Genomic DNA, 45,926 nt, shown 5'->3' on the forward strand with positions numbered 1-45,926 from the left:
AATTCCATATGCATTCGGCCCGGGATGCCCCTCCCCCTCCCGCCTTTATCGGCAGTACGGGAAGGACCTGTCATCGTATTCCTGTTCGCAGGGGTTGGGTTTGCATGATGGGGGAATCTTCCTAATACATGCGGCCAGACACACATCCTCCCTCTCCCGCCTTTATCGGCAGTACGGGAAGGACCTGTTATCATATTCTTGTTTGCAGGGGTTGTGTTTCCACGATGCCAAGTATGGTTAGGAAATGTTGTATAACCGGGGCTGGTTCACGGCTGCTAAATATCATTTGACGCGCAGGTCGGTGAAATGCTGTGTAAAAACGGTTGGGGAAAAAGCTGAAACAAAATCATGCGATCCCATCCGGGAAATACACCCTAACAAAGGTTGTGCGAAAAGCTTTTTTTTCGTACATGTGACAAAGGCGGGCGGGGGAGGGGCATTACAGGTCGAACGTATATGGAATTCCCTGCCGGAGGAGACCTACTGGGCTCCGTAGGCAGACTCTACATGCACGTGAGCGCCTGCAATGCCCCTCCCCCGCCCGTATATGCGATAAGTCAGGAACAGATCTGTGTTACAGGAAGGACCTGTTATCGTGTTCCTGTTCGCAGGGGTTGGGTTTCCAGGGTATGAATAAAGAAGAACAGGTTATACGGGCTTTTAGGGACTTGTTTAATAAGATGGTTTGGCTTAATAAGGCTAGGATGGAAAGTAGTCTTAAGGGGTATAAGTCTTCTGAAGTACATTGTGTCGAATATATTGGAAGGAATGGGGATTCCAACGTTACAAAACTTGCGGAGTCTTTTTATATGACCCGCGGCGCCATAACTAAACTAACGAAGAAGCTCATGGAAAAAGGTATTATCGAAAGTTATCAGAAGCCGGATAATAAGAAAGAAATTTATTTTAGGCTTACTAAGCAAGGGAAAGTAATTAATAAGGTCCATGAAGAACTGCACAAAGAGTTTCAAGAGCGGGATAAAGCGGTGTTTGAGCAGGTAAGCGAGAAACAATTTGACAGTATGTTGGGCTTCGTGGAAAAGTATAGCCGGCATTTGGATGCGGAAATAAAAAAACTGGATGATATATGTCTAAAATAGATATACATAAATTGCATACTACGGAAATGGGCATTGTACGTATCAAGAGGAACCTCGGTCTGGATACTGATGATGTAGTTGCTTGGTGCAAGCAGGCAGTAGACAGCGCGATACCAAATCTATTATCCAAAAGGGTAAAAATTGGTATGTCCATGGCGATGGCTATGTGTTGACCATCAACGTGAATAGCAACACCATAATCACAGCGCATAAAGTGTAATTATCGCAAACTACCCCGAATAGGCTGCATTTTTTTGGAAATTTCCTGAAAAAATATGTTGACAAGGAAACAAAATAATGATAAGTTTAATATGTTTCCAAGGAAACAAAAATACCGCCTTTTCAGGGGAGATTTAACCATTAATCATGCATAAAAAAACGATATTCCAAAGAGATTTCATACTTGTCGCCATAGGCCAGATAATTTCCATATTTGGAAATCAGATAGTACGGTTTGCCCTGCCGCTTTACTTACTCAATAAAACAGGTTCGTCTGTTTTATTTGGGACAATCCTGGCAGTATCTTTTATCCCCATGCTTTTATTGTTCCCCATAGGGGGAATCATTGCTGACCGCCTTAACAAGAGGAACATCATGGTGATTCTGGATTTCAGCACCGCGATCCTCATTTTCCTGTTTTATGTGTTGTCGGAGAAAATAGATATTGTGCCGCTTATGGCAGTTACCATGATTATTTTATACGGCATCCAGGGCGCTTACCAGCCGGCGGTTCAGGCAAGCGTACCTGCCCTGGTAGCGGCGGAACATATAATGCAGGGGAATTCGGTAATAAATCTGATTAGCTCCCTGGGCAGTATGGTTGGGGCGGTGCTTGGGGGTATTTTGTTCTCCCTTGTCGGATTAGCGCCTATCCTGTATGTAAGCGTCGGCTGTTTTTTCGCATCCGCGGTAATGGAAATTTTCATCAATATTCCCTTTGAAAAAAGGAAACCCACAGGAAACATATTTGTTACGGGCTTCAATGACCTTAAAGAAAGTTTTGTCTTTATGTTTAAGGAGCGGCCAGTCCTATGGAAAGTGTCCTTAATATACGCTTCTATAAATTTATTTTTAACTCCGTTGATTTTAATAGGATTCCCCGTTTTAATTACCCGGCATTTGGGATTCGCCCCAAATGCCGCCAATCGCTTATACGGATACGCCCAGGGCGTAGTAGCTGCCGGCGCTATATCGGGAGGCCTGCTCGCAGGAATACTGTCAACAAAACTGAAATCCAGGGCAAGCCCGGTTATCTTGATTGGCTGCGCATTGTCCGTGCTTATGGGGGGAATTGCTCTGCAAACCCTGAAAGGGTCAATGGAAATCTACATCATCCTGGTAATTGGCGGCGGCCTGTTGACGGCCTTATCAACCTTACTTCAAATTCAGGTAATAACAAACCTACAAATTTTAACGCCTAAAGGGTTAACCGGAAAAGTCATTTCATGCGTTATATGTTTATGTATGTGTACAATTCCTCTTGGCCAGTTCATGTACGGCATTGTTTTTGAAAAGATAGGAAACAGCGCCTATCTCCCGTTTTATGCTTCCGGGTTGCTCATGATAGGAATTGGGGTTTTTACCCGCCGTGTTTTTTATGGAATTGACCGTCTAATAGAACAACAAACACAATAACAAATATATCATACCGGTCCAACTGCTTCCCGAACATCGAAAACATTTCATTATGCAATCCTAATCGGGAAACACACCCTAACAAGGGTTGTGCGAAAAGCTTTCTTTTCGTACATATGACAAAGGCGGGCGGGGGAGGGGCATTGCGGGCCGAACGTATATGGAATTCCCCGCCGTAGGAGACCTACCGGGCTCCGGAGGTGGATTCTACATGCACGTGAGCGCCTGCAATGCCCCTCCCCCGCCCGTATATGCGATAAGTACTAAAACAAGATATTGCTCACAAAAACAGATAGAATTACGGTGTATTTCCCGAACTAACCAGGCACATCCACTCCGCCTCCGCAGCCAATTCATCCCCCACATAGGCCTTTCCCGACTGCTTTATCATCTTCGGCGAAACCCGCAGGTTTACTATTTCTGAGCGGACCTCATCTCCAGGCCGTACTTGGCGGCGGAACTTTACCTTATCTACCGTGGCCAGGAAAAACAGGGCGTTCCCGGGCATTATGCCCAGCTTACGGAGGCCCGCGCCGCCGGATTGGGCCATGGTTTCAACCAGGATTACACCCGGTACCACGGGGTATTCGGGAAAATGTCCGGCAAAGAAAAATTCCTTTTCCGTAAATACATGGCGGGCAACGATTTTTTCTTTGTCCGCCGTATCGATCTTATCCACAAAGAGGAAGGGTACGCGATGGGGCAGCAGCTCTTCAATTTCACTCATATTAGTTGTACTTCCTGAATACCACTACGCCGTTGTGGCCGCCGAACCCGAGGTTGCCCGAGGCGGCGGCATTCACCGTGCCGTACTGGACCTTGTTGGGGACATAGTCCAGGTCGCAGACGGGGTCGGGGTTTTCCAGGTTGATCGTGGGGGGGAAAAATCCTTCCCGGATGGCGAGGATGCAGGCTATGGCTTCCATGCCGCCGCCGCCGGCGACACAGTGGCCGGTCATGCTCTTGGTGCTGGATACCTTCAGCTTATAGGCGTGATCTCCAAAGGCGTATTTGAGCATCTTTGTTTCCGTAGCGTCGTTGATCTCCGTGGCAGTGCCGTGGGCGTTGTAATACTGCACCTCTTCGGGCTTTAAGCCGGCGTCCGCCAGGGCGTACTTCATGGCTGTGCCGCCGCCCTCACCGGAGGGATCCGGGGCGGTGATGTGGTAGGCGTCGGCGCTCCCGCCGTAGCCGGCGAATTCCGCCAGGATAGCGGCGCCCCGGGCCTTGGCGTGTTCCTCCGTCTCCAGCACCAGTATTCCTGCTCCTTCTCCCAGGATGAAGCCGTCACGATCCGCGTCGAAGGGGCGGCAGGCTTTTTCCGGGGTGTCGCAGCGTTTGGTAGACAGCGCCTTGAGCATCTGGAAACCGCCAATGGCAAAGGCGGTGATACAGGCTTCGGTACCGCCGGAAACGACCACATCACAGCGGCCGGAGCGGATCAAGTCCAGGGCCTGGCCCAGGGCGTCGGCGCCGGAAGCGCAGGCGGTAACTTGGGTGTAGGCGGGACCGCGCAGACCGAAAACCATGGAAACATTCCCCGCAGCTTCATTGTTAATCATCAGGGGTACGGTTAATGGCAGCATGCGCTTGGGGCCGTTGTCAAAAAGTTTCCGGAAGGATTCGGTGACGACATCGAAACCGCCTATACCATTTCCTAGGACTACCCCGGCTTTGTTAGGGTCACCCTTGATCCGCCGCCGGCCTTCCCCAGCGTCTTCCAAAAGATCCGCCTGCCCAAGCGCCTGGGCCGCAGCGGCCACCGCAAACTGGGTGAACCGCGCCATCTTCCGGTAATCTTTTTTATCGATCCATTGGGAGGGATCAAAATCCTTAACCTCCCCTGCGATGGTTACATCAAAACTGGTAGTGTCAAATTGGGTGATCTTCCCGATGCCGCTTTTTCCCGCTATAAGGGATTGCTTAAATTCTTCCACCGTATTTCCGATGGGAGAAATCACGCCCATACCGGTTACAACAACCTTAGTTTTCATCAAAACTCCTCCACTAGCACATATTTACTATATAAACATTCCGCCGTCAACGGCGATTACCTGTCCGGTTATGTATGCCGCTCCGTCGGAAGCAAGGAACAGCGCTGCTTCCGCAATGTCCGAGGGCTGACCAATCCGTTTAAGGGGGATGTGTTCAGTCATCTTTCCCTTGGCTTCCTCAGGGATTGCGTTGGTCATGTCCGATGCGATAAACCCGGGGGCTATGGCGTTGACCCGCACGCCGCGGCTCGCCGTTTCCTGTGCCAGGCTCTTGGTAATGCCGATTACCCCGGCCTTGCTGGCGGCGTAGTTTGCCTGGCCGCCGTTGCCGTGGATTCCCACCACGCTGGACATATTGATGATAGAACCGCTGCGGCGACGTATCATGTCCCGCCCTACGGTGCGGGCTATAATAAAGGTGGCGGTAAGATTTACGTCCAGCACTTTCTGGAAATCCTCCAGGCTCATCCTGAAGGAAAGATTGTCCTTGGTGATCCCGGCGTTATTCACCAGGATGTCGAAGCCGCCGGCCTTTTTCACTTCCCCATCGATAAGGGCTTCCACTTCCTGGACTTTCCCTAAATCGGCGCTGATCCAGTGGAGTTTGCCGCCGGACTTGGAGATCCGTTCCTGCAAATCCGCGGGTTCCTTGGTTCCCAGGCCCCAAACTTCCGCCCCTTCTTCCAGGAAACGATCCGTAATAGCCCTGCCAATGCCCCGGGACGCCCCGGTTACCAACGCCTTCTTTCCTTCCAGTCTCATAAAATCTCCTTGGGTCCTAATTATTAAACAGAGCTGTAATTTCTTCAACCTTCCCTGCCGGGAAGCCCGGCAATTCGGCGCCCGAATCCTTCCAAAGCCCCTGCAGGACTTTTCCCGGGCCGGTTTCCAGAGCTATTTCTATGCCCAGGGCGGCGATGGCGTGTTCTTCGGCGATCCACCGCACCGGGGAGGTGATCTGCTTTAAGGCCAAGTCCTGGGCTTCCGCGCCGGAGCGTACTTCCTTGCCGGACACGTTGGAAAACAGGGGAATCACCGGGTCCTTAAAGGTGATCGATTCCAGTACCGGGCCGAAGCGATCCGCCGCTTCCGCCATGAGGGGGGAGTGGAAGGGACCGGCAACTTGAAGCCGCAGGACCCGCTTGGCCCCCGCTTCCTTAAACTTTGCCTCCGCCGCTGTCAAAGCTTTTGCGGTTCCGGCCACCACCACCTGTCGGGGGGAGTTGATGTTAGCTGCGTAGAGATCCGCAATGCCCGAAGATTTAACCAGGGTCTCCACCTGATCCGGGGCCAGACCGATAACCGCCGCCATGCCTGGGGCGCTATCCGCGCCGCCACCGCTCTGCTTGGCGATATGTTCCACCGTTTCCTGCATAGCCTTACCGCGGGCAACCACTAGTTTCAGGCAATCCGCGGGGCTGATAACCCCAGCGGAGACAAGGGCGGCGTATTCGCCAAGGCTGTGCCCGGCAACGCAGACCGGCTTCAGGTCCCGGTCCTTCAGAAATGCTGCGGCGCAGAGGTTTGCCAGGGTGACCGTGGGCTGGGCTATGTCGGAGCGCTTGAGGAATTCGGCGTCCGAATCCCGGAGCAGCGCTTCCATATCCCTGCCCATGGCCTCGGAAGCCAGGGCAAAGAGTACCGCCGCCGCCTTAGACAGGGCAAGAAAATCCAGGGCCATACCAGGATACTGGGCGCCCTGACCGGGGAAAAGAAATGCCGCTTTAGTTTTATTGGTTACCATACTATCAGATTCCCTCCAAAGGTTAATCCGGCGCCAAAACCGATGGTCATTATCAGATCCCCCTTCTTGATTTTTCCGTCCCGGTTGAGTTCATCCAGGGCGATGGGGATCGATGCCGACGATGTATTGGCGTATTCTTCAATATTGAGAAAGAACTTTTCATCCGGTATGCCTAAGCGCTTTCCTGCGGCCTGGACGATCCGGGCATTGGCCTGGTGGGGCACGATGCGGTCCACCTGATCAACGGTGATACCCTGCTCGGCGAGGAGCTTTTCGATGGTACCGGTTACCGCCTTTACGGCGAAGTTATATACCGCCCTGCCGTCCATCTCGAGAACCGAGGGGAACTCCACGGTTTCGCCCTTTTTAAAGGGCTGCCGGGACCCGCCCCGGCGGTTGATGATGCTTTCCGCCCCGGTACCATCCGCCCCCAGGATGGTCCTGAGGAGCCCCCGCTTGCCCGCATCGGCCCCGGTTTGTTCAACCAGAACCGCCCCGGAACCGTCGCCGAAGAGTACGCAGGTACTGCGGTCCTCCCAGTTGGTTACCCGGGTCAAAATCTCGGAACCGATCACCAGAGCCCGCTTCCGGGCGGGGTTTAGGCTCAAATAGCCCGCGGCGAATTCTAATCCGTAGATAAAACCGGAACATCCAGCGGTAATATCCAGGGCTGCAGCGTTTTTCGCCCCTAATTTGGCCTGGACAAGGCAGGCTGTGGAGGGGGTTCCGTAATAATCCGGGGTTACGGTCGCTATAATGATCAGATCCAGGCTGAGGATAAGCTCCTCCGCCGTCTCCCCGGTCTTTTCCACCGCCATAGACAGGACCTGCTGGGCTGCTTCCAGGGCTAAATCGCTGCTCGCAATGCTTTCATCCGCAATATGCCGGGCCCCGATCCCGGAATGGGAACGGATCCACTCATCATTTGTGTCAATCCGCTGCGCTAACTCGTCGTTGCTAACCCTGTTTGGCGGAATAGCTTTTCCGGTTGCGATTATCTCGAATGCCATACGTTCTGCCCTTCCATGACAAAATTTGCTTTTTTGTCATGATTAATATAATAACATTTTAGAGAAAAATGTCAAGTTTAATTTTTAGACCCGGGGGAGAATAAATAGTTGCAGGGAATTGGGCTTACACCGTATCGCGCTTAATCTTCTTTGTGGTGGTCATCTCCATGGGCTCGTCCAGAATATTCAGCCGTTCTATCTTCTGGTAGGGGAGGAGCCGGCGGTTCACTTCGGAGATGATTCGTTCCATTTCAGTGCGGATCTGCTCCTTCGATTGTCCGGCATTGAAATAATCCGGGCTGGGGAAGATCAGAGCTTCTATGCCTTCGGTTTTTAGCTTTTTATCCGCCGTAAAGCCCCGGATCAGGATCTGATCGATTTCTTCGTAGAGCTGGAATTCGTTTTCGATTTCTTCGGGGTAGACGTTCTTACCCCCATCGGTGACGATGAGGTTTTTCGCCCGGCCGGTAAGGTAGAGATAGTCCTCGTCGTCCAGGTAGCCCAGGTCACCGGTTTTGAGGTAGCCGTCGGGGGTAAAGGCCGCTTCTGTTTCCTTGGGCAGCTCGTAGTAACCCTGCATGACCACCGGGCCTTTGAGGATGACCTCCCCCACACCCCGGTTATCCGGGCGGAGTATCCGCATATCCACCATGGGTATCACCTTGCCCACGCTGGTTTCCTTGTAATGATCCACCGGGTTGAGGGTGATGATGGGGGATGTTTCTGTCAGACCGTAACCCTGGATAAAGTTGATCCCCAACTGGTTGAATTTCCGAAATACACTGGGCGCCAGTGGGCCGCCGCCGCAGATGCAGGTCTTTACCGATGTCAGGGAAGCCTGATCCAGGATGAAGCGGAACATCTTTTTCCCGGGATTCACCTTGAAGGTCTTTTTGATAAACCCCGATACGGCCAGGAGTATCGACAGGATCCCATAGACCAGGGGACCCTTTGCCTTTATACCCCGGATAATCCCCGCCAGGAGCTTGTTGAAAAGCATGGGCACCCCCAGGAACAGGGTGATTTGGGCCTGCTTCAGGTCCTTGAGGATGAACTTGGTGACCATCTTTTTGCCGAATACCAGTTCCGCCCCCACCGTCATGACCACGATGAAGACGGTCATACTGTAGGCGTGGTGGATGGGGAGGAGGGCGTAAAAAATATCCTCCGGGATAAGGTCGATGTGGGCCCGGGCAAGGTAGCTGTCCGATAGAAGGTTGGCATGGCTCAGCATGACCCCCTTGGGCTTTCCCATGGTTCCGGAGGTAAAGAGTATGGCCGCCAGATCGTTTTCGCCGGGGAGCTCAGCCGCGGACTTTGGATTGACCGGTCCATCCAGGTCGTATAGGTAGGTGCCCACCCCTTTTCGAAGGGATACTATTTCGGTCAGGCTGTCTTTCAGGTTTGCTGCGCAGCGTTCGTACTTTTCCTCGTCCACAAAGAGGATGCGGGCCTTGGCTGTTTTAATGAGGAGTTCTGTCTCTTCCTGCCTGACCTGATGGTCGATGGGGATCACCACGGCGCCGGCAAAATGGATGGCGATAAACGCCACGGCCCACTCGGGGGAATTCTTCCCCGTCAGGGCGATGCGATCCCCCCTGCGTATCCCCCGGCTGTACAGCCACCGGGATATGGCCTCAATGGTTTTTAGGGCCTCGTTATAGCTCAGGCTGATCCGGTCCGGCTCGTAAATAGTGAAACAGGGCCGCTCCCCATACAGGGAAACCGTAATTCTGAAAGCCTCCGGCATGGTAGGCCAGGTCCCCTTAAAAACCGTTCCCCGATATGCATCCAAATAAGCCCAGGGTGTGTTATTACCCATTTGTTTCTCCCACAAAAAATGATTATATATATTATAGAGGTATATTTGTGAAAAAAGCTATTCATTTCTACGTTCTTATACTTCTCTGCATGATAAGTTGTTCCGGCCGGATCGACGGCAATCTCCGCAGAGACGGATCGGCGGAGCTTTCCTTGGAGATAAGTCTGGAAGACCGGATGACGGCGCTTATCCGCTCCTTGGCGGCCCTTGGGGGGACCGGACCCGCAGCCCGGGATGCTCCGGTCATCGACGGTCCGGCCATAGCCCGGTCCATGGCCGCCGCGCCGGGTATTGAGTCGGTTAATCTGGTAAACCGGAGTCCCTCCAGCATAGCCGGGAACATCCGTATCTCCCAGATAGACCGGTTTCTCGCCCTGCCCGCCATCTCCGGGGCCGAAACGGCGGGGGGAAAACGGTTTATCACCTATATACCCATGGCTTCCCCGGGGGATAGCCGGCTTTTAATCGCCATGGACCGGAGTACCGCCCCCCTGCTGCTGGCCATGATTTCCGAGGATGTCCGGGACTACCTTTCGGCGCTTATGGCCCCGGCGGCAACCGGGGAGCCCCTTTCCCGGGTGGAATACCTGGATTTGGTAGGTTCGTTTTATGGTAAAGCCCTGGCGGATGAGATTGCCGCCGCCCGCATTACCGCCTCCATCGGTTTCCCCGGCACGGTAAGTTCCGTTAAGGGCGGTTCCTTTAGCAGGACCTTGGCCCGTTTTGACATACCCCTGGTGGATCTTCTGGTTCTGGAAAATCCGCTGGAATACGAAGTTGTCTGGCGCCAGGACCGGTAGACCTTCCCCCGGTTTCTTGATTATTATAATTCCATCCGCATTATCCTAGAGAAAAGGGAGTGAATTATGGAAAATTTTTTTAAGCTAAAGACTCACGGAACCACGGTAAACCGGGAGATTGTGGCGGGGCTTACCACCTTTCTTACCATGGCCTATATTTTAGTGGTTAATCCCAGCATGCTGGGCAGTATAGGCGGCGGAATGACCCCCGGAGCGGTCTTTACCGCCACGGTGCTCGCTTCGGCTATCGCTACCCTGGCGATGGCCTTTTTGGCAAACCTGCCGATTGCCCTGGCCCCGGGCATGGGACTTAACGCCTTCTTTACCTATACGGTAGTTTTTGGTATGGGGTATTCCTGGCAGATCGCCCTTACCGCGGTTTTCCTGGAGGGCATCCTCTTTATCCTGCTGTCCCTGGTTAATGTACGGGAACTGATTATTAAGGCTATTCCGGTTAACCTGAAAAGAGCGGTGGCCGTAGGTATCGGTCTCTTCATTGCCCTTATCGGCCTTGCTAATGCCGGGGTGGTGGTGAACGACAGCGGTACGGTAATCGGCTTGGGAAAGATCAGTTCCGGAAGCGCCCTATTGGCCCTTATCGGTCTGGTGATTACCGTCATCCTCTATGCCAGAAAAGTTCCGGGGTCCATTCTCTTAGGTATCCTGATTACCACTGTTATAGGGATCCCCATGGGGGTTACCGCCATACCAAATAATTTTTCTCCGTTCAGTCTCCCCGCAGCTCCGTTGTTTTTCAAGTTTGATTTTGCCTCCGTGGCGACCCTGAAGTTCTTTACGGTGTTTTTCACCTTCCTGTTCGTGGACATTTTTGACACCGTGGGAACCCTGGTTGGGGTGACCACCCAGGCGGGGCTTATCGATAAGAACGGTAATATCCCAAAGGTTAAGCAGGCCCTTCTTTCGGACGCCATTGGCACCGTTGCCGGCGCCGCCCTGGGAACCTCCACGGTAACCAGCTATGTGGAAAGCAGTGCCGGTGTGGCCGCCGGCGGTCGTACGGGACTTACCTCCCTGACCACCGCGGTACTGTTTCTGCTGGCGCTTTTCCTTTCTCCCATATTTCTGCTCGTCCCCGGCGCCGCCACCGCCCCGGCGTTGATTCTGGTCGGTTATCTCATGATGCGATCCGTAACGGATATTAACTTTTCGGACCCCACCGAGGGTATCCCGGCGTTTATAACCATTATCATGATGCCCTTTGCCTACAGCATCGCCGAAGGAATAGTCTACGGACTTCTTTCCTATGTGCTTCTCAAAACGGCCACGGGCAAGTACAAGGAAATCACCCCCGTAACCTGGGTTCTGTTTGTGATATTTATATTACGGTTCTTTATTTAAGGAGAAATTAGGAAGGAAGAGTGAGGAACGGCCGGAGGGCTTTTCCTCATTTCTCACTCCTAATTTCTTAGTTTCCCTCTTTAATTATTTCAATCTTAATTCCGTCATTCTGGTCCGGTTCGTCCTTTGGGGGGATGGAGACGCGGAGTATGCCGTTTTTGTAGACCGCTTTTACCTGCTCCTGGGCGTATTTATCCAGGGGGACGTAGTATTTCTGTTTTTCGATGTCCTTCATTTTAAGGCGGCGTTTGAAGTAGCGGAAATTTTCTTCCTGGGACAGGTCAAAGCCGGAATCGTCGTTGACCCTTGCGGAGAACACCATGTAATCCCCCTGGAAGGAGAGGCTGATGTCCTTTTCGTCGAATCCTGCAAGGGCAAATTCAAATATCATGCTGCGGTCGGCGGTCATGTAGACATTCATTGGGGGGTAGGAATAGTTGGGATAATAATCGACGTGCTCATCGAAACTTCCCTTGGCAAAGGGGCCCCGGCGGCCGCAGCCCTCGCCCCGTAAAGGGTCGCCGCCCCTAACCGTATCGCCCCCCAGGGGATTGAAATTCCGTTGGAATTCATCGGTGAAGTTTTGGGCGGCTTCGAAGATCTCGTCGAAGATCGTCCCCATGTCCATGTAGGATCTGTTGCCTTTCATACAGGCTCCTTTCACACCTCGGTGTGTATACGCCGTCATGGCGCGTTGTGCCGGCATTAAGCCCAGCCGATTCGACCCTCATACGAGCGGTCATTAAGGATACTTTGTTTTCTTCCTATAATATAATTCTATTCTTCACAAAAATCTAGGTTAAAGGCGGGTTTTTGCGATGTGGGCGAGTTTTTTACGGTCAATATTGGCGCCGTTTACGCGCAGAGTTTCCCGGGCTATCCGGTTTCCCAGGCCTGAACATTCCGCCAGCGACTTGCCCCGGAGCCAGGCGGCGAGGAAAGCGGCACAGAAGGCGTCCCCGGCGCCGGTACTGTCCTTGGGGATAATGGCGGGTATGGCATTCCGGTGGACGGCGCCCCCGGCGAATACCGTGGAGCCCCGGGAACCCTGCTTTACTACAATGATGGGAAAAAGCTCGTCCGTGGTCAGTTTCCGTAAGAACCGGTATATCCGGTGAATTTCCCGGTTGTTTCCGGTATCGTCCTCTTCATCCGCCGCATTGTTTTTGGCAGCGCCCCCGGTATAAAAAGCCCGGGTTTCGGCTTCGTTCATAAAGAGGATCAGCGGGTATTCCCGGCTATAGCGGATAATCTCTGCGGCCCGTTCCTCCGCAATTTCGGCGGAACCCACGTCCAGGGCGACCACGGTGCCGTATTGGTTTGCCCTGTCCAGGATATATCGGGTTAGATCTTCCCTGTGAAGAATAAAGCCGTCCAGGACTACTACCTTTGTTTTTCGGATTAGCTCGTCATCAATATGTTCCCGCTTTAGCTCCAGGGCCGCGCCAGGGGAGGCGGCTATCCTGGTTTTTCCGCCCGGGAGTTGGAACATAACGCAGATCCCCGTGGGGAGTACCGACCGAAATAAACGGAAAGCGGTTCCCGCTGCGACGAGCTCCGTTTCGTAGAACTGTCCAAGACGGTCATCCCCAACGGAACCTACAAATATTGTAGAAACACCCAGTCCCGCGGCGACCTTTGCGGTATTGGCTGACCCGCCTCCGGCGGATGAAAAAGCCCCGGGGAAAGCTAGGAGTATTTCCTGGATTTTCTCCGGAGCCACATGCTGGACCGGTTCTGTTATTCCTAAGGAATCAAGCTCCTTCACCGTTGAAGGAGCAAACACATCAACCAGGGCATTCCCTATGCAGAGTAATTCAATTTCCGCTTCATCCATATTATTCTGCGGTATCTTTCGACCTTACTTCGGGACTGCGATAACCGACTGCAGGTCCGGCTTCTTCTTCAGCTCTTCCTTCAATCCTTCGGCGCGGCCCTTGTTTACATAGTCCTTGCTTTGGAAGGAATAGGTGAATTTGGTATGCACATCGTAGGTCCCCGCCATCAGGGCGTAGGCGTCTTCGGTCATCACCAGTTCTTCGTCGGTGGGGATGATGTAGACCGGTATCTTCGATTCCGGCTTGGAGATCAGGGTTTCGGTATTCCGGGTACAGGCAAGGTCGTTCTTCTTGGGATCGTAGACAATGCCGATACCCTCAAGGCCTTCCAGGATTTTCTTCCGGATGAAGAAGGCAAATTCGCCAACCCCGGCGGTAAAGACCAGGGCGTCCACCCGGCCAAGGGTGGCTTGGTAGGCGCCGATGTACTTCTTTACCCGCTGGGCTTCCATGTCCTGGGCAAGCTTTGCCCGTGCATCACCCGCCAGGGTTGCCTTCTGGATGTCCCGGCGATCCACATACTGGCCGGTAATGCCCAGGAGTCCGGACTTCTTGTTCAGGGCGCTTTCCATTTCCGCGGCGCTCAGGCCGGCTTTCCGCATCACATAGAAGGGCAGGGCAGGGTCCGCATCACCGGACCGGGTTCCCATGATGAGCCCCTCCAGGGGGGTCATTCCCATGGATGTATCGAAGGAGCAGCCGTCCTTAACGGCGTTCACCGAGGCGCCGTTCCCCAGGTGACAGATGATCAGGTTGGTCTTGTAGGGGTCCTTGCCCAGGAGCACCGCCGCCCGTTTTGCGGTGTAGAGGAAGCTGGTTCCGTGGAAGCCGTAGCGGCGCACCGAGTATTTCTCGTACCAATCGTAGGGTACCGCGTAAAGGTAGGATTCAGGGGGCATGGTCTGGTGCCAAGCGGTATCCATGATAGCGCAGTGGGGTACATTGGGGAGCACCTTCTTGGCCGCCTGAATCCCCATGATATTGGCAGGGTTGTGCAGGGGGCCCAGGTCCTTAACTTCATCCAGGGTCTTCATCACATTATCATCCACAATGACCGATTTGATAAACTTATCGCCCCCGTGAACCACCCGGTGGCCCACGGCCTTGATAATCCCCATATCGGTGATTACCCCGTGTTCCTTGTCGGTCAGGAGCTTGATGATCAGGTTCACCGCCTCGGTGTGGTCCGGACAGTCATGCTCCACCACGTACTCTTCCTTACCCTTGGCCTTGTGGGAGATAAAGGAACCCTTCAGGGTAACCTTTTCCACATTTCCCACCGCCAGGATATCCTTGGCTTCCCAATCGTAGACCTGATACTTAGCGGAAGAAGATCCGCAGTTCAATACCAAAATAACCATGTATAACCTCACTTATTATTGATTTTTGTGTAACTCGACGGAATTATAGCATGGGGACGGCGCTTTGTCAGGATGGCAATGCAGCTTTTTATTGAAAGATCGCGATTAAAATAGGTCTCCTACAACAATTCCGTCCGGCCTGCGGCCTTAATCTGTTCCACAATATTTTTGACCCCCTGGGTCGCGCCTTTTTTGGAGATAAGTACCGAACCGGGGCTGCCGTCTTTTCCCGATCGGACCACCACGATGAGGTCATCCACCCCGCAGATGGCTACGGGTAAGTCGGCGTGTACAAAACAGCCCGATGAATCCTGGGTGTACACTTCGGTAGAACTGGGGTCCGATGCAAGCCGGGCGTATTCGTCCCAGCTGCCCACGTCAAACCACTCAAACCGGGCGGCGGCCATTACGGTTCGGCTGCACTTTTCCGCGATGGCGTAATCCACGGAGATCCCCGGCGCGGCATGGTAGGCCGCTTCCAGGCCGGGCCATTTATCCAGGACCCGTATGCCCCCCTGAACCGTGTAGGCATCTTTACCCGGGGCGGCAAGTTTTTCGAAGGCCTTGAAAATGTCCGGGGCGTTCCGGCGAAATTCCTCCAGGATAAAGCGGGAGGAAAAGCCGAACATCCCCGAATTCCAGTAGTAGTTTCCCGCGGCTAGAAATTGTTCCGCCTTTTCCGGACTGGGTTTTTCCCGGAAAGACAGGACCTTGTAAACCGCTGTTGCCTGATCCTGCCCGGCAAGCAGCTCTCCGGTTTCGATATAGCCGTAGCCGGTTTCCGGTCCCCGGGGGGGTATACCGAAAATCGCCAGGTTGCCCTGGGCAGAGAAAGCCGCAGCTGCCGCGGCATCGGCTTGGAAAACCGCCAGGGGTTGTATGATGTGATCGCTGGTTAGGACCAGCACATTCCGGTCCTCCCCTCTTTCCCCGCCGGCATAGAAGGCCCCACAGGCTATGGCGGGGGCGGTGTTTTTTGCCAAGGGTTCTGGAATCAAAACCAGCCGTTTTTTATCACCCGCACTGTAATTTTCGCAAACCCTGATAATATGGGGGACATGGGTTTTCCCGGCAATAATAATGACCCGGCCGTCCCCGCTTGTTACCGCCAGGGCTCGGTCCACCGCATCATTGAAAAAGCTGCCCCCGTTATTGACGGAAAGGAACTGTTTGGGGGTTTTGGAGTTACTGGCAGGCCATAACCGGGTTCCGGAGCCCCCGGCCATGATAATACAGTCGTTAAACATAAATTTTCTAAATTATACGCCAATTTTCAGGCAGGAACAAGCTGCCTTGTGGGTTTCGGTGGATATTCATATATATTACTGATATTGTAGAATACTATGAAACATACGATGAAACCGGATAGTGGATCCGAACATTTCTACAAAACCCTTGTAAGGCTGGCTCTGCCAATCTCCCTGCAGAACCTGATAACCTTTGCCGTCAATTTTGCGGATAATCTCATGGTTGGAAGCCTCGGGGACTTGGCTATCTCCGGGGTTTTTATCGGGAACCAGATTCATGCTCTGCTGCAGTTTATTGTCGGTGGTATTGGCGCCGCATTGGTGATCCTGGCGACCCAATACTGGGGGAAAAAGGACACAAAGAGTATCCGCTCAATAATAACCATATGTTTGTGGGCAGGTATTTTTGCCGGCGTGGTGTTTACCGTTTTCTCAGTCTGCTTCCCCTCGCTTGTGATTGGGGTATTGACCATCAGGTCCGATGTTTTTGCTTCGGCCTTGCCCTATGTCAGGATAGTCGGAATTTCCTTTGTGTTTTTTGCGGTTTCCCAGGTGTTAATCGCATCCCTGCGGAGCGTTGAAAAGGTACGGTTTGGGATGTTTGTTGCCCTGGCTGCCCTCTGTGTTAACGTCAGTCTTAACTACTGCCTTGTTTTTGGCAAATTTGGATTTCCTGCCCTTGGGGTCACCGGGGCAGCCATTGCAACCCTGATATCCAGGATTGTGGAGTTTATCATCGTGTTGATCTATGTCTTTGCCATAGATAAGCGGATCGGCATGGCCTTTAAAGACCTGGTGAGGTTCGAAAAACAGTTAGTATCGTCCCTAATTAAATATGGCTCACCTGTTGTAGCGGGGGATGTGGTGTGGGCTGTTAATTCTTTTGCGTATACCGCCATTGTCGGCCGGTTTACGGCGGATACTATCGCTGCCTTTAACATTGCGGGAATGATGAATACCCTGGTATATGTATGGATATCCGGTATGGCGGGGGCGGTGGGGATCATGACCGGAAAGATGGTCGGCGCAGGGGAGATTGGAGGGCTCAAACCCTATGCTTACCGGGTGCAGAAATTTTTCCTCTGTGTAGGTGCTATTACGGGGTTATTTGTTTTCTTAACCAAGGGGGCGCTTATCTCCTTTTACAATATATCTCCCGAGGCGGTCATAGGATCGAAGCAATTAATCACCGTATTGTCATTTACTATTATGGGGACCGCCTATCAGATGACATCCCTTTTCGGCCTGGTTAAATCCGGCGGTAATATCTCTTTTGTCTTTAAAAATGACACCATATTTGTTTTTGTGGTTGTCATCCCTTCGGCAATTATCGCGGTGGTTTTTAATGCTCCGGCCTGGGCCGTATTCCTTTGTCTTAAGTGCGATCAGATACTAAAGTGCTTTGTCGCAGTGGTGGTGGTTAACCGTTTTAAATGGGTACGGAATCTCACTGTGGTTTAATCCGCAGTGATACTGAATAGAGAATTACTGAGACCCAAATAAGGCCGAAAGCCGCCAGGTTTTGGATAGGAAAGGATTCGCCGAAAACAAAAATCCCAAGAAAAAACTGAAAGGTAGGGGATATGAATTGAATAAACCCCAGGGTGGAAAGGGGTAGGAGCTTTGCCCCAAGGCCGAAGAGGAAGAGGGGGAGGGCGGTGATTATCCCGCAGGAGACCAGCCCTGCCCAGGCCGGAATCGACAGGCCGGTAAGATCCCCCAGGTTGTTTGGGGGAAAGATAAGAAGCGCTATTCCGATAGGGGCGGCTGCTAGGGTTTCTGCACCCAGGGATTCCAGGGAACCGGAGGCGAGTTTCTTTTTCAGGAGTCCGTAGAATCCGAAGGACAGGGCCAGGCATAGGGAAATCCACGGGAAGGTTCCGGAGAGCAGGGTTATGACTAATACACCAAGACATGCCAGAGCAAATGCTACCCACTGGAGTCGTCCCAGCTTTTCCTTAAAGAAGATAAGTCCCAGAAGAATGGAAATAAGGGGATTAATATAGTAGCCCAGGGATGATTCTATGGTGTGGCCCGTATTAACCGCCCAGATATAGAGGCCCCAGTTAAAGGTGATAACCAGTCCGGAGAGGATCGCCAGGGACCGTTTTTTAGGATCGGTAAAAAGCCGGATCCAGGAACTATTCCGCCCCAGGAGCAGGATGATTCCCACAAAGAATAGGGAGAAGAGGATCCTGAAGGCCAGGATATGCAGGGGAGAGGCGAAGGATAGCAGTTTCCAGTAGAGGGGCAGTATACCCCAGAGAATATACGCCAGAACGGCGCAAACAACGCCCTTAGCCATGGATGACAAAGCCATGATCAAGCATACGCCGGAGGATAGTCCTGCCGCAAGGGGCAATGTAGGTCCCATGGCTTGAAAAAAAACATGTTTTGCGTAACCATATATATTTATGGAAGTAATTACCCTTGGGGACGATCTCCTCCGGCAAAAAGCGGAACCGATCAACCCTATTAATGCTGAATACGTGAAAATTGCCGGCGAGATGATCGAAACCATGCATCAAAGCAAGGGCGTAGGTCTGGCGGGTCCCCAGGTGGGGTTTATGAAGCGGATCTTTGTAATCCATATCGAAGGGGATGTTCCCCGGGTGTTTATCAATCCCTCAATCGTAGCCACTTCCCAGGAAACGGTTAAGCTGGAGGAGGGCTGCCTTTCTCTCCCCGGGATCTGGGCCGATGTGGTCCGTCCCGAAACGGTGAAGATCCAGGCGTGGAACGAAAAAGGCCGGCCCTTTACCATGGAAACCGATGGAATCTTGGCCCGGGTGATCCTGCACGAATACGATCACCTTGAGGGAACCCTCTTTATCGACCGGATTCCCGAATCAAGGCGGAATAAAATCCTCGCCAAATTAGAGAAACGGCAAATGCAGGACTAGGGTGCGGATACTCTTTGCGGGAAGCCCGGCTATCGCCGTACCTTCCCTGGAAGCCCTGGCCCGGCTGAGCCTGGAGGACGATCGTTTCCGGCTGGTGGGGGTGCTCACCAACCCCGATACAAAGCGGGGCAGGCGAGGCGATCCGGAACCCACCGACATCGGCGCCGCGGCGGACCGTCTTTCGGGGGATTTTGCCGACATGCCGCCGCCGGTCCAGCTTAAGCCGGAAAAGCCCGATGGAGCGGTATGGGAAGCAGTTGCCGCCCTGAAGCCGGACTTGTTGGTAAGCTTTGCCTATGGGCACATTTTTGGCCCGCGTTTTTTAAGCCTCTTCCCCCTGGGGGGAATCAATGTTCACCCTTCACTGCTCCCCAAATACCGGGGGGCAACTCCTATTCCGGCGGCCATCCTGGGCCGGGAAAGGGAGACCGGGGTAACCATCCAGCGGCTTGCTCCGGAAATGGACGCCGGGGACATCCTGGCCCAGGAACGATTCCCCCTCAATGGCCGGGAAACTACCCTTTCATTAAGCCATATTGCCGCCGAAAAGGGGGCCGAACTGCTCCTTACGGTAGTTCAGGATTTAGCCCTGGACAGCGCCGCCGGGAGACGTCAAAATAATGATGAGGCCACCTACTGTTCTGTTATCAGTAAGGAGGATGGCCTTATCGACTGGTCACAGGGGGCGGCGGAGATTGACGCAAAGATCCGGGCCTATACCCCCTGGCCGCTTTGCCGGACCTTTCACGGGGAGGAACCGCTCTATATCCTTGAGGGGGGGCTTCCTGAGGAGCCGGTTCAGGCCGAAAACGCCGGGCCCCTGCTGCCGGGAACGGTTTTGGGCATAGACAGGAACTCGGGTATTCTGGTACAAACGGGAGACGGGGTTTTTGCTGTCCGGCGGCTCCAATACGCGGCTAAGAAAGCCCTGGCTTGGCGGGATTTTTTGAACGGCGCCAGGGATTTTATCGGAGCCCGGCTCACCGGGTTAGTGTAAGAGGGTAATATGGGTTTTCGGGACCGGTTTAAGTTTCATATAGATTTTGGCTCTATCGAAGGGTATGTGGGGAACCATCTGCGGTTTTTTATTTCCTTGGCCATAGGGCTCATCGTTTTTGTGGGCATTATCGCCCTGGCGGTGTTTTTTGTTGCCGTCCGGGGGGCGGAGCAGACCATGGTGCCCGATGTCCGGAATATGGAGCTTACCGATGCGCTCCTGGAACTCCAGGTGAAGGAGCTATATCCCCGGCTTCAGCTCCGGTTTTCCCAGGCTGCCTCTGAACGGGGCCGTGTTCTGGAGCAAAGCCCCGAGGCGGGGACCATCGTTAAGGCGGGCAGGCGGATTCGGCTTGTGGTGAGCCAGGGGGTGGTGATCAACAATGTGGAAAACTATGTGGGCCGCAATATCGATGAGGTCAGGATGGATCTCCAAGCCCTTTTTACGACCGCCATGCCCCTGTTATCGTTAAAAGAACCCTTCATGTACCAGTATTCGCCGGAAGTTCCAGGGACCATACTTCAGCAGAGCCCCGAACCGGGGACCACCATTTCCGGCCCCATAGCCTTGGAACTGGTGATCAGCCGGGGTTTGGAACGTGAGATGATCAAGATTCCCGAGCTGACGGGGCTTTCCATCGGGGAGGCCCTGGAGCTTATCGGGAAATCGGGGATACGTTTTAGCTTTTCAGAGCGGCCCCCCCGGACCGGCGAGAAACCGGAAACGGTGTTAAGCCAGACCCCTGCGGCAGAGACCGTGACTGAAGCCGGTACGGAGCTTTCCCTAGTGGTAAGTTCCCCGGCGGCTCTTAATGAGGGCGAGGTCTTTGGCATCTTCTCCTATACTCTGCCGGTAAATCCGTATCCTCTGTCGGTCAGTCTGGAGGCCATGCTTCCCTCGGGGGAACGCCGGCCTTTGATAACCGTGAACCACCCGGGGGGCAAATTCACGGTCCCCTACCGCTTGCCTTCGGAGTCCATCCTGATCCTTTCCATGCTCAACCGCGAGCTGTACCGGGAAGAAATTTCTCTCCCCATTGATCCCCTCTCTTTGGATCAGTTCTGATCTGTAGATCGGATCTAAAAAGCCGATATATATAAAGCAGGGGGAAAATTGTTTTCCAAGGAACTTAACGAACTGATTTTCAGCGTCATCACTTCCTGGCAGGTGATAGTCGTTACCATCGGTATTGTCATCTATATCTTCATTGTTTCCTCCGTGGCCCAGCTCTACCATAGCGCCCGTCCCAAGGAGCCTAAGGTCAAAAAGCCTAAGAAGGAGGCGGAAGCTGAAGTTGTCACGGAAGCTGGGGAAGACGACGGCCTGGGGCTTGAGGATTAGGTCTGGTGATTTTGTTCTTCCAGGGAAAATAACCAATCTTTTTTAGCTGTCCCGTGCTGATAAGCCGCCTGATGGTTTTTTTTACATCCTCTTCGGACCAGCGTATTGATTCGGTACTCGAGAGAATGGGGATCGCCTCCTCCTGAGTATAGGCTCTGCGGTTTTTACGAAAAAAACTAAGAACACTTTCCTCCTCCCGCAATCCGGTCTCCGCATTTCCATTGCATACATCGCAGCAATCCGATTCGGGCTTGTCTCCACTGCCCTGGTAGTTGAGCAGGGTAAGCAGGGTTTCCCGCCGGCAGCCCGCAGTATCCCTGCCGTACCGGAACAGTGCTTCCAGCCGCGCTTTGTCCGCATCCTTGTTCGCCCGTTTCAGGGCCAGGGTATCGTCGGGGCCCCAGAGCAGGATAGCCCGGGAAGGCTGGCCATCCCGTCCCGCCCGCCCCGATTCCTGCAAATAGGCTTCCACCGAGGGCGGACAGTCCCGGTGTATCACCGTGCGGATATCCGCTTTATCGACCCCCATCCCATAAGCGCAGGTCGCCAGTAATACTGCTTCGGGGTTTTTGAAGAACCACTGTTCCACATCGGTCTTCTCCTCCCGGCTTAAGCCCGCGTGGTAGAACCGGATTTCCCGGGCCCAGGAAAAATCCGCCGCCAGTTCGTTCCGCAGGTACCGGGCCAGCTTTTCCGTCCCGTTTCGGGATGAGCAGAACACAATAGCCGGCCGCTGATGCCTGACGAGCAGGTCCCGCACCGCCAGGTCCCGGAGTATACAGCCCCGGGCAGAATAGCTGATATTACTCCGGTCCGGGTTACCGATGATACGGTGGGCGTCTGTGCCGCCGAAGATATATTTCTGGATATTGTTCAGGACCGGAGTTGAAGCCGTGGCGGTAAAGGCCGTTACCAGGGGCAGCCCCGGATTGTTATCCGCAGCATTGTTGTTTCCTGCGGCAGCACCGCCTCCTCGACAAGCGCGGATAATCTCAGCGATCCGCAGATAGCTTGGCCGGAAACTCTCTCCCCATTCGCTTACACAATGGGCTTCGTCAACAACCACATGAACAATGCCCAGGGTTCCAAGCATATCCATCACCTTTGGTGTCAGGAGCACCTCGGGATTGGCAATAATGAACCGGCTTTCCCGATTTTTTACCTTGTTCCAGATCGCCTCCCGTTCCTCCCGGCTCTGGCCGCCTCGGAGAATTACCGGCGCGAAGGAGCGTTCCTGTAAACGCCGTTCCTGATCCGCCATAAGAGAGAGGATGGGGTAGATCACCAGGGTGGGTCCTTCGAAGAGCATGGCGGGGAGCTGGAAACAGAGAGACTTCCCGGCGCCGGTGGGCAGTATTACTATCTGACGGCCCATGGCGGCGCGGTCTGTATCGTCCACAGCAGGTATGTCATCGCTGCCGCTGTTGTCTTTGCCGTCCTTAGCATCGTTATCGGGATCTGGTTTTCCTCCAAAATGAGCCCAATTTTCTTGTAAGCCCTCCGGCCAATGAACCGGCGCGCCGGCAGCCTCCGCCGCTTCCAGGATATTCGCCACAACCAGCCGCTGGTAGGGGAACAGGTAGGACAGTCCGAAGAGCTCCTTTACCGCCTGGGTTACCGGGTCGGGGATTTCGGTATCCTCTGTTACTTCCCGGGGTGTTATACGTTCTGTCACCGTATCTTCATTCATTTTTTCCGCCTCCGGCAGATATATGGCGGAAACGGGAAAAACGCTTTAGTCAGCGGTAAAAAATTGGAAAATTATTGCAATTTATAGAACGGCCTAATCCCAGGGATTGATCAGGTTGAGCCCTTCCACCGCTGCAAAGTCCCGGGTGTTCCGGGTGAGCAGAGTCAGGCGATGGGTCAAGACGGTAGCGGCTATAAGGGAGTCATTGGGGGACAGCGTTTGTTTTGCCTTGGCGCGAAGCCTTCCCCATTCCAGCATTACATCGGTATCCAGAGGGATAATACGGTTTTCATTCACCCCCAGTATCTCATGGTAAAACCAGAAGGAAAGATCAGACTTCTTTTTCCCTTCCGGTAATTTCTCTATACCAAAGAAAATTTCTCCAACAGAGACAGCGCTGGTGAGAATATCATCTTCAGGGATATTTTCCAAAAATGCCCTAACCCTGGGATTGGGGTTTGACTTTTTCATTTCGGATAAAACATTGGTGTCCAGAAGATATTTCACAGATCAATATCCCGCCATACTTCCGCCTTGCGATCCGGTAGTTCAAGCTCCACATCCGGCCAGGGGCAATTCATTAATGCCTCAATAAAGCTTGGTTTTTTCCCCATAAGACCCCGGTATTTTTCCATGGAAAGGATAACCGCCGTTTCTTCACCCCGGACCGTAATAATCTGTGGTAACTTGGCAGCCGATTTGATTACTTCGCTGAATTTTGCCTTTGCATCCTGTAATTGCCAGGTATTGCTTTTAAGCTGTGTGGTCATATGCATACCCCCCCATGACTAGTCTGTCTAGTCAGAATATAGCATGGATCACCAGAAAAAGCAAGTAGAATTCCCTTGTTTTCTTGCCTATCCTCTTAGTTTGCTCAGTCGTGTACAGGCTTCCTCCACATCGGCCCGGTGTCCGAAGGCGGAGAAGCGTATGAAGGACTGGCCCGCCGGGCCGAAACCTGCGCCGGGTGTGGTGACCACCTGGCATTTTTCCAGGATTTCCGCGAAGACTTCCCAGCTGTCCCTACCGGGGAAACGCGCCCAGATGTAGGGGGAATTGTCACCGCCCACACAGGTGATGCCGAGCCCCTGGACAGCCTGACGGATGAGTTTGGCGTTGCCCAGGTAGAAGTCGCAGAGTTCCCGTATTTCCTTGAGACCTTCGCTCTCCAGGGCGGCGAGTCCCCCGGCTTGGGCAATATTGGAGGCGCCGTTAAAGATGGTACCGCAGATCCGGGCCCAGTCGGCGTTGACACTTTCGCCCCCGGCGTACTTTAGATCCTTGGGGACCACGGTCCAGCCCAGGCGCACCCCGGTAAAGCCCGCGGGCTTGGAGAAGGAATTCACTTCAATGGCACAGGTCCGGGCCCCTTCAATCTCAAAGATAGACTTGGGGAGCGTCGGGTCCCGGATGTATTCGGCGTAGGCGGCGTCGAAGATTACCAGGGTCCCCTTCTTTTGGGCCGCCGCCACAAGATCGCCAAGCTGTTTCCGGTTGGCCACCGCGCCGGTGGGGTTGTTGGGGGAGCAGAAGTAGAAGAGCCCGTTTTCAGGGAGCAGGGAAAGGTCGGGGAAATAGTCATTCTCCGCAGTACAGGGGAGGTAACTGATCCCCCCATAGCCTGTACCGGCCCAGGCTCCGGCGGCGCCGATAAGCACCGACCCATCCACATAAACCGGGTAGGAGGGGTCCTGAACCGCCACGGGGGTTCCCGCGCCAAAGAGAAGCTGGAGCCTGCCGATGTCACACTTGGCACCATCGGAGATAAAGATCTCCTCCGCCGTAAAGGCGCTTTTGTAAAACACCCTGGAGATCCCCTCCCTCAGGGAGAGGAGTCCCTCGTCGCTGTACCCGGAATAACCCTCCACAGTTCCGAGCTGCCGGGCTCCCTCCACCAACCCCCGGTCAATGTGGGGCAGTATGGGTTCGGTGGTATTCCCCACCCCCAGGCTGATGATCTTCGCTTCAGGGTGGGCCGCCGCATATTCCCGCCGCCGCTTGGCAATCTCCGGGAACAGATACCCCGCCTTTATGTTAGCAATACTGGGATTCCGTTTTATCATTTTTTACTCCTTAATGCGCTAGGTGTTGTTTAAAATCTTCCAGCGCAACCCTGTCCAGGGTGGCGAACAGATCTTCTATTGTTTCCCGCCGACGGATTTGCAAAACCGATCCATCGGGCTGGAGCAGCAGTTCGCCGCAGCGGAGTTTGCCGTTGTAGTTAAAGCCCATGGCCCGGCCGTGGGCTCCGGCGTCGTGGATCACCACAAAGTCTCCGATCTCGATCTTCGGGAGCTGCCGCTGGACTGCGAACTTGTCGTTGTTCTCACAAAGACTGCCTACCACATCGTAGGTCTCCGTCAGGGGCGCAGTTTCCTTGCCGGGGATGGTGATGTGGTGGTAAGCCCCGTAGAGGGCGGGCCGCATAAGGTCTGCCATGCAGGAATCCAGGCCGATGTAGTTGCGGTAGATTTCCTTTTTATGGATAGCCCGGGTTACCAGCCAGCCGTAGGGGCCGGTGATCGCCCGGGCCCATTCGGTGTGTATACCCAGCGGGTCAAGTCCAGCGGGAACGATGATTTCGTCGTAGGCTTTTTTCAGGCCGCCGGCGAGATACCCATAGTCGATGGCTTCCTGTTCCGGCTTGTAGGGTATCCCCGCGCCGCCTCCGAGGTTTACAAATTCTAATCTGATGCCGGTTTTAGCCTTGAGTTCCGCCGCCAGTTCAAAGAGGATGCGGCCGGTCTCAATGTGGTAATCCACGTTCAGTTCGTTGGAGGCCACCATGGTGTGCAGGGCGAAGCGTTTGGCGCCCTTGTCCCGGAGCAAGGGGAAGGCAGCGAGTATCTGTTCCCGGGTAAAACCGTACTTAGCCTCTTCGGGTTTCCCGATGATGGCGTTCCCCCCCTTGAGGGGTCCCGGGTTGTAGCGGCAGGAAATAAGTTCCGGGATGCCCGCTGTTTTTTCCAGGTATTCAATATGGGAAAAATCGTCCAGGTTGATCACCGCCCCCAGATCCCGGGCGGCGGAATATTCCCGGGCCGGGGTCTCGTTGGAAGTAAGCATCAGGTCTTCGCCCTTCATGCCCGCCATATCCGCCAAAATAAGCTCTGGGAGACTCGCACAGTCCGCGCCTAATCCTTCGTCAGCCAAGATTTTCAGGATAAAAGGGTTGGGCAGGGCCTTTACCGCGTAGTGTTCCTTATAAGAAGGAAATACCGAAAAGGCCTTTTTGACCGCCCGGACGTTTTCCCGTATGGCTTTTTCACCATAGATGTAAAAGGGGGTAGGGTAGCGTTTTGCCAGCTCATCAAGCTGGGGTCTTGTTAAGGGGAACCGTTTTTCACTCATGGTTCATTTTACCCTAAGAGCAGAATAAGGTGAAGTACTTGCTCAGGATAAAAACATTTACTTTTTAAGCGCTGAGTCAAATCAAATGAAAGGTTTGCAGGGGATTATCCGACAAAAACCGCTTGACAATTATTATTGTTAGTTTATTATAACATATAGTTAGTTTTATATAACTTACTACATATTTTATTAGGAGGTTCTTTTATGAAAAGAACGATTTATCTCATTCGAGCTAAGTTATTGCTGATAGGTCTCATCGGCCTATTTTTCGCCATTGCGTTGACAGGCTGTCCAACAGGCAATGATGATCCTGACATTTGGCTTGCGGAACTGAGCAATCCCTTTCTTGGGAAGTGGGAGTCAGATATTCCGAGTGCTCAAATGCACTTGATATTTGACTATAAAACAGATGGTACCTTTGACTACGAAATTCCTGGAATGCCCGCAGACGAAGGCGGCAAGGGATCGGGCGGTTATCTGGTTACCGGCAACATAATGGTCTCGTACCTGAGTTTTGAAGGCGCTGCGGGATACACCTTCAAAGTGGTTGATAATGATACCATTGACGTTACGGAAATCGAAACGGTAAAAGGAGATGGCAGTTTTGTATTGGGAGAGACCGCACCCTTTACCCGCGTTGCCGGTTCGGCGGTGAACAAAGAAAACAAACCCTTTGTATTGAACCATCCGTATCTTGGGAAATGGCATTTTGAGATGGATATGACCGACGAAGAAGAATTTGGAGATACTGAAGAACACCATATTATAGTACTCTATGAAGCAAAGGCAGACGGAACGCTCGCGTATGATTTTACCATGGATGACATACCCATAGAGACAAGTGTAGCCTCCTATTTTATTTTTAATAATACAACACTGGTTTCCTATGAAGCTGCTGAGGGTTTTGGAACAGGTACAATCACACCACATGCAACCGATCCAAATACTATTTACTTGGCGGAAGAAGGTGAATCGCCTGTTCCGCTTACCAGAGTTCCCTAAGCGCAATAACACCCCGAATCTTTTTTGGGGTGTTATTGATTAAAGAACCGCATATAGGGTACGATGGCCGCTAAAATTTCAGTCTTAGCGGCCATCTATATCACTGCCCGATAATGAGGAGGATTCATCTTGATAAAACCGGAGAATACGAAGTTTTTGTTCGTTATTTGTATTGTCTCCGTGCTCTCTGCGGTTTTTCCTAAAGCATTGTTTAAATTGTTGACAAAAGCTTTATGGCAGTATACAATAATACGAAGGTATTCTATGAAAAGAAGTGTTATTGTATTGTTAATGCTAACATTGCTGTCTTTTGTTTTTGCAGATGAAGATAACACTGATGGGAAAGATATAGTTTTCCAATGGCCCTTGTTCAATTATCATTTTGAATTTAGGGGCATAAATCTCAATACAATTATTTTTAATAATCGGAATAGTTCCTTTAATTTTTTTTCTTCTGCCGGTGAGAATACGTATAATCAAGATAGATCAAATACTGAAGTTATTGCTGAAAGCAAAAATTGGTTAGGATTTTTTACAGTTATAACCGGATATGGAATCATATTAGGTGATTATTATAATAATTCTCAATCATATATGTATAGAGATTTAAATGATGAGTGGAATAAAAACATAGAAAATGATCACTTGTATCAAAGAATACTGGGATACAGAGAGTAATGTTAATAAATATTTTAGAGTCGATTCAAACCCCTTTGTACCGATGAAACCAAAGAAAGTATTTTACGGCTCTCCCAGGATGTGGACAAGTTTAAAGTTGCCCACATCCTGGGAGAGCAAGCTTGCTATTACCCCAAGTACCCCTTAGCCTTTAGTAATTCTGCGTTGAGTATGCCACCACCGGCGGCGCCGCGGACCGTGTTATGGGACACGGCGGCAAAGCGGAGATCAAACACATTGCAGGGCCGTATGCGCCCTACGGATACCGCCATGCCCTTGTCCGCTTCCCGGTCCTTCCGGGGCTGGGGCCGGTCCGGTTCTTCCCGGATGATGATGGGTTGTTTCGGCGCCATGGGCAGGTCCAGTTCCTGGGGCAGGGCTTTGAAGCTGGTCCAGATATGCTTAACCTCGTCAATGGACGGCTTCTTTGAACCGAATTCCAGGCTGATGCAGGCGGTGTGGCCGTCGATTACCGGCACCCGGTTACAGTGGGCGCTGATCTTCAGGCCCTGGGCGTTAACGATACTGTTTCCTTGAATCGTCCCAAGGATTTTCAGGGGTTCCTGTTCGGTCTTCTCTTCCTCGCCGCCGATATAGGGTACGATGTTGTCCACAATATCCAGGCTCGACACCCCGGGGTAGCCTGCACCGGAAACTGCCTGGAGGGTGCTGACGATAATCCGCTGGACTTCGTAGCCCGCCTGAAGCAGGGCCCAGAGGGGGGTCATATAACTCTGTATGGAACAGTTGGGCTTGACCGCGATAAAGCCCTTGTCCCAGCCGCGATTTTTTTTCTGCAGAGGGATGATGTCCGCATGATCCGGATTCACCTCAGCGATGAGCATGGGCACGTCACCGGTCCAGCGGTTTGCTGAGGCGTTGGACACCACGGGGATTCCCGCCGCAGCATAGCTTTCTTCCAGGGCCTTGATTTCGTCTTTCCCCATTTCCAGGGCGGAAAATACAAAAGCGCAGTCCCCCCGTTTCGCCGCCGCTATGGCCCGGGACACATCGTTGGCGTCCTCCACGGTCAGGGTTGCTGCGGCGGGGGAATTCGATCCGCCTAAATCGCCCCGGGTGGCGTTCCAGCGTCCCCCCACGGCTTCGCGATAAACCTTGCCTGCGCTCCGGGGAGACGCCGCCACATAGCGCACATCAAACCAGGGATGGTTTGCCAACAACGCAATATACTGCTGCCCCACCATACCGGTGGCGCCTAATATCCCTACGGGAATCTTTTCCATAATGAGCTCCTTTAAATCTGAAGAATATAACTGTTTTATTTCAGCTTAAACCCAAGCTGTTCAAGCACCGCTCTAAGGGGCGGTTCGCTGGACGGCGCCAGGGGGCCCAGGGGAAGCCGGGTCGGACCAACGGGTATGCCGGCCCAGTTCATCGCCGCCTTTATGGGCGCCGGGTTTGTTTCGATAAAGGCAGTTTTGGCGAAGGGCAGCAGTTCGTAGTGCAGCCTCCTGCCTTCCTCGAACTTACCCTCCAGCAATGCCTTGGTCAGGGCAGCAATCCTTTTCGGTATCAGGTTGGAGATAACCGAAATGACCCCGTCCCCCCCCAGGGCAATCAGGGGCAGGGTGAGGCCGTCGTCTCCGGAGACCACCACGAAGGGATTTCCCGCGGCCTTCCGGGGAATCGCTATTTCCCGGATAATGTCCCCCATCTGGTTGATATCCCCGGAAGCTTCCTTTACTCCGATAATACCGGGTATTTCCGCCAGCCTTTTCATCAGCCCCACGGGAATATTCCTCCCGGTCCGGGACGCTATATTGTAGATCATCACCGGGATGCCCACCGCTGCTGCTGCCTCGAAGTGTTTGATAAGCCCCGAGTCGTTGGGTTTATTGTAGTAGGGGGTTACCACCAGGGCGGCGTCCGCTCCCAGGTCTTTCGCCCGTTTTACATACCCCGCCATATGTTTTGTAGAGTTGGAACCGGCGCCGATAATAACCGGGACCCGTCCTTTAATCTCCTCAATCGCGATCCTAATCAGCTTTTCCTCTTCATCATCGTCCAGAGTCGGGGTTTCACCGGTAGTTCCCAGGGGCACTAGGCCGTTGATCCCTTCATCAATCTGAAAGTTAATGAGTTTCCTGAATCCCTCGTAATCCACATCCCCGTTTTCCTTCAGGGGGGTGACCAGGGCGGTAAAGGCCCCGCGCAGCTTGGCGCTGAGCGCCCCGTAAAGCGCTTGTTGGGATTGATCCATGGTTCGCTCCATCTTTATAGGTTACACGATACGTATGACCGTTAGGGTATTATCCATAAAAAAGGATGGTCAAACAAGGGCTAGGCGGTGTTTTTTGGACCACCCTTAATGCGTTTTGCCAAGTAGTACCATACATGGTGTGCGGGGGTAGTTGGATTTTCGGTCCGCTGGCAATTTGTCAAAATACCCCCGATATGGTATACTAAATCTTAATGGAGCGAGGCAAAATGGTGGGAACAGTGTATGAGGAAATCATCCTGGAAAACCTGGGTGATAAGTATAGGGTTGAGTGTGGGCTTATCAAAGAGGTGGAAATCCGGGAAATGACCGTACAGTGCGTGGTTGATACCGGTGCGGAGACCCTGGTTATCAGCGAAGCGGTGCAGCAAGAACTGGGGCTGCGGACAGAGCATCTGCACGAATCTACCCTGGCAAATGGGGAAACGGTGGTCTGTAAGATAGCCGAGACCGTAAAGGTATACTGGAAGGATCGCTCCATGACCTGTGAACCCTGGATACTTCCCGGTGCGTCGGAGGTGCTCCTCGGTTCAATCCCCCTGGAAAACATAGACCTCATGGTGGACTCGAAAAGCCGGAAACTGGTTGGCGTCCACGGTGACCAACCCTTGGGGCGTATCTGGTAAAAGCGCTGCGTCTTCCCGCCTATCGTGAGTGCAGGGCATCCTTCAGGATATCCTCCGTCACATCGTCAATCGTAAACACCCCCGCCCGGGCGCCCCCGGCAGGCTTTCCGGGTCCGGCGCATTTGACCAGCCATTCTGCGGCGCGTATGGCGCCTACGGCCAGGCCGTCGCGGTTGCGGGTGGTGTGGGTGATTTCGATGGTGTCCGCCGGGGAATCGAAGGCGATGGCGTGGACCCCGGGCATGGAACCAAGGCGGAGGCTGGGGTAGTGGAGTTCGTCCGGCGCCGGGGGGCGGTTCAGAGTTTCAAAGACCGCCTTTTTTTTGCGGGTCATCACAGCGAGTACCTTTTCTACCAGGATCTTCGCGGTCCCCGAAGGGCTGTCAACCTTTTTGTTGTGATGGAACTCCCAGCCCCCTACGTCGTACTCCGGGAAGGGGTCCGCCAGTTTTGCTGCGAAGGCGGCGATGCGGTAAAAAAGATTGACCCCCAGGGAATAGTTGGAGGACCAGCAGAAGGAACCTTTTTTTGATCCAACCAGATCCTCAATTTCCTTTAGGTGATCATACCATCCCGTGGTGCCCGCCACCGTGGGGATGCCCTTTTCTATCAGGGCCCGGATGTTTTCCACCGCCGTATCGGGGCGGGTAAATTCCACCGCCACATCCGCCTCTTGCAGCGAAGTTTCCGTAATGGTTGTGTGCAGGGGCGCTCCGGAAACCGGCGGGGTTCCGGCGATAAAGGGATCCACCACCACCACCACCTGATGCCCCCGTTCCAGGGCTGTCCGCTCCAGTATCCGGCCCATCTTGCCGTATCCGATAAGGGCTATTTTCATGATTCCTATATCTCCTATATTTCCTTGTCCAGGGGTTCGAAAAAGCACCGGTGCAGGGCGGTAACTACTTCTCCCGCCTGGGTGTCGTCCACAATAAAACTAATGTTCACCTTGCTGGCCCCTTGGGAAACCATCTGAACCTGTATGCCTAAAAGGACGCAGACCCCGAAGGCCCGTTGGAGTATTTCCGAGGAACGGCGCACATCGCCAATAATAGTAACAATGGCCTTGCCGGCTTTTATTTCCACGCTGGAAATCTTGGACAGATCGTGTTTCAGCTTTCCCAGATCGTGGGCCGCATCCAGGGTCAGGGAAACAGAGACTTCGCTGGTGGCCACCATGTCCACAGAAAGCTTGTGTTCCGCAAAGGTGGCAAACACCCCCGCCAGAAAACCATACTGCCCCACCATACGGGTCGACACGATATCTACCAGGGTAACGTTTTTCCGGGAGGTGATGGCCCGGACCGGACCTGTTTTTTTATCTATGGTTTCGATGATCCTTGTGCCCGGGGCAGAGGGGTTGTAGGAATTCTTTACCCGCACCGGGGTCCCGGTCTTAATGCAGGGCTGCATAGCCCGGGGGTGGAGCACCTGGGCGCCGAAGTAGGCCAGCTCCGCCGCTTCCTCGTAGGTTACGGTTTCCACGGGCTTTGCAGCCTTGACGATCCGCGGATCCGAGGTGAGTATCCCATCCACGTCCTTCCAGACCTGGACCTCCGCCGCGTTCATCGCCGAAGCGATCATGGTGGCGCTCAAATCGGATCCTCCCCGTCCCAGGGTGGTGATGCTTCCCTGCCGGTCCTTGGCGATAAATCCCGTGATCACCGGTATTACACCCTTTTCCATCAGAGGGCGCAGGGCATCGGGGATACGGTCCCAACTCTCCTCATCAAGCTCTGCGGAGGTAAAATTGGAATCCGACAGAAACCCTGCGTGCCAAGCGTCTACGGCCAGGGCTTTAATGCCGATGGAATTGAAGTAGGCCGCGGTAATGCGCACCGAAAACCGTTCCCCAAAGGAAACCAGATAGTCCTTGGTTTTGACCGTGAGTTCCCTAATCAGAGATATCCCCGTAAGGAGGGTCCGCAGTTCCGCTAAGAGGGGATCCACTTCCTCCTGGATCGTACCGTCCAGTTTCAGTTCCCGTATGGTGTTCCGGTGCAGTTCTTCTACCGTATCTATCGAAACCACCCCTTCCCGCAGGGCCAGATCGGCGGCGGCCAGGAGATGATCCGTGGTATCCCCCATGGCGGATAATACCAGGATCGGTTTTTCTGCGATTTGACTCTTTACAATCTCAGCTACATGGCGGATCCGTTCCGCGTTGGCTACGGAACTCCCCCCGAATTTCATGACAATCATTACTGCTTACCTCCAGACTATCCAGACAAAGGCCGCCGCGGCTGCGGTGGTTATCAGGGTAAAGGGGACGCCTATCTTGAGCCATTGGCCAAAGTTCAGGAGCACCCCTTGTTTCTTTAGTATTCCTACGGAGACGATATTGGCGGAAGCGCCGAAGGGCGTAAGGTTACCCCCAAGGCAGGAGCCGATCAAAAGGGCGAACATATAGAGTTCCGGCTTGAGTGAAAGCCCCGCCGCCATCTTTGAAGCCACCGGAAGCATGACGATGATATAGGGTACGTTGTCCACAAAGCCGGAGATGAGGATGGACACCACCAGGATGATAAAAAATCCCATTAAGACGCTTTCCTCCACAATGCTCGAAAGGAAGGCCGAAAAATCATCCAGGAGCCCGACTTCGGCAACGGCGCCCACCACCACAAAGATACCGATCAGGAAGAGCACCGTATCCCAGTCCAGGCCCTTTATCAGGTCCCGGACTTTTTCGCCGCTCTCCCGTCGGATAAACTTGTACCAGAGTATCCCCACAATGCCCAGGATCATCACCAGGAGCCCCGATGCCAGGGAGATGCCCCCGTAGATAAAGGAACAGGATGCAAGTCCCAGGATCATCAGGATGAGCAAAACCGAAGGAACAATGGTAAGAATCTTTTCCTGCTCGATCTCCACCTTCGTTCCGCCCTTTTTGGCAAAGGAGGCGTAGAAGAAGATCGCCCCGGCGATCATGCCTATCTGGACGGCGAAAAATATGGATGGTCTCCCTTCATAGAAGAAGAACTCGTTAAAGCCGTAGCCGGAGTGATCCGCGAAGATCATCGAAGGGGGGTCCCCCACCAGGGTTGCGGTGCCCTGGAGATTGGCCATCACCGCCAGGCCTACGATAAAGTAGGTGGGGTCCAGTTCCAGCTTTTTGCAGAGCGCCAGGGCGATGGGGGCCATCACCAGGACGGTGGCTACATTTTCCACAAAGGCGGAGATGATGCCGGTCATCATCAGGATAGCCACTATGGCGACACCCACATTGGGGGAATGGCTTACGATGGAATCGGCGATCACCGCGGGGACCCGGGAATAGATGAAGAGCTCGGCGATTACCAGGCTGCCCACAAAGATCATGAGCACCGTCCAGTTGACCAGTTCTCCCAGGGCCTGTCCCGGGCTTATCACCCCCAGGATGACCATGAGAAAGGCGGCCCCCAGGGAGCTAAAGGACTTTTTGCCCGGAAAAATCACAATAAGGGCGTACATAACGATCGCGATGATAAGCACGATCCATTTAATGGGCATTGATAACTCCTCACCGATACTATACGCCGTCAAAGAACTATTTCACAAGTACTCGGGATGCGCATGCTTAAAAGATCTAAAGGTATTCTAAAAGTTCTTTGATTTTTTTGTCCGCAACTTCATAATCAAAACGGCTAACAAGATTATGTATCCTTTGGACCCGTTCGCGGATATCAGGGCTCTGATTTGCGGCAAGCTGTTCCAGCTCTTCTGCGATAAGTTCGGCCTTGGCGCTGTCCGCAGAGGAGATATGGTCAAGGAGCTTGTTGAGTTTCACTTCCAGGGGATCGCGGGCGCTGCTCTTTTCCGGGAGTCCAATGATGGCGTCAATTTTTTTTAGCAGGATATCGGGCTTTATCGGTTTAACGATGTAGTCCTTTGCCCCGGCGTTAATTGCCGCGGTGATCATATCCGGATCGGCGTGGGATGTGACAAAAATGACGGGAATGTTTTTGTGCTTAGGGTTGGTTTTACGGTTTTGTTCCAGGAACTGAAACCCCGTCATGCCGGGCATTTCAATATCAAGCAGAATAAGATCCACCCGGACGGTCTCCATTAAACCCAGTGCCATCTTGGCGGTTTTGGCGAGCCGTACATCGAAATAGTCCTGTAAAATGGCCCGCAGGGTGGTAAGATTTTCCGCCATGTCATCGACCGCAAGAATCGTTTTTTGTTCTGCCATAACAAGCTCCTTTTTTAATTAGCTTAAAGCGTATCTTCCAGGGTAGCAATCCTCTCCAGCGCCTCATCATAATCATAGGAATCGATTAATTGGCATATTCTTTTCAGAGCCGTATCAATTCCTTCGCCGCAGGTGACGCTTTCCAGGGACTTCGCTATCCTATCGGCATCTTCACCGGAACAGTTTATGCAGGCGGTCTTTAGGTGTTCAAGCTGCTCCTTAATAAATTCTGTAGAAGTCTCGGTTTTTTCACTTTTTGCCCCAGAATCCTTCCCCAGGGCGGTTTCCGAAAGGGCCTGGTAAAACCGGTCCATGGCCGTGCAGAAAGGGCCGGTTCCGGCACGGCAGGTTTCGGCGTCCCCGCTTTTGCCGGCCATCTCCAGCTTGTACGCCTGGTCGGCGAGGATCTTTACCCCCAGGGAGGCAAAGACTCCCTTAACCGCATGGACCATTATAGCATAGTCCTTCCAATCTTCCTTCTCAAGATCCCCGATAATGGTGTCCCGGTAGTCCCTGAAGCCGTCATAAAACTGCCGGAGGGCCTTTAGGTACCCCTGCTGGTTATTTCCCACATGGGATAGGCCTTCGGTCAGATCCAGCCCTTCGATACGGGAAAGTTCCGTTAAGAGGTGTTCATTCTCGCCGCTTTCCGGGACGGCAGGCTCGGCGTTATGGACCGCGTTGGGGACAAAGGCGATCTTGTCCTGGGGCAGCCACTTGCCCAGGATCCGGTTCAACTCGTAGCTTTCGATGGGTTTGGAGATAAAGTCTACCATCCCCGCGGCGAGGAAGGATTCCTTTGCTCCGGTAACGGCGTTGGCGCTCAGGGCGATAATGGGGAGTTCGCCAAACCGGGCGTTTTCCCCGCCGGTCTCCGCCAAGGCGCGGATACGGTGGGTGGTTTCAATGCCGTCCATTTCGGGCATCATGTGATCCATGAACACAATGTCATACTGTTTCGCCTGAACCTTATCAATCGCTTCGAAGCCGCTTGCGGCGGTCTCCGCATTGATGTTATGGGAGGCCAAAAAACCCAGAGCCACGGTGAGGTTTACCGGGTTATCGTCCACCACCAGAATCGATACGCCTTCCTTGGCAAGTACCCGCTGCTCAATGGCCCGGCGCTCGACCTTTTCGGGATCCCCGGGGACTAATGGCAGGGAAACGGTAAAAACAGAACCCTTGCCGTATACGCTGGAAACATCCAGGCGTCCCCCCATCATTTCCACCAGGGCCTTGGTAATGGAAAGCCCCAGGCCGGTACCCTGGATGCCCCGGTTTTTTTCGCTGTCAAACTGTTGGAAGGCGCCGTAGAGTTTCCCGAAATCCTGCTCTTTTATACCGATACCGGAATCTTCCACTATGATGGCGATGCATTCTTTGCCATCCGCGGAAGTTTTTTTAATGGACAGGGAAACATAGCCCTCCCGGGTGTACTTAATGGCGTTGCTTACGATATTGCTTATTACCTGGCGAAAACGCATTTCGTCCCCGTAGAGTACCGGGGGAAGTTCCGGATCAAAACCGCTGCGGAATTCCAGGTCCTTACTTACCGCCAGAAAACGGTTCATGGAGCAGATATGATCAAAGAGCGCTTCTAAACTAAAATGGGCCGCCACCAATTCCATCTTTCCCGCTTCGATTTTGGAGAAGTCCAGGATGTCGTTGATCAGGAGCAGCAGGGCCTTGGATGTTTTTTTGATGTCCTGAAAATAACCCTGCTGGATCGGATCGAGGTTGTCGGTCCGCATAAGATCGCTCATACCGATGATGGCATTCATGGGGGTGCGGATTTCGTGGCTAATTGAGGCCAGGAAACTGCTTTTGGCCTGGTTGGCCCGTTCAGCAATATCCTTGGCCCGCTGGAGCTGTTCGTTAATGGTCTCTAATTTCTTCGTTTGGGAAATCATGGTTAGGTGATTTTCCAGACGTTTAACCAGCAGGGCTGCGGAAAAGGGCTTAAAAATAAAGTCCACCGCCCCCAGGGTGAGACCTTCCAACTCGCTGTTCGAGTCCGTAAGGGCGGTGATAAATATGACCGGGATATCCTTAAAGCGATTATCGGCCTTGAGCTTTTTTATCGCCTCATAGCCGTTCATGCCGGGCATCTCGATATCCAGAAGTATCATGCCGGGGATGATCTTTTCCAGGATCTCAAAGAGTTTCTCTGCGGAGGGTATGGTAAAAACCTGATAGTGATCCTTCAGTATGTTCTTCCCCATGGTGAGGTTTGCCATATTGTCATCCACGATCATGATGATCTGCTTTTCAGTTTCCATGCCCGTCTTCTCCTATAGCCGTTACCCGGAGTATATAGAATATAATATTCTCGGGGCCAATACAAGGGACGCGCCCATGCCTTGTTTAGAAAGCGGTTTTCGTGTATTATTTATATGTATTACAAAAGGAGACCACCATGCTTCGAAATATTTCAATAGGCATACGAATCATTGCTATTATCATTATCATGATTTTATCCATCGTTACCCTGATGGGTACGGTGTTTTTTATCGCCCAGGGGGTTAAGGAATCGGGGATTGCCGACGCGGAAGAGGTGATGCTGGAGGGGCAGAAGGAAAAGATCAAACTCGGCACCCAGACCATGGCCGTGGCCCTAGGCAAGGCGCTGGAGGGGGTAAGCGACCCCCAGGAACAGCACGATATCATCTATAGTTACATCAAGGATTACCGTTTTGAAGAGGATAAGTCCGGTTATTATTACACCTACAAGGGAACGGTGATCTTCATGCACCCAACCCTGCCCCAGCGGGAGGGGGATGATCTGGCGAATACCGCGGACGTCAACGGGGTCTACTATGTGCGGGATCTCTACGAAAATGCCCGGAAGGGCGGGGGCTTTGTTTCCTTTACCTTCCCCAAACCGGGTCTCAACGGCAACATGGAAAACGCCCCCAAGCTTGCCTATGTGGAGTATATCCCCGGCACGGATATCTGGATTTCCACGGGTATCTATATTGATAATATCGACGCCTACCAGGTCCAAATGGAAGAGCGTATGAGCGCCGACCTGAACGGTAAGATGCGTATACTTATCATCTGTTTCGGCGCTTTTCTGGTTATCATCCTGGGGCCCCTCTGTATCTTTACCCTGAAATCCATCACCAAGCCATTGAAGGAGGCGGTAAAGGCGGCGGAACAGCTGGCCGGAGGTAACCTGGATATTCAAATCAAGGCCGCCGGGCGGGACGAGATTACGGTGCTCGAAAATTCCTTTGTGCGCATGGCGGCAAACCTTCGTTCCAGCTTTTCTGCGGTACAGGCCAAGGAGGAGGAAGCCCTGGCCAAGGCGGCGGAGGCTGAACGGGCCACCGAAAAGATTTTGAAGATCGCCGTAAAGGTGGAACAGGCCGCCCACGATGTGGAAGATTCGGTGAGCAGCATTGCCCAGAGCGCCACTAAGGTAAAGAACGGCGGGGATGCCCAGACTGGCCGGATCAACGAAATCCTCTCTTCGATGGAACAGCTTAGCGCCCACGTATTCCGTATCACCGACAGCGCCGGTACGGCGGCGGGTAAATCCGAGGAATCCAACAGGAAGGTCGAGGCCGGGGTGAGTATGGCCGAAGAATCCGGAAGCGCCATGCAGCAGCTCCATTCCCTTACCGGTTCGCTGACCGAAAACATCAACCGTCTGGGCGCTCAGTCCAACACTATCGGCAGTATTATGAACGTTATTTCCGACATCGCCGACCAGATCAACCTCCTGGCCATGAACGCCTCCATTGAGGCCGCCCATGCCGGCGAGTCCGGTCGCGGTTTCGCGGTAGTTGCGGGAGAGGTACGCAAGCTGGCGGAAAAGACCATGTCCGCCGCCAAGGAAGTGGACAGCTCCATTTCGGAAATGCAGAAACTGACCAAGACCAATATTTCCGGGATGGACAATGCGGTGGCTTCCATATCCCAGGTAACAAACCTTTCGGAAAAAACCGTGGATTCCCTGACCACGGCCCAAAAGATCGTCGAAGAAGCTATGCTCCAGGTTAAGTCTATCGCCCAGGCGGTGGAGGAACAGTCATCCTTCAGTAATGCTATCACCGGGTTGGTTAACGATGTCAGCGGTATTACCAGGGAAAATAATATGATGGTTTCCAAGGTTGACAGTGAGCTCCAGTCGCTGCGGCGTAAGTCTGAGGAATTGATGGAGTTGGTGACGGAGCTGCGGAGCTAAGCTGGGTCAGGATATACAGGTCATTCGAAAAAACGCCGGTGGGGGAGGGGAATCCCCACTGCGGGATGCTTGTAGAGTCTGCTTCCGCAGCCCCGCTACGCGGGTCTACTACAGCAGGGAATTCCAAATATCCCGCAGCGTGAATCCCCCTCCCCCACCGGCGCCTGTTCGTAAGGATCTGTTTAACCCTGCTCCCCATACCGCGCTTACTTGCGCTAAACGGGGTGGGAGCAAATTTGGTGACAGGCGCTTTTGCGTTATCTGGTACTCCTGCGCTGCCGTATGATGTTGTGCCTGGCGCCTTTTTTGTTGTCCATATTTTTTATTGTTTAATGCCATTATTACTATTTATTATTCTTAAAAATAAACCCGTGCCCCAATTGTTATTTTAGGCATAAAAAGCCATTGGGTGTCCACAATATGCTCATTTATACCACCTTCAATTAAAAAGCTGGTAGTATCATGAATAAAAATATCAAGTCCAAAACCAAAGCCAAAATTATAGGTTAATGGCGTCTTGAATAATTCTTTTGATTCAGTTTCATAAAACCCAATACCGCCCTCAATAAAACCATATGAGCGGAAAAGTCCATTTTGAGTAATACTTCCTATACTTATTTTTTCATTAATATTGAGTATTTCATTATCTACTCCGTCATCATCATGCATGTGAGGAGAATTGATAACAATATGATTTCTTATATCCCGTATTTCATTATGAAATAATAAAAAGCCAAATTCAAAACTACCGCCTGAACCTCCTCCGTCTGGTAAAACGCTCAAAGCAGCGCCAAATAAAAACCGCCTGGTGTCTATTGATTTTTCATCTTGTGCGAAAGCATTGAAAGAAAATATCATAGTACACAGAAAGAAAAGAATCCATTTGTTCGCATTGCCCATAATAAACCTCCGTTTGGAGAAAAATGATTATTTATATCCACTATATTTTGAAAATTTATTTTGTCAATATTATTAAGAAAAATTTCAGGGGCCAAGGATGGCCTTTGTGACAATGAAATTTGGGGTTAAAAATTTTTGTTTAACACTAATTAAGCGACAGGATGCTGTAAACCGCCGGTATGCCCCGTATGTTCTTCATGATCTTCTTAAGATCCTCCGCCTGTTCCAACTGCATGGTGAAAAATCCGGTGAGGTGGTTAGTGGATGTTTCTTCCAAACGGCCTTCGATAAGATGCCCTTGATGCTTGCGTACGGCGCCTTCAATCTCCGAAAAGAGATCCGTGGATAGCCGGGCTTCAACTTTGAAACGTTTAAGCTGGGGACCGCTGTTCTCCCACTCGGTGTCGATACGCCGTTCGGCGAAGTCGGGGATGTTTGCCAGGTTGCTGCAGTTTTTCCGGTGGATGATGATGCCCCGGCCCCGGGATACATAGCCCAGTATGGGGTCGCCGGCCACGGGGTTGCAGCATTTGGCAAAGCGGATCATCATGTTCTTCTCATCTTCCACCCGTACCTGGAATATACTTGCCGTCCCAAGCTCCTCCTGGACAAAACGCTGAACCGGGCATTCAAGTATTTTTTCTTTTTCCGGCAACGGGGCGGCTTTGGCCGGTTCGATTGGGGGCGTTTTCTTTTTGGCGATAATGTTTTTTTCGATGATCACCGAATCGTCGTTTTCCTGCAGCCAGGAGCGGATCCGGTTCCGGGCCTTGGATGTTTTTACAAAACGGAGCCAATTAACGTGGGGCCGCGCGTTGGTGGCGGTTAGTATTTCTACCACCTGGGTGTTCTGCAATTCCGCACTGAGGGGGATGATGATACCGTCCGCCTTGGCCCCGGCGCAGTGATCCCCCACGGCGGAGTGGATGTGATAGGCAAAGTCAACGGGGGTGGAACCCAGGGGCAGTTCTATTACCTTGCCCTGGGGAGTAAAAACATAGATAGAATCCTTGAGAAGTTCCCCTTTGATATCCTCCAGAAAAGATTCCGAGGACCCCTCTTCCCCTTCGGCCTGTTTCCAGTCCTTAAGGCGGTTCACAATGGAAAGATCCCCCGGGCGGACCAGTTCGGCGGAGCTGCCCTTCTTGTAGAGCCAGTGGCTGGCGATGCCGTATTCCGCCACCTGGTGCATCTCCCAGGTACGGATCTGGATTTCCAGCAGACGGCCCTCAAAGGTATCTCCGGGAGACGCTTGGGGCAAAGGGTCCCAAGCGCACATCACCGTAGTATGAAGGCTCTGGTACCCGTTGGCCTTGTGCATGGCGATATAGTCCTTGAAACGGCCGTCCAATGGCTTCCATAGGCGGTGAACCAGACCTAAGAGATTATAGCAGTCCTCAATACTGTTACAGAGGATACGGATCCCCATCAGGTCGTAGAGGTCCCCAACAGCTTTGTTGCGTTTCCGCATCTTCTGGTATATTGAGTAAAAGTGTTTTGCCCGGCTTTCCACCGCGATATCAATGCCCGCAGTCTTTGCTTCTGCGGTGATGGTTTCTAAAACCTTCTCCAGAAAATCCCGGCGTTCACCCCTTTTCAGGGCTACGATCTCCTTTATCTGGAGAAAAACTTCCCGGTTAAGGTACTTCAGGGACAGATCCTCCAGCTCGTCCTTCATCCAGGAAATTCCCAGCCGGTCCGCCAGGGGCGCGTAAATGTCCAGACATTCCTGGGCAACGGCCTTACGATCCGCAACATCGGCAAGATCCAGGGTCCTCATATTGTAAAGCTTATCCGCCAGTTTTATCAGGATGACCCGGATGTCGCTGACCATGGCAAAGAGCATCTTTCGGATATTTTCAGCTTCGTGGTTAGTTTTGTTCTTCGCGGAAATATCGGCGATTCGGGTAACCCCCTCAACCATAAGGGCCACGGGCGCGCCGAATTTTTCGGCTATGGCTTCACGGGTAAGGGGAGCGTCCCCTTCCTTAGGCAAGGTGTTTTCCAGGGAATTCTGAAGTACCGCAGCAATAACGGTATCGGCGTCCAGGTTAAGGTCCACCAGGATGGACGCCACCCCCAGGATACTATCCCCCCGGTGGTCCTGTTGGGGAGCGCAGAATTGCTCCGCCCAGCTCAGTCCGGTATTGATCCGTTCCTGATCCTCCGCAGAGTAGGGGCTGATTTTTTTACTGAACGTCGCAACCAGCGATTCCATCTATAACCCGATCCTGACCGGACAGATCCTGATAGATTCTGATATCCCGGTATCCCTTTTTTTCCAGTATCAGGGTAATTCCCGCCATTTGTCTAGGGTCCGCTTCCATAAGGAGCCTCCCCCCGGGCAGCAGGTAAGAGGGCGCCCCGTCGATGATCCTCCGCACCAGGTCCAGCCCGTCTTCCCCCCCGTCCAGCGCCAAAAGCGGTTCCCCCCGGACTTCCCGGGCAAGGGCGGCGATTTCCCCGGAAGCAACATAGGGAGGGTTGGCGGTGATAAGGGAGAAACGTGTTTTCGGAATCGATACAAAGAGATCCGACTCCAGAAAATGTATCGCCCCATCGCTCCCCAAAAGCTGCCGGGCGTTTTCCCGGGCCACGGCCAGGGTCTTCACTGAGATATCCGAAGCGTAGACCTCCAGGGAGGGTAGTTCGTGCTTCAAGGCTATGGCTACCGCCCCGGATCCGGTGCAGAGATCCAGTACGGTCAGCTCCTGATCCTTACCAATGGTCAGGACCGCTTCTACCAGGGTTTCTGTGTCCGGCCGGGGGACCAGAACATCGGGGGTGACGATAAAGTCCAGGCCGCGGAATTCCTTACGGCCCAGGATATAGGCGGTACATTCCCCGGCAATACGGCGATCCAGGAGGCCTGCAAAATCCGCAGCGGCGTCTTCGCGTAACGCTTCGGCATCCCGGAGTATAATTTTTTCCTTGTTAGTCTTAAGAATAAAAGCCAGGAATAGTGCGGTGTCCAAACCGGGATTTTCGATTCCCGCGTTTCTGAGCCGCGCCACGCCCTGGGTAAGGGCTTCCCGTATAGTCATAGCTCACACGATCACGAAGCGGCGGTTACCGATGCTGTGGTTTGGAGTAATTCTTCCCGGGCGGAAAGTTTAAGGGCGTCGAAGAGTTCTTCCACATCCCCCTGCATGATCAGGTCCAGTTTATAGAGCGTAAGGTTGATACGATGATCCGTAAGGCGGTTTTGGGGGAAGTTGTAGGTACGGATACGCTCAGAGCGGTCCCCGCTGCCTACTTGGTTTTTCCGGGCCTCCGAACGGGAGGCGGCGGCTTTGGCTTCCTCCATTTCGTAGATCCGTGCCCGGAGTACACGCATGGCTTTGGCCTTGTTTTTAATCTGGCTCTTTTCATCCTGACATTGGACCACCACCCCGGAGGGGATATGGGTGATCCGTACCGCCGAGTCGGTGGTGTTAACACACTGACCCCCGGGACCGCCGGCACGCATCACATCGATACGGAGGTCTTCGGTACGTATATCGATTTCGGTCTCGTCCGCTTCGGGGAGCACCGCCACGGTTACTGCGGAGGTGTGGATACGGCCCGAAGCTTCGGTAGCGGGAACCCGCTGAACACGGTGTACCCCCGACTCGTAGCGGAGATTTTCGTACACATTATTACCGCTGATGGAAAAAACGATTTCCTTAAAGCCCCCAAGCTCGGTTTCGTTGGAGCTCATAATTTCAAACTTCCAGCCCTTGGTTTCCGCAAACCGGGAATACATACGGTAGAGGTCCGACGCAAAGAGGGCCGCCTCGTCGCCGCCGGTACCCGCCCGGATTTCCATGATGATATTCTTTTCGTCCAGGGGGTCCTTGGGGATAAGCAGGAATTTGAGGCGATCCTCCGCATCCTTTAGATGGGTTTCCAGTTCCCGGCTTTCTTCCTTGGCCATTTCCCGCATATCCGGATCCTTTTCATCCTGGATCAGGGTTTTGGTGTCCGCAAGCTGGGCGGAAATTTCTTCGATTTCCCTTTGAGTGCCGGCAATGGTATCCAATTGGGAATATTCCCTCATGGTATCGCGGTATTTTTTCTGATCCTTCACCAGCTCAGGGTCCTGGATTAGGCCCGATAGTTCATCATACCGCCGCAGCAGTGATTCAAGACGTTCGTTCACCTTAGAGTTTCTCCTGGAATTGGGGACAGGAATAAACCACCACTTCCATGGGATCGTCCTTGGCGGAAAATTCTTCCATGGCCTTGAAGAGGGTACCCTGAATACGACAGACGTCGTTTTGGTTGCAAAGCGGACAGGCGCCATTACCCCGGGGGTTAATCACTATATCCATTATATGTATAATATAGCAGAAAGAAGATTATCCGTACAGTAGCCGGAAAAGCAGCTTTCTATTAGAATGATACTATGCAGATAGGGGATCTGATTTGGCATTTTACAAGGACGGTGCAGAAATTTATCCGGGAAACGGCGCCTGAATTCTTTCAAACCCGGCGAAGGATCGTGTTATTGGGCATTGGGGGGGCGGTCTTGGTTTTAATCCTCGCTTTTGTTGCAGTATTAATGGTACAGGGTCATATTCGCACGGTAAGATCCCGGGCCGCCGCCAAGGAGCTGGCGGATTCTTTTAAACCCCTGGCCATATCGCCGGAGGATTTCTTTTTACCCGGAGAACCGGACGCGCTCCCTGAGTTTATCCCCGAACGTCTCCCCCGGGATACCTGGACCGTTGATGACGCCCGCCCGTACTGGACCGATCCTCTGGAGGGAAATACCCGGCTATGGCGGGATCGTTTTGGAGCGGAGATTGATACGCTGATGGATGGTGTTCCGTGAGCCCTGTAAAACATCTTTTTCCCCTGGGACTCATACTCTGCTGCCTCCTGTCCTGGTCCTGCAAGGGTCTCCCCAAGGTGAATATGGCCTCTCCGGAAGAGGAACCCTATGAAGACTATGAGGATTACGGGGATTATGAAGACTACGGGGATGTGGATTATGACTGGTCCCAGGTTGAGGATGATGATCCATCCCTGGCCTTACCCCCCGGTCCCCCCCCGAAGGCTGGCCGGCTGAGTTGGACGAGCCGTTTTTAGAATTCGCCGAGGTTTTCCTTCCGGATCCGCCCCCCGGGGAAAGCGCCATAGTTCTGGCGGAACCCCTTCCCGAACCGCTTGCCCCGGATCTGTCGCCCCTTGCGCCGGTCCTGGCGGCAGAGTCCCCCCCGGAAGAACCCTCATCTGAAGAGACCTCGCCGGAGGAGGCTTCGCCGTCTGAGCTTGCCGCTCCGTCCGAACCATCGTCTCCGCAGGAGCCGCCGTCTCCGCCGCCGCCGCCGCGGATCGTCAGGCCCGCGGAACCCATACCGCCTCCTCCCCGGGCCAGGGAACCCATACTGCTTCCGGTAAACCCCATTCCGGATCCGCCCGCCCGGACTCCCCCGACCTTCACGCCGGCGCCTATTCCGGCGCTTCCTGAAGGCGTTTCTTCCCGGATCGTCCGGGCCATGGTTGGGCAGGCTGTAGAGGTTCCGTTCCGGGGAACCGGCTGGGTCTATCTGGGGGAATCCGCCTCCAAGCGGGGTTTAAACTACAATTCCCGGCGCCTGGATTCTGAAGGTCAGACCTTTGTTTTCCTGGCCGCCGAAGCCGGGACCTATGAACTCAAATTCTACCGCCAGGATTTTATCCGGGATTATATCATCAACGATTTAGTAAGCGTCATTGTCGAAGAGGCGCCCCTGGCCTCGTTAAGCTTCGGCGCTCCGGTCGACCGGGGCAGGGTGAGCGCCGAACCCCGCTGGCCTACTGTGCCCGGAGAGCCGCTCCCTGCATCTGAAGCCGTGCCGCCGAATCCCCGAGACACCGTTCCTGGTAGGGCTGCTCCTGCCGCGCCGCCCGCCGCAGCGGCATCGCCCGGGTCTGTTCCCGCCGCACCGCCCGCCGTCGTTCC

44 protein-coding genes and 1 pseudogene are annotated in these 45,926 nt (G+C 53.2%); 17 read left to right on the forward strand and 28 right to left on the reverse strand.

Going from position 1 to position 45,926, the window contains the following annotated elements; all coding sequences use genetic code 11:
- The first annotated feature begins 629 nt into the window (after positions 1-629).
- The 3 genes from TPRIMZ1_RS0101540 to TPRIMZ1_RS0101550 all read left to right on the forward strand — a co-directional run bounded on the left by TPRIMZ1_RS0101540 (position 630) and on the right by TPRIMZ1_RS0101550 (position 2,735).
- Positions 630-1,100, forward strand: coding sequence for a MarR family transcriptional regulator (locus TPRIMZ1_RS0101540; RefSeq protein ID WP_010253721.1), 471 nt, complete (start codon positions 630-632; stop codon positions 1,098-1,100).
- Positions 1,101-1,185: 85 nt separating this feature from the next.
- The gene (locus tag TPRIMZ1_RS18250) at positions 1,186-1,320 is read left to right on the forward strand and encodes a DUF3781 domain-containing protein (RefSeq protein WP_269775807.1); all 135 of its coding nucleotides are present in this window, start codon (positions 1,186-1,188) and stop codon (positions 1,318-1,320) included.
- A 146-nt stretch (positions 1,321-1,466) separates the two neighbouring features.
- A complete protein-coding gene (locus TPRIMZ1_RS0101550; protein WP_010253727.1) occupies positions 1,467-2,735 on the forward strand; it encodes an MFS transporter in 1,269 nt (422 codons plus the stop codon).
- A 298-nt stretch (positions 2,736-3,033) separates the two neighbouring features.
- Here TPRIMZ1_RS0101550 and fabZ read toward each other — a convergent pair whose 3' ends face one another.
- The 6 genes from fabZ to TPRIMZ1_RS0101580 form a co-directional block, all read right to left on the reverse strand.
- Positions 3,034-3,462 (reverse strand): 3-hydroxyacyl-ACP dehydratase FabZ, encoded by a 429-nt coding sequence (fabZ, locus tag TPRIMZ1_RS0101555; protein ID WP_010253729.1) that lies wholly within the window; start codon positions 3,460-3,462, stop codon positions 3,034-3,036.
- 1 nt (position 3,463) lies between these two features.
- Positions 3,464-4,729: a beta-ketoacyl-ACP synthase II gene (fabF, locus tag TPRIMZ1_RS0101560; protein WP_010253732.1), complete on the reverse strand. Its 1,266-nt coding sequence runs from the start codon at positions 4,727-4,729 to the stop codon at positions 3,464-3,466.
- Between the two features lie 27 nt (positions 4,730-4,756).
- Entirely contained in the window at positions 4,757-5,491 is a 735-nt protein-coding gene (gene fabG, locus TPRIMZ1_RS0101565; RefSeq protein ID WP_010253734.1) for a 3-oxoacyl-[acyl-carrier-protein] reductase, read from the reverse strand.
- A 16-nt stretch (positions 5,492-5,507) separates the two neighbouring features.
- Entirely contained in the window at positions 5,508-6,473 is a 966-nt protein-coding gene (locus tag TPRIMZ1_RS0101570) for an ACP S-malonyltransferase (RefSeq protein ID WP_010253736.1), read from the reverse strand.
- On the reverse strand, positions 6,467-7,483 hold the full coding sequence (locus tag TPRIMZ1_RS0101575) for a beta-ketoacyl-ACP synthase III (protein ID WP_010253738.1): 1,017 nt from the start codon (positions 7,481-7,483) through the stop codon (positions 6,467-6,469). Before TPRIMZ1_RS0101575 ends, TPRIMZ1_RS0101570 begins: the two co-directional genes overlap by 7 nt.
- A 124-nt stretch (positions 7,484-7,607) precedes the next feature.
- A complete protein-coding gene (locus TPRIMZ1_RS0101580) occupies positions 7,608-9,305 on the reverse strand; it encodes an AMP-dependent synthetase/ligase (RefSeq protein WP_010253741.1) in 1,698 nt (565 codons plus the stop codon).
- A gap of 47 nt (positions 9,306-9,352) precedes the next feature.
- Between TPRIMZ1_RS0101580 and TPRIMZ1_RS0101585 the strand changes: the two genes are divergently transcribed.
- Positions 9,353-10,105: a hypothetical protein gene (locus TPRIMZ1_RS0101585; protein ID WP_010253742.1), complete on the forward strand. Its 753-nt coding sequence runs from the start codon at positions 9,353-9,355 to the stop codon at positions 10,103-10,105.
- A 66-nt stretch (positions 10,106-10,171) separates the two neighbouring features.
- A complete protein-coding gene (locus TPRIMZ1_RS0101590) occupies positions 10,172-11,464 on the forward strand; it encodes an NCS2 family permease (RefSeq protein ID WP_010253743.1) in 1,293 nt (430 codons plus the stop codon).
- A 67-nt stretch (positions 11,465-11,531) separates the two neighbouring features.
- On the opposite strand, the gene TPRIMZ1_RS0101595 is transcribed toward TPRIMZ1_RS0101590, so the two are convergent.
- The 4 genes from TPRIMZ1_RS0101595 to TPRIMZ1_RS0101610 all read right to left on the reverse strand — a co-directional run bounded on the left by TPRIMZ1_RS0101595 (position 11,532) and on the right by TPRIMZ1_RS0101610 (position 15,910).
- Entirely contained in the window at positions 11,532-12,113 is a 582-nt protein-coding gene (locus TPRIMZ1_RS0101595; RefSeq protein ID WP_010253746.1) for an Hsp20/alpha crystallin family protein, read from the reverse strand.
- 150 nt (positions 12,114-12,263) lie between these two features.
- Positions 12,264-13,301, reverse strand: coding sequence for a carbohydrate kinase family protein (locus TPRIMZ1_RS0101600; protein WP_010253748.1), 1,038 nt, complete (start codon positions 13,299-13,301; stop codon positions 12,264-12,266).
- Between the two features lie 24 nt (positions 13,302-13,325).
- Positions 13,326-14,663, reverse strand: coding sequence for an acetate kinase (locus tag TPRIMZ1_RS0101605; protein WP_010253749.1), 1,338 nt, complete (start codon positions 14,661-14,663; stop codon positions 13,326-13,328).
- A gap of 119 nt (positions 14,664-14,782) precedes the next feature.
- Positions 14,783-15,910: a mannose-1-phosphate guanylyltransferase gene (locus TPRIMZ1_RS0101610; RefSeq protein WP_010253750.1), complete on the reverse strand. Its 1,128-nt coding sequence runs from the start codon at positions 15,908-15,910 to the stop codon at positions 14,783-14,785.
- 96 nt (positions 15,911-16,006) lie between these two features.
- Between TPRIMZ1_RS0101610 and TPRIMZ1_RS0101615 the strand changes: the two genes are divergently transcribed.
- Positions 16,007-17,371 carry an MATE family efflux transporter gene (locus TPRIMZ1_RS0101615; RefSeq protein ID WP_081503602.1) on the forward strand — a complete coding sequence of 455 codons (1,365 nt, stop codon included), beginning with the start codon at positions 16,007-16,009 and terminating at the stop codon, positions 17,369-17,371.
- Here TPRIMZ1_RS0101615 and rarD read toward each other — a convergent pair.
- Complete coding sequence (gene rarD, locus TPRIMZ1_RS0101620; RefSeq protein ID WP_026043452.1) at positions 17,358-18,230, reverse strand: EamA family transporter RarD; 873 nt, start codon at positions 18,228-18,230, stop codon at positions 17,358-17,360. The two genes, TPRIMZ1_RS0101615 and rarD, sit on opposite strands and share 14 nt — an antisense overlap.
- Before the next feature lie 94 nt (positions 18,231-18,324).
- On the opposite strand from rarD, the gene def reads away from it, so the two are divergent.
- The 4 genes from def to TPRIMZ1_RS0101640 are packed head-to-tail and all read left to right on the forward strand — an operon-like array spanning position 18,325 to position 21,151.
- Positions 18,325-18,813 (forward strand): peptide deformylase, encoded by a 489-nt coding sequence (gene def, locus TPRIMZ1_RS0101625; RefSeq protein ID WP_010253754.1) that lies wholly within the window; start codon positions 18,325-18,327, stop codon positions 18,811-18,813.
- Between the two features lies 1 nt (position 18,814).
- Entirely contained in the window at positions 18,815-19,810 is a 996-nt protein-coding gene (gene fmt / locus TPRIMZ1_RS0101630; protein WP_010253755.1) for a methionyl-tRNA formyltransferase, read from the forward strand.
- A gap of 9 nt (positions 19,811-19,819) precedes the next feature.
- On the forward strand, positions 19,820-20,875 hold the full coding sequence (locus TPRIMZ1_RS0101635; protein WP_010253758.1) for a PASTA domain-containing protein: 1,056 nt from the start codon (positions 19,820-19,822) through the stop codon (positions 20,873-20,875).
- Between the two features lie 48 nt (positions 20,876-20,923).
- Entirely contained in the window at positions 20,924-21,151 is a 228-nt protein-coding gene (locus TPRIMZ1_RS0101640) for a hypothetical protein (protein ID WP_010253760.1), read from the forward strand.
- Here TPRIMZ1_RS0101640 and TPRIMZ1_RS0101645 read toward each other — a convergent pair.
- The 5 genes from TPRIMZ1_RS0101645 to TPRIMZ1_RS0101665 form a co-directional block, all read right to left on the reverse strand.
- Positions 21,108-22,841 carry a RecQ family ATP-dependent DNA helicase gene (locus tag TPRIMZ1_RS0101645; RefSeq protein WP_010253762.1) on the reverse strand — a complete coding sequence of 578 codons (1,734 nt, stop codon included), beginning with the start codon at positions 22,839-22,841 and terminating at the stop codon, positions 21,108-21,110. The two genes, TPRIMZ1_RS0101640 and TPRIMZ1_RS0101645, sit on opposite strands and share 44 nt — an antisense overlap.
- Positions 22,842-22,934: 93 nt before the next feature.
- A complete protein-coding gene (locus TPRIMZ1_RS0101650; RefSeq protein WP_010253764.1) occupies positions 22,935-23,348 on the reverse strand; it encodes a type II toxin-antitoxin system VapC family toxin in 414 nt (137 codons plus the stop codon).
- Positions 23,345-23,611, reverse strand: a complete 267-nt coding sequence (locus TPRIMZ1_RS0101655; RefSeq protein WP_010253766.1) for a type II toxin-antitoxin system Phd/YefM family antitoxin — start codon at positions 23,609-23,611, stop codon at positions 23,345-23,347. Before TPRIMZ1_RS0101655 ends, TPRIMZ1_RS0101650 begins: the two co-directional genes overlap by 4 nt.
- A gap of 87 nt (positions 23,612-23,698) precedes the next feature.
- The gene (locus tag TPRIMZ1_RS0101660; protein ID WP_010253768.1) at positions 23,699-24,904 is read right to left on the reverse strand and encodes an LL-diaminopimelate aminotransferase; all 1,206 of its coding nucleotides are present in this window, start codon (positions 24,902-24,904) and stop codon (positions 23,699-23,701) included.
- Between the two features lie 10 nt (positions 24,905-24,914).
- Positions 24,915-26,192, reverse strand: a complete 1,278-nt coding sequence (locus tag TPRIMZ1_RS0101665; RefSeq protein ID WP_010253770.1) for a diaminopimelate decarboxylase — start codon at positions 26,190-26,192, stop codon at positions 24,915-24,917.
- Between the two features lie 204 nt (positions 26,193-26,396).
- Here TPRIMZ1_RS0101665 and TPRIMZ1_RS0101670 point away from each other — a divergent pair, with 204 nt between their 5' ends.
- Entirely contained in the window at positions 26,397-27,194 is a 798-nt protein-coding gene (locus tag TPRIMZ1_RS0101670) for a hypothetical protein (protein ID WP_157784164.1), read from the forward strand.
- A 264-nt stretch (positions 27,195-27,458) separates the two neighbouring features.
- The gene (locus tag TPRIMZ1_RS0101675; RefSeq protein WP_157784165.1) at positions 27,459-27,872 is read left to right on the forward strand and encodes a hypothetical protein; all 414 of its coding nucleotides are present in this window, start codon (positions 27,459-27,461) and stop codon (positions 27,870-27,872) included.
- Between the two features lie 128 nt (positions 27,873-28,000).
- Here TPRIMZ1_RS0101675 and asd read toward each other — a convergent pair whose 3' ends face one another.
- Both asd and dapA read right to left on the reverse strand, forming a co-directional pair.
- A complete protein-coding gene (asd, locus tag TPRIMZ1_RS0101680) occupies positions 28,001-29,116 on the reverse strand; it encodes an aspartate-semialdehyde dehydrogenase (protein WP_010253777.1) in 1,116 nt (371 codons plus the stop codon).
- Positions 29,117-29,151: 35 nt separating this feature from the next.
- On the reverse strand, positions 29,152-30,093 hold the full coding sequence (dapA, locus tag TPRIMZ1_RS0101685; RefSeq protein ID WP_010253780.1) for a 4-hydroxy-tetrahydrodipicolinate synthase: 942 nt from the start codon (positions 30,091-30,093) through the stop codon (positions 29,152-29,154).
- A 227-nt stretch (positions 30,094-30,320) separates the two neighbouring features.
- Between dapA and TPRIMZ1_RS0101690 the strand changes: the two genes are divergently transcribed.
- Positions 30,321-30,737, forward strand: a complete 417-nt coding sequence (locus TPRIMZ1_RS0101690) for an aspartyl protease family protein (RefSeq protein ID WP_010253782.1) — start codon at positions 30,321-30,323, stop codon at positions 30,735-30,737.
- 19 nt (positions 30,738-30,756) lie between these two features.
- Here the strand turns inward: TPRIMZ1_RS0101690 and dapB are convergent, their stop codons facing one another.
- The 5 genes from dapB to TPRIMZ1_RS0101715 form a co-directional block, all read right to left on the reverse strand.
- On the reverse strand, positions 30,757-31,575 hold the full coding sequence (gene dapB, locus TPRIMZ1_RS0101695) for a 4-hydroxy-tetrahydrodipicolinate reductase (RefSeq protein ID WP_010253783.1): 819 nt from the start codon (positions 31,573-31,575) through the stop codon (positions 30,757-30,759).
- Positions 31,576-31,589: 14 nt separating this feature from the next.
- Positions 31,590-32,939: an aspartate kinase gene (locus TPRIMZ1_RS0101700; RefSeq protein WP_010253784.1), complete on the reverse strand. Its 1,350-nt coding sequence runs from the start codon at positions 32,937-32,939 to the stop codon at positions 31,590-31,592.
- A gap of 6 nt (positions 32,940-32,945) precedes the next feature.
- Complete coding sequence (locus tag TPRIMZ1_RS0101705; protein WP_010253785.1) at positions 32,946-34,226, reverse strand: SLC13 family permease; 1,281 nt, start codon at positions 34,224-34,226, stop codon at positions 32,946-32,948.
- 76 nt (positions 34,227-34,302) lie between these two features.
- Entirely contained in the window at positions 34,303-34,908 is a 606-nt protein-coding gene (locus TPRIMZ1_RS0101710; RefSeq protein WP_010253787.1) for a response regulator, read from the reverse strand.
- A 23-nt stretch (positions 34,909-34,931) separates the two neighbouring features.
- Entirely contained in the window at positions 34,932-37,187 is a 2,256-nt protein-coding gene (locus tag TPRIMZ1_RS0101715; protein ID WP_010253789.1) for a response regulator, read from the reverse strand.
- Positions 37,188-37,324: 137 nt separating this feature from the next.
- Between TPRIMZ1_RS0101715 and TPRIMZ1_RS0101720 the strand changes: the two genes are divergently transcribed.
- Entirely contained in the window at positions 37,325-39,097 is a 1,773-nt protein-coding gene (locus tag TPRIMZ1_RS0101720) for a methyl-accepting chemotaxis protein (protein ID WP_010253790.1), read from the forward strand.
- A 357-nt stretch (positions 39,098-39,454) separates the two neighbouring features.
- Here TPRIMZ1_RS0101720 and TPRIMZ1_RS0101725 read toward each other — a convergent pair whose 3' ends face one another.
- The 5 genes from TPRIMZ1_RS0101725 to TPRIMZ1_RS20660 form a co-directional block, all read right to left on the reverse strand.
- Positions 39,455-39,997, reverse strand: a complete 543-nt coding sequence (locus TPRIMZ1_RS0101725; RefSeq protein ID WP_010253791.1) for a hypothetical protein — start codon at positions 39,995-39,997, stop codon at positions 39,455-39,457.
- 145 nt (positions 39,998-40,142) lie between these two features.
- The gene (locus tag TPRIMZ1_RS0101735; protein WP_010253793.1) at positions 40,143-42,215 is read right to left on the reverse strand and encodes a RelA/SpoT family protein; all 2,073 of its coding nucleotides are present in this window, start codon (positions 42,213-42,215) and stop codon (positions 40,143-40,145) included.
- Positions 42,187-43,041, reverse strand: a complete 855-nt coding sequence (gene prmC / locus TPRIMZ1_RS0101740) for a peptide chain release factor N(5)-glutamine methyltransferase (RefSeq protein WP_010253795.1) — start codon at positions 43,039-43,041, stop codon at positions 42,187-42,189. Before prmC ends, TPRIMZ1_RS0101735 begins: the two co-directional genes overlap by 29 nt.
- An 11-nt stretch (positions 43,042-43,052) precedes the next feature.
- Entirely contained in the window at positions 43,053-44,138 is a 1,086-nt protein-coding gene (gene prfA / locus TPRIMZ1_RS0101745; RefSeq protein WP_010253797.1) for a peptide chain release factor 1, read from the reverse strand.
- A 1-nt stretch (position 44,139) separates the two neighbouring features.
- Entirely contained in the window at positions 44,140-44,310 is a 171-nt protein-coding gene (locus TPRIMZ1_RS20660) for a hypothetical protein (RefSeq protein ID WP_010253799.1), read from the reverse strand.
- Between the two features lie 74 nt (positions 44,311-44,384).
- Between TPRIMZ1_RS20660 and TPRIMZ1_RS0101755 the strand changes: the two genes are divergently transcribed.
- The 3 genes and pseudogenes from TPRIMZ1_RS0101755 to TPRIMZ1_RS0101765 all read left to right on the forward strand — a co-directional run.
- Positions 44,385-44,813, forward strand: a complete 429-nt coding sequence (locus tag TPRIMZ1_RS0101755) for a hypothetical protein (RefSeq protein WP_010253803.1) — start codon at positions 44,385-44,387, stop codon at positions 44,811-44,813.
- Positions 44,810-45,070, forward strand: coding sequence for a hypothetical protein (locus TPRIMZ1_RS0101760; protein ID WP_010253805.1), 261 nt, complete (start codon positions 44,810-44,812; stop codon positions 45,068-45,070). Before TPRIMZ1_RS0101755 ends, TPRIMZ1_RS0101760 begins: the two co-directional genes overlap by 4 nt.
- Positions 45,052-45,926 (forward strand): annotated as a pseudogene (locus TPRIMZ1_RS0101765) (hypothetical protein); the annotation flags it as partial. The gene TPRIMZ1_RS0101760 and the pseudogene TPRIMZ1_RS0101765, both read left to right, overlap by 19 nt.

The sequence above is a fragment of the Treponema primitia ZAS-1 genome, from assembly GCF_000297095.1.
Classification (GTDB): domain Bacteria; phylum Spirochaetota; class Spirochaetia; order Treponematales; family Breznakiellaceae; genus Termitinema; species Termitinema primitia_A.

What these genes read in the sequence shown, in the direction of transcription:
- TPRIMZ1_RS0101540 (WP_010253721.1), top strand. Translation starts at nt 630, where the DNA reads ATGAATAAAGAAGAACAGGTTATACGGGCTTTTAGGGACTTGTTTAAT.
- TPRIMZ1_RS0101550 (WP_010253727.1), top strand. Translation starts at nt 1,467, where the DNA reads ATGCATAAAAAAACGATATTCCAAAGAGATTTCATACTTGTCGCCATA.
- fabZ (WP_010253729.1), bottom strand. Translation starts at nt 3,462, where the DNA reads ATGAGTGAAATTGAAGAGCTGCTGCCCCATCGCGTACCCTTCCTCTTT.
- fabF (WP_010253732.1), bottom strand. Translation starts at nt 4,729, where the DNA reads ATGAAAACTAAGGTTGTTGTAACCGGTATGGGCGTGATTTCTCCCATC.
- fabG (WP_010253734.1), bottom strand. Translation starts at nt 5,491, where the DNA reads ATGAGACTGGAAGGAAAGAAGGCGTTGGTAACCGGGGCGTCCCGGGGC.
- TPRIMZ1_RS0101570 (WP_010253736.1), bottom strand. Translation starts at nt 6,473, where the DNA reads ATGGTAACCAATAAAACTAAAGCGGCATTTCTTTTCCCCGGTCAGGGC.
- TPRIMZ1_RS0101575 (WP_010253738.1), bottom strand. Translation starts at nt 7,483, where the DNA reads ATGGCATTCGAGATAATCGCAACCGGAAAAGCTATTCCGCCAAACAGG.
- TPRIMZ1_RS0101580 (WP_010253741.1), bottom strand. Translation starts at nt 9,305, where the DNA reads ATGGGTAATAACACACCCTGGGCTTATTTGGATGCATATCGGGGAACG.
- TPRIMZ1_RS0101590 (WP_010253743.1), top strand. Translation starts at nt 10,172, where the DNA reads ATGGAAAATTTTTTTAAGCTAAAGACTCACGGAACCACGGTAAACCGG.
- TPRIMZ1_RS0101595 (WP_010253746.1), bottom strand. Translation starts at nt 12,113, where the DNA reads ATGAAAGGCAACAGATCCTACATGGACATGGGGACGATCTTCGACGAG.
- TPRIMZ1_RS0101600 (WP_010253748.1), bottom strand. Translation starts at nt 13,301, where the DNA reads ATGGATGAAGCGGAAATTGAATTACTCTGCATAGGGAATGCCCTGGTT.
- TPRIMZ1_RS0101605 (WP_010253749.1), bottom strand. Translation starts at nt 14,663, where the DNA reads ATGGTTATTTTGGTATTGAACTGCGGATCTTCTTCCGCTAAGTATCAG.
- TPRIMZ1_RS0101610 (WP_010253750.1), bottom strand. Translation starts at nt 15,910, where the DNA reads ATGTTTAACGACTGTATTATCATGGCCGGGGGCTCCGGAACCCGGTTA.
- TPRIMZ1_RS0101615 (WP_081503602.1), top strand. Translation starts at nt 16,007, where the DNA reads ATGAAACATACGATGAAACCGGATAGTGGATCCGAACATTTCTACAAA.
- rarD (WP_026043452.1), bottom strand. Translation starts at nt 18,230, where the DNA reads ATGGCTTTGTCATCCATGGCTAAGGGCGTTGTTTGCGCCGTTCTGGCG.
- def (WP_010253754.1), top strand. Translation starts at nt 18,325, where the DNA reads ATGGAAGTAATTACCCTTGGGGACGATCTCCTCCGGCAAAAAGCGGAA.
- TPRIMZ1_RS0101635 (WP_010253758.1), top strand. Translation starts at nt 19,820, where the DNA reads ATGGGTTTTCGGGACCGGTTTAAGTTTCATATAGATTTTGGCTCTATC.
- TPRIMZ1_RS0101645 (WP_010253762.1), bottom strand. Translation starts at nt 22,841, where the DNA reads ATGAATGAAGATACGGTGACAGAACGTATAACACCCCGGGAAGTAACA.
- TPRIMZ1_RS0101655 (WP_010253766.1), bottom strand. Translation starts at nt 23,611, where the DNA reads ATGACCACACAGCTTAAAAGCAATACCTGGCAATTACAGGATGCAAAG.
- TPRIMZ1_RS0101660 (WP_010253768.1), bottom strand. Translation starts at nt 24,904, where the DNA reads ATGATAAAACGGAATCCCAGTATTGCTAACATAAAGGCGGGGTATCTG.
- TPRIMZ1_RS0101665 (WP_010253770.1), bottom strand. Translation starts at nt 26,192, where the DNA reads ATGAGTGAAAAACGGTTCCCCTTAACAAGACCCCAGCTTGATGAGCTG.
- TPRIMZ1_RS0101670 (WP_157784164.1), top strand. Translation starts at nt 26,397, where the DNA reads ATGAAAAGAACGATTTATCTCATTCGAGCTAAGTTATTGCTGATAGGT.
- TPRIMZ1_RS0101675 (WP_157784165.1), top strand. Translation starts at nt 27,459, where the DNA reads ATGAAAAGAAGTGTTATTGTATTGTTAATGCTAACATTGCTGTCTTTT.
- asd (WP_010253777.1), bottom strand. Translation starts at nt 29,116, where the DNA reads ATGGAAAAGATTCCCGTAGGGATATTAGGCGCCACCGGTATGGTGGGG.
- dapA (WP_010253780.1), bottom strand. Translation starts at nt 30,093, where the DNA reads ATGGATCAATCCCAACAAGCGCTTTACGGGGCGCTCAGCGCCAAGCTG.
- TPRIMZ1_RS0101690 (WP_010253782.1), top strand. Translation starts at nt 30,321, where the DNA reads ATGGTGGGAACAGTGTATGAGGAAATCATCCTGGAAAACCTGGGTGAT.
- dapB (WP_010253783.1), bottom strand. Translation starts at nt 31,575, where the DNA reads ATGAAAATAGCCCTTATCGGATACGGCAAGATGGGCCGGATACTGGAG.
- TPRIMZ1_RS0101700 (WP_010253784.1), bottom strand. Translation starts at nt 32,939, where the DNA reads ATGATTGTCATGAAATTCGGGGGGAGTTCCGTAGCCAACGCGGAACGG.
- TPRIMZ1_RS0101705 (WP_010253785.1), bottom strand. Translation starts at nt 34,226, where the DNA reads ATGCCCATTAAATGGATCGTGCTTATCATCGCGATCGTTATGTACGCC.
- TPRIMZ1_RS0101710 (WP_010253787.1), bottom strand. Translation starts at nt 34,908, where the DNA reads ATGGCAGAACAAAAAACGATTCTTGCGGTCGATGACATGGCGGAAAAT.
- TPRIMZ1_RS0101715 (WP_010253789.1), bottom strand. Translation starts at nt 37,187, where the DNA reads ATGGAAACTGAAAAGCAGATCATCATGATCGTGGATGACAATATGGCA.
- TPRIMZ1_RS0101720 (WP_010253790.1), top strand. Translation starts at nt 37,325, where the DNA reads ATGCTTCGAAATATTTCAATAGGCATACGAATCATTGCTATTATCATT.
- TPRIMZ1_RS0101725 (WP_010253791.1), bottom strand. Translation starts at nt 39,997, where the DNA reads ATGGGCAATGCGAACAAATGGATTCTTTTCTTTCTGTGTACTATGATA.
- TPRIMZ1_RS0101735 (WP_010253793.1), bottom strand. Translation starts at nt 42,215, where the DNA reads ATGGAATCGCTGGTTGCGACGTTCAGTAAAAAAATCAGCCCCTACTCT.
- prmC (WP_010253795.1), bottom strand. Translation starts at nt 43,041, where the DNA reads ATGACTATACGGGAAGCCCTTACCCAGGGCGTGGCGCGGCTCAGAAAC.
- TPRIMZ1_RS20660 (WP_010253799.1), bottom strand. Translation starts at nt 44,310, where the DNA reads ATGGATATAGTGATTAACCCCCGGGGTAATGGCGCCTGTCCGCTTTGC.
- TPRIMZ1_RS0101755 (WP_010253803.1), top strand. Translation starts at nt 44,385, where the DNA reads ATGCAGATAGGGGATCTGATTTGGCATTTTACAAGGACGGTGCAGAAA.